52 protein-coding genes (1 of these 52 running past the window's edge) are annotated in these 57671 nt (G+C 49.5%); 27 read left to right on the forward strand and 25 right to left on the reverse strand.

The features are described 5' to 3' along the window. Positions 1–354: 354 nt before the first annotated feature. Together BZJ19_RS09095 and BZJ19_RS09100 are read right to left on the reverse strand one after the other, a co-directional pair. The gene (locus tag BZJ19_RS09095) at positions 355–963 is read right to left on the reverse strand and encodes a GIY-YIG nuclease family protein (protein WP_077675390.1); all 609 of its coding nucleotides are present in this window, start codon (positions 961–963) and stop codon (positions 355–357) included. Positions 964–1070: 107 nt separating this feature from the next. Beyond that, positions 1071–1718: a hypothetical protein gene (locus BZJ19_RS09100; RefSeq protein ID WP_077675391.1), complete on the reverse strand. Its 648-nt coding sequence runs from the start codon at positions 1716–1718 to the stop codon at positions 1071–1073. Positions 1719–2496: 778 nt separating this feature from the next. Between BZJ19_RS09100 and BZJ19_RS09105 the strand changes: the two genes are divergently transcribed. From BZJ19_RS09105 to BZJ19_RS09115, 3 genes are all read left to right on the forward strand, one after another. Then, positions 2497–4176, forward strand: a complete 1680-nt coding sequence (locus tag BZJ19_RS09105; RefSeq protein WP_069587238.1) for an aspartate:alanine antiporter — start codon at positions 2497–2499, stop codon at positions 4174–4176. 100 nt (positions 4177–4276) lie between these two features. Then, the gene (locus BZJ19_RS09110; protein WP_077675392.1) at positions 4277–4951 is read left to right on the forward strand and encodes a response regulator; all 675 of its coding nucleotides are present in this window, start codon (positions 4277–4279) and stop codon (positions 4949–4951) included. Positions 4952–4954: 3 nt separating this feature from the next. Next, positions 4955–6322, forward strand: coding sequence for an ATP-binding protein (locus BZJ19_RS09115; protein ID WP_077675393.1), 1368 nt, complete (start codon positions 4955–4957; stop codon positions 6320–6322). Positions 6323–6466: 144 nt separating this feature from the next. Here BZJ19_RS09115 and pgsA read toward each other — a convergent pair whose 3' ends face one another. The 4 genes from pgsA to BZJ19_RS09135 form a co-directional block, all read right to left on the reverse strand. Then, on the reverse strand, positions 6467–7027 hold the full coding sequence (gene pgsA, locus BZJ19_RS09120) for a CDP-diacylglycerol--glycerol-3-phosphate 3-phosphatidyltransferase (RefSeq protein ID WP_069591012.1): 561 nt from the start codon (positions 7025–7027) through the stop codon (positions 6467–6469). Between the two features lie 49 nt (positions 7028–7076). Beyond that, positions 7077–8909, reverse strand: coding sequence for an excinuclease ABC subunit UvrC (gene uvrC, locus BZJ19_RS09125; protein WP_077675394.1), 1833 nt, complete (start codon positions 8907–8909; stop codon positions 7077–7079). Continuing rightward, on the reverse strand, positions 8909–9553 hold the full coding sequence (uvrY, locus tag BZJ19_RS09130; RefSeq protein ID WP_069591014.1) for a UvrY/SirA/GacA family response regulator transcription factor: 645 nt from the start codon (positions 9551–9553) through the stop codon (positions 8909–8911). The genes uvrC and uvrY overlap by 1 nt, the downstream gene beginning before the upstream one ends. Positions 9554–9858: 305 nt before the next feature. Further along, entirely contained in the window at positions 9859–11307 is a 1449-nt protein-coding gene (locus tag BZJ19_RS09135; protein ID WP_077479710.1) for an NAD-dependent succinate-semialdehyde dehydrogenase, read from the reverse strand. A 213-nt stretch (positions 11308–11520) separates the two neighbouring features. Between BZJ19_RS09135 and BZJ19_RS09140 the strand changes: the two genes are divergently transcribed. Further along, complete coding sequence (locus tag BZJ19_RS09140; protein WP_077675395.1) at positions 11521–12657, forward strand: M14 family metallopeptidase; 1137 nt, start codon at positions 11521–11523, stop codon at positions 12655–12657. 136 nt (positions 12658–12793) lie between these two features. After that, on the forward strand, positions 12794–13225 hold the full coding sequence (gene trxC, locus BZJ19_RS09145; protein ID WP_077675396.1) for a thioredoxin TrxC: 432 nt from the start codon (positions 12794–12796) through the stop codon (positions 13223–13225). A gap of 41 nt (positions 13226–13266) precedes the next feature. Here the strand turns inward: trxC and BZJ19_RS09150 are convergent, their stop codons facing one another. Beyond that, positions 13267–13716, reverse strand: a complete 450-nt coding sequence (locus tag BZJ19_RS09150) for an Lrp/AsnC family transcriptional regulator (protein WP_069591022.1) — start codon at positions 13714–13716, stop codon at positions 13267–13269. A 147-nt stretch (positions 13717–13863) separates the two neighbouring features. On the opposite strand from BZJ19_RS09150, the gene BZJ19_RS09155 reads away from it, so the two are divergent. Then, positions 13864–14787, forward strand: a complete 924-nt coding sequence (locus BZJ19_RS09155) for a DMT family transporter (protein WP_077675397.1) — start codon at positions 13864–13866, stop codon at positions 14785–14787. 28 nt (positions 14788–14815) lie between these two features. Here BZJ19_RS09155 and htpX read toward each other — a convergent pair whose 3' ends face one another. Next, positions 14816–15694 carry a protease HtpX gene (gene htpX / locus BZJ19_RS09160; protein WP_077675398.1) on the reverse strand — a complete coding sequence of 293 codons (879 nt, stop codon included), beginning with the start codon at positions 15692–15694 and terminating at the stop codon, positions 14816–14818. 483 nt (positions 15695–16177) lie between these two features. Between htpX and BZJ19_RS17185 the strand changes: the two genes are divergently transcribed. Continuing rightward, the gene (locus BZJ19_RS17185) at positions 16178–16351 is read left to right on the forward strand and encodes a hypothetical protein (protein ID WP_167314491.1); all 174 of its coding nucleotides are present in this window, start codon (positions 16178–16180) and stop codon (positions 16349–16351) included. Positions 16352–16457: 106 nt separating this feature from the next. Here BZJ19_RS17185 and bioD read toward each other — a convergent pair whose 3' ends face one another. The 4 genes from bioD to bioB are packed head-to-tail and all read right to left on the reverse strand — an operon-like array spanning position 16458 to position 20198. Continuing rightward, positions 16458–17141, reverse strand: a complete 684-nt coding sequence (gene bioD / locus BZJ19_RS09165; RefSeq protein ID WP_077675399.1) for a dethiobiotin synthase — start codon at positions 17139–17141, stop codon at positions 16458–16460. Then, on the reverse strand, positions 17134–17943 hold the full coding sequence (bioC, locus tag BZJ19_RS09170) for a malonyl-ACP O-methyltransferase BioC (protein WP_077675400.1): 810 nt from the start codon (positions 17941–17943) through the stop codon (positions 17134–17136). The genes bioD and bioC overlap by 8 nt, the downstream gene beginning before the upstream one ends. After that, positions 17925–19139: an aminotransferase class I/II-fold pyridoxal phosphate-dependent enzyme gene (locus tag BZJ19_RS09175; protein WP_077675401.1), complete on the reverse strand. Its 1215-nt coding sequence runs from the start codon at positions 19137–19139 to the stop codon at positions 17925–17927. Before BZJ19_RS09175 ends, bioC begins: the two co-directional genes overlap by 19 nt. Positions 19140–19145: 6 nt before the next feature. Further along, positions 19146–20198 carry a biotin synthase BioB gene (gene bioB / locus BZJ19_RS09180; RefSeq protein WP_077675402.1) on the reverse strand — a complete coding sequence of 351 codons (1053 nt, stop codon included), beginning with the start codon at positions 20196–20198 and terminating at the stop codon, positions 19146–19148. Between the two features lie 108 nt (positions 20199–20306). Between bioB and bioA the strand changes: the two genes are divergently transcribed. The 3 genes from bioA to BZJ19_RS09195 all read left to right on the forward strand — a co-directional run bounded on the left by bioA (position 20307) and on the right by BZJ19_RS09195 (position 24780). Then, positions 20307–21581 (forward strand): adenosylmethionine--8-amino-7-oxononanoate transaminase, encoded by a 1275-nt coding sequence (gene bioA / locus BZJ19_RS09185; protein WP_201249187.1) that lies wholly within the window; start codon positions 20307–20309, stop codon positions 21579–21581. A 218-nt stretch (positions 21582–21799) separates the two neighbouring features. Beyond that, a complete protein-coding gene (locus BZJ19_RS09190; protein ID WP_338096502.1) occupies positions 21800–24382 on the forward strand; it encodes a hypothetical protein in 2583 nt (860 codons plus the stop codon). 17 nt (positions 24383–24399) lie between these two features. After that, positions 24400–24780, forward strand: coding sequence for a hypothetical protein (locus BZJ19_RS09195; RefSeq protein WP_077675404.1), 381 nt, complete (start codon positions 24400–24402; stop codon positions 24778–24780). A gap of 85 nt (positions 24781–24865) precedes the next feature. Here the strand turns inward: BZJ19_RS09195 and BZJ19_RS09200 are convergent, their stop codons facing one another. The 4 genes from BZJ19_RS09200 to BZJ19_RS09215 form a co-directional block, all read right to left on the reverse strand. Continuing rightward, a complete protein-coding gene (locus BZJ19_RS09200) occupies positions 24866–25291 on the reverse strand; it encodes a VOC family protein (RefSeq protein ID WP_235608184.1) in 426 nt (141 codons plus the stop codon). A 123-nt stretch (positions 25292–25414) separates the two neighbouring features. Beyond that, positions 25415–25957: a GNAT family N-acetyltransferase gene (locus tag BZJ19_RS09205; protein WP_077675405.1), complete on the reverse strand. Its 543-nt coding sequence runs from the start codon at positions 25955–25957 to the stop codon at positions 25415–25417. Beyond that, complete coding sequence (locus BZJ19_RS09210; protein ID WP_077675406.1) at positions 25954–27168, reverse strand: multidrug effflux MFS transporter; 1215 nt, start codon at positions 27166–27168, stop codon at positions 25954–25956. Before BZJ19_RS09210 ends, BZJ19_RS09205 begins: the two co-directional genes overlap by 4 nt. Before the next feature lie 284 nt (positions 27169–27452). Further along, positions 27453–28250 carry a MetQ/NlpA family ABC transporter substrate-binding protein gene (locus BZJ19_RS09215; RefSeq protein ID WP_077675407.1) on the reverse strand — a complete coding sequence of 266 codons (798 nt, stop codon included), beginning with the start codon at positions 28248–28250 and terminating at the stop codon, positions 27453–27455. A 159-nt stretch (positions 28251–28409) separates the two neighbouring features. On the opposite strand from BZJ19_RS09215, the gene BZJ19_RS09220 reads away from it, so the two are divergent. The 4 genes from BZJ19_RS09220 (at position 28410) to sstT (ending at position 31883) form a co-directional block, all read left to right on the forward strand. Beyond that, positions 28410–28979, forward strand: a complete 570-nt coding sequence (locus BZJ19_RS09220; protein WP_077675408.1) for an LON peptidase substrate-binding domain-containing protein — start codon at positions 28410–28412, stop codon at positions 28977–28979. A 64-nt stretch (positions 28980–29043) separates the two neighbouring features. Then, positions 29044–29679 carry a sigma-70 family RNA polymerase sigma factor gene (locus tag BZJ19_RS09225; RefSeq protein WP_077675409.1) on the forward strand — a complete coding sequence of 212 codons (636 nt, stop codon included), beginning with the start codon at positions 29044–29046 and terminating at the stop codon, positions 29677–29679. Next, positions 29672–30358 carry a ChrR family anti-sigma-E factor gene (locus BZJ19_RS09230; protein ID WP_077675410.1) on the forward strand — a complete coding sequence of 229 codons (687 nt, stop codon included), beginning with the start codon at positions 29672–29674 and terminating at the stop codon, positions 30356–30358. Before BZJ19_RS09225 ends, BZJ19_RS09230 begins: the two co-directional genes overlap by 8 nt. Positions 30359–30665: 307 nt before the next feature. Further along, the gene (gene sstT, locus BZJ19_RS09235) at positions 30666–31883 is read left to right on the forward strand and encodes a serine/threonine transporter SstT (RefSeq protein WP_077675411.1); all 1218 of its coding nucleotides are present in this window, start codon (positions 30666–30668) and stop codon (positions 31881–31883) included. A 107-nt stretch (positions 31884–31990) separates the two neighbouring features. On the opposite strand, the gene mlc is transcribed toward sstT, so the two are convergent. After that, on the reverse strand, positions 31991–33205 hold the full coding sequence (gene mlc / locus BZJ19_RS09240; RefSeq protein ID WP_077675412.1) for a sugar metabolism global transcriptional regulator Mlc: 1215 nt from the start codon (positions 33203–33205) through the stop codon (positions 31991–31993). 264 nt (positions 33206–33469) lie between these two features. Between mlc and queE the strand changes: the two genes are divergently transcribed. After that, positions 33470–34135: a 7-carboxy-7-deazaguanine synthase QueE gene (gene queE / locus BZJ19_RS09245; protein ID WP_077675472.1), complete on the forward strand. Its 666-nt coding sequence runs from the start codon at positions 33470–33472 to the stop codon at positions 34133–34135. An 84-nt stretch (positions 34136–34219) separates the two neighbouring features. Here the strand turns inward: queE and queD are convergent, their stop codons facing one another. Then, positions 34220–34582 carry a 6-carboxytetrahydropterin synthase QueD gene (gene queD / locus BZJ19_RS09250; protein ID WP_077455681.1) on the reverse strand — a complete coding sequence of 121 codons (363 nt, stop codon included), beginning with the start codon at positions 34580–34582 and terminating at the stop codon, positions 34220–34222. 249 nt (positions 34583–34831) lie between these two features. Here queD and BZJ19_RS09255 point away from each other — a divergent pair, with 249 nt between their 5' ends. The 4 genes from BZJ19_RS09255 (at position 34832) to BZJ19_RS09270 (ending at position 41022) form a co-directional block, all read left to right on the forward strand. Continuing rightward, entirely contained in the window at positions 34832–36451 is a 1620-nt protein-coding gene (locus tag BZJ19_RS09255; RefSeq protein ID WP_077675413.1) for a methyl-accepting chemotaxis protein, read from the forward strand. Between the two features lie 101 nt (positions 36452–36552). Beyond that, entirely contained in the window at positions 36553–37953 is a 1401-nt protein-coding gene (gene asnS, locus BZJ19_RS09260; RefSeq protein WP_077675414.1) for an asparagine--tRNA ligase, read from the forward strand. A gap of 157 nt (positions 37954–38110) precedes the next feature. Then, positions 38111–39304 carry an amino acid aminotransferase gene (locus BZJ19_RS09265; RefSeq protein ID WP_077675415.1) on the forward strand — a complete coding sequence of 398 codons (1194 nt, stop codon included), beginning with the start codon at positions 38111–38113 and terminating at the stop codon, positions 39302–39304. A 164-nt stretch (positions 39305–39468) separates the two neighbouring features. After that, the gene (locus BZJ19_RS09270; RefSeq protein ID WP_077675416.1) at positions 39469–41022 is read left to right on the forward strand and encodes a methyl-accepting chemotaxis protein; all 1554 of its coding nucleotides are present in this window, start codon (positions 39469–39471) and stop codon (positions 41020–41022) included. Between the two features lie 121 nt (positions 41023–41143). On the opposite strand, the gene folE is transcribed toward BZJ19_RS09270, so the two are convergent. After that, complete coding sequence (gene folE / locus BZJ19_RS09275; RefSeq protein WP_077639376.1) at positions 41144–41800, reverse strand: GTP cyclohydrolase I FolE; 657 nt, start codon at positions 41798–41800, stop codon at positions 41144–41146. 360 nt (positions 41801–42160) lie between these two features. On the opposite strand from folE, the gene BZJ19_RS09280 reads away from it, so the two are divergent. The 5 genes from BZJ19_RS09280 (at position 42161) to BZJ19_RS09300 (ending at position 46355) form a co-directional block, all read left to right on the forward strand. Continuing rightward, a complete protein-coding gene (locus BZJ19_RS09280; RefSeq protein WP_077479731.1) occupies positions 42161–42982 on the forward strand; it encodes a phosphate ABC transporter substrate-binding protein in 822 nt (273 codons plus the stop codon). Between the two features lie 77 nt (positions 42983–43059). Next, positions 43060–43971 carry a phosphate ABC transporter permease subunit PstC gene (gene pstC / locus BZJ19_RS09285; protein ID WP_069587109.1) on the forward strand — a complete coding sequence of 304 codons (912 nt, stop codon included), beginning with the start codon at positions 43060–43062 and terminating at the stop codon, positions 43969–43971. A 3-nt stretch (positions 43972–43974) separates the two neighbouring features. Continuing rightward, positions 43975–44820 (forward strand): phosphate ABC transporter permease PstA, encoded by an 846-nt coding sequence (pstA, locus tag BZJ19_RS09290; RefSeq protein WP_077675417.1) that lies wholly within the window; start codon positions 43975–43977, stop codon positions 44818–44820. Positions 44821–44838: 18 nt separating this feature from the next. Then, positions 44839–45594 (forward strand): phosphate ABC transporter ATP-binding protein PstB, encoded by a 756-nt coding sequence (pstB, locus tag BZJ19_RS09295; protein ID WP_077675418.1) that lies wholly within the window; start codon positions 44839–44841, stop codon positions 45592–45594. 254 nt (positions 45595–45848) lie between these two features. Next, positions 45849–46355: an META domain-containing protein gene (locus BZJ19_RS09300; protein ID WP_077675419.1), complete on the forward strand. Its 507-nt coding sequence runs from the start codon at positions 45849–45851 to the stop codon at positions 46353–46355. A gap of 34 nt (positions 46356–46389) precedes the next feature. Here BZJ19_RS09300 and BZJ19_RS09305 read toward each other — a convergent pair whose 3' ends face one another. The 3 genes from BZJ19_RS09305 to BZJ19_RS09315 all read right to left on the reverse strand — a co-directional run bounded on the left by BZJ19_RS09305 (position 46390) and on the right by BZJ19_RS09315 (position 49164). Further along, positions 46390–47973: a CHASE domain-containing protein gene (locus tag BZJ19_RS09305; protein WP_077675420.1), complete on the reverse strand. Its 1584-nt coding sequence runs from the start codon at positions 47971–47973 to the stop codon at positions 46390–46392. A 239-nt stretch (positions 47974–48212) separates the two neighbouring features. After that, positions 48213–48407, reverse strand: a complete 195-nt coding sequence (locus BZJ19_RS09310; RefSeq protein WP_069587103.1) for a DUF4250 domain-containing protein — start codon at positions 48405–48407, stop codon at positions 48213–48215. Positions 48408–48492: 85 nt separating this feature from the next. After that, positions 48493–49164 (reverse strand): hypothetical protein, encoded by a 672-nt coding sequence (locus BZJ19_RS09315; RefSeq protein WP_077675421.1) that lies wholly within the window; start codon positions 49162–49164, stop codon positions 48493–48495. 236 nt (positions 49165–49400) lie between these two features. Here BZJ19_RS09315 and BZJ19_RS09320 point away from each other — a divergent pair, with 236 nt between their 5' ends. Beyond that, a complete protein-coding gene (locus BZJ19_RS09320) occupies positions 49401–50609 on the forward strand; it encodes a GGDEF domain-containing protein (RefSeq protein WP_157891172.1) in 1209 nt (402 codons plus the stop codon). A gap of 5 nt (positions 50610–50614) precedes the next feature. On the opposite strand, the gene BZJ19_RS09325 is transcribed toward BZJ19_RS09320, so the two are convergent. After that, positions 50615–51835, reverse strand: a complete 1221-nt coding sequence (locus BZJ19_RS09325; protein WP_077675422.1) for an MFS transporter — start codon at positions 51833–51835, stop codon at positions 50615–50617. A 99-nt stretch (positions 51836–51934) separates the two neighbouring features. On the opposite strand from BZJ19_RS09325, the gene BZJ19_RS09330 reads away from it, so the two are divergent. Both BZJ19_RS09330 and BZJ19_RS09335 read left to right on the forward strand, forming a co-directional pair. Beyond that, positions 51935–52813 carry a LysR family transcriptional regulator gene (locus BZJ19_RS09330; RefSeq protein ID WP_077675423.1) on the forward strand — a complete coding sequence of 293 codons (879 nt, stop codon included), beginning with the start codon at positions 51935–51937 and terminating at the stop codon, positions 52811–52813. Between the two features lie 131 nt (positions 52814–52944). Beyond that, positions 52945–55110: a YgiQ family radical SAM protein gene (locus BZJ19_RS09335; RefSeq protein WP_077675424.1), complete on the forward strand. Its 2166-nt coding sequence runs from the start codon at positions 52945–52947 to the stop codon at positions 55108–55110. 77 nt (positions 55111–55187) lie between these two features. Here BZJ19_RS09335 and BZJ19_RS17100 read toward each other — a convergent pair whose 3' ends face one another. After that, complete coding sequence (locus tag BZJ19_RS17100) at positions 55188–55343, reverse strand: hypothetical protein (protein ID WP_157891173.1); 156 nt, start codon at positions 55341–55343, stop codon at positions 55188–55190. Between the two features lie 67 nt (positions 55344–55410). Continuing rightward, a protein-coding gene (ydiJ, locus tag BZJ19_RS09340) for a D-2-hydroxyglutarate dehydrogenase YdiJ (protein WP_077675425.1) crosses the window boundary here: on the reverse strand, positions 55411–57671 show its 3' portion. 835 nt of this gene lie beyond the right edge of the window; 2261 of the gene's 3096 nt are visible here — the last part of the coding sequence; its start codon lies off the right edge, out of view; the stop codon is at positions 55411–55413.

The following is a 57671-nucleotide window of genomic DNA, read 5'->3' on the forward strand; positions in this document are numbered from 1 at the left end:
CCCTTGTACTAAGCCATAGTTGACGGTCTGTTTCACATAGCGTTATTTCCTTTCCCTCGCTCCTGCGTGGGAACGAGAAAAGTGTCAGACGCAGCGCCTACCTATGCACTTTCGAGCTATATGTCACAGGATTGGCAGGCAGCGGTGAGACCGCCGTAAGAGACCTTCTATATGTGTTTGCGTAAGAGACCTTCTATATGTGTTTGCCGTAAGCAATGACTTAATGGCGGAAATGACAGAGCGAAGTAGACGACTTTGTTGTTCGAGAGCATTGGCTGCTAGCGCAGCCAAAAAATGCTATTGCCTATTGACCGGAGAAGGGCTCATATGTGTTAGACGATGTAGAATAATTATTCATGAACTGCAAACTTTAACTCTTCTAAGTGTGTACGCATCAAATCGCTCGGGCTCACAAACGGGGCAAAACGGGAAACGAATTAGACTGTATCCACTTATTTTAAATATATGTCCTTCAGGGCATTCAAAAGAAACTTTTGTTATTCCGTTACCACAACCTTTAATTGGTTTTAGGCCAGAGCCCTCAATCTGGGCTTCGATCCACTTTGCGCCTTTTTTGGGTTCTGGTTTAGGATTAGGTGGTTGTGAAGTATTACTTCGGATGCCAGCCGATTTAGCAGCTACCAACCCTTCATTCACCCAATCCCAATTCATATACTTATCGTCTAGCTTTAATAATTCGTCACTTAAAGCATGTGGTATTTCAGTAAGCGGTGATCTATGAAAGAAGGCGCTTTCTGCATTGTAAGTATCTTCTACTTCAAAGTACTCTTTTATTATCCATTCTTGGCCTGTCGCTTCGACAACCTGGCCTGCCGCCTTATCAAATTGAGTATTATGTTCCTTCAAACGGACTTGTGGGCTTCGAGTAGTCATACCCACCTTTATTAGATATTGGTCAGATGGGTGTATCAAAACATATATGAAGCCAGGTGTAACAGCCATGTCATGTTTCTCTTTCGTCTAACGCCAGCGTAACGGGCCGGTTTGGAGCGGCAGCGGAAAATCGGTCCCGTTGACGCATTGGTTAGCTGAGTCCAGATGGCCAGCGTTCATTGTTCCCACCAGAACCTTCTTGTCTCGAGAGAGATAGCTTTTAAGCTCGAAATCACATTCTCCAAGCAATCAACCATCAAGCCGTAATCAATGTCTGGAAGCCTTTCTCCTTGCCACTTGGCATCGAAGGAAATTGGTTGGTGCGTAATGTTGTGGACAATCTCGCTCCTTACCTTCGAATACGCAATATTGCCGAGACTTCCTTTGTGACAATGATTTTCAAACCACTTTCTTTGTTTCGAATTGCGAAAAAGGTGTGAAACAGCCTCGATCACAAAACCCTCTTCTCTCAATTCATAACCTATTTCGCCCAATGCAATCATGTAGTCCTGCATGTCAGGATCGAACAATTTGGGAAGGTAAGAGAGCAAGCCAATCGGGTGAATTTTATTCCAAAAGCCATATCCGCTATGTTCAGCCAAGACTTTTGTGAAAGCAGCAGACTTTGAATAGTTCGGTATCGCTTTTCGGGGCGGATCGATGTACTCCACTTCTTGATATTGCCTTGCTCCAAGAGCTTCGAGGTGGCAACAACACAGCATCAAAGCTTCCTCTTCTGAGATCTCCGATATAGCTCGGATCGTCTCAAGCTTCGATTCGAGATGCTTGAAGTACGCCTCTATCAGACTATGTCGTGCATCCATGCGCTTTCACCTTCAGCTCACATTGTATTAGCGCGCACTCACTTCCCCAAAACCGTCATACGCGCCTTTTATTTCTTAACTTGCTGTTATTAAGAGCATTTATCGCGATTACTGTCTGTTTCTTTCCCGCGAAAGTGTGCATGCCGCCTATCACGGCTGGTGCATTCACACTATCCCCGAACCTAACAATGTAACCCATTGATGAATAGATTCTTTTATTTTACTGGACTGAGAAAGCGTGAATGCATGATGAGAAAGCGTGCATCCGATTAGGCTTCTCTATCCGATAGGCTGGTTAACTATCCAGCCTTTACCCACGCTACCGCCCATCGATTGTCCGCACTCGGTAAGCGATCTGTCTCTTTGTTTACTTTTTAGCCTACCAAATGTCTAAATACCTTTTCATGCGCTAATGTCCAAAATGTTAGCTAGCGCTTGTTCTGTGATATTCGCTCCAAAAAATTACTTTGCGGTTGGTTACAGGAGTCGCGTTTGGCGGGTGTAGGCTGGGAAAAATAGCAGGTGTAAAAGTGTCGTCTTAGCGATGCTTGGGGGAGGCAAAAGCCACAATAGCTGGGTGTTAGCGGAGGTGACAGCTGGCGTCTAGAAACTCGGCGGTGGTGAATTCTTTGGTTTAATTTGACCAAACGCGGTTAATTGGTCCTTTTTTACGCAAAATTAATGATTATTTCACTAAATTTGTACAACAAATTGTGATTTAGGTTGGTATAATTTTCACCACTTTAACCTCCTCCGCACGCTGTTGGATATTTGTGCTGTGAATATAGACGTCAATAACCTCCTGCTCCAAAACGATATTTTGCTCCTTTTTGTGGTACTTGCCATGGGCCTTGCGGTTGGAAAGGTCAAAATTGGTAATGTGCAATTGGGTGGATCCATCGGTGTACTGTTTACCGCGATCATTTTCGGTAACGCTGGGTTCACCTTCTCGCCTGATGCGCTCAGCATCGGTTTTATGCTGTTTATCTACTGTGTAGGTATTGAGGCAGGCCCGAACTTTTTTGGCGTTTTCTTCCGCGATGGTAAGTCGTATTTGCTACTGGCGCTCACCGTGCTGCTCAGTGCCATTGGCTTAACCTTGTTTTTCCAAGAGCAATTGGGGCTGGATATCAGCATTGCCACCGGCATGATGGCAGGCGCGCTGACTGCAACGCCGGTACTGGTGGGCGCGAAAGATGCCCTAAATTCCGGACTCACGGGCGTTGAGGGGGAGCAGCTGGGCATGATGATCGATAACCTCAGTGTCGGTTATGCCATGGCGTACTTAACCGGTTTGGTCAGCTTGATTGTGCTGGCGAAATTGATGCCGAAGTTACAGCGACACAACTTAGAGCACTCTGCGCAGCAAATTGCGATTGAACGCGGCTTGGGGAGTGAGTCGCAGCGTAAAGTCTATTTACCCATTATCCGCGCCTATCGGGTCGGCCCTGAACTGATCCAGTGGATTGATGGCCGCAATCTGCGCGAGCTGGGTATTTATCGTCAAACCGGCTGTTACATCGAGCGCATTCGTCGTAATGGCATTTTGGCGAACCCAGATGGTGATGCGATTTTGCAAGAAGGCGATGAAATTGCACTGGTGGGCTATCCCGATAGCCATGCCCGCCTCGACCCCAGTTTCCGTAACGGGAAAGAAGTGTTTGATCGCGATCTGCTTGACTTGCGCATTGTTGAAGAAGAAATCGTGGTAAAAAATGACAGCGTCGCGCAGAAGAAGCTATCCGATCTGAATCTGTCAGAATATGGCTGTTTCTTAAACCGTGTGGTGCGCGCACAGGTAGAAATGCCGATGGACCAAGGCATTATTCTCAATAAAGGTGATGTGCTGCAGATCAGCGGCGAGAAAAGCCGTGTGAAAGGTCTGGCTGAACGCATTGGCTTTATCTCGATTCACAGCCAAATGGCCGATCTGCTCGCGTTCTGCTGTTTCTTTATTCTCGGCCTTGGGCTGGGGATGATCACCATGACCTTCGGCCAAGTGACCTTTGGTTTGGGTAATGCCGCTGGTTTGTTGCTGGCGGGAATTAGCTTGGGTTACTTGCGCGCCAATCACCCCACGTTTGGTTATGTGCCACAAGGGGCGCTGAACATGGTCAAAGAGCTCGGGTTGATGACATTTATGGCTGGCATTGGGTTAAGTGCCGGTGGCCGTTTATTTGAATACATCGCCGATATGGGCTTTTCAGTGATCATTGCCAGTATCTTTATCAGCGTGATCCCTGTGATTATCGCCTATTTGATTGGCGCCTATGTGCTGAAAATGAACCGTGCCTTGTTGTTCGGAGCTATTGTCGGTGCGCGTACCTGTGCGCCTGCGATGGATATGATTAACGAGCATGCCCGCAGCACCATTCCGGCGCTGGGTTATGCAGGCACCTATGCGATTGCCAACGTGATCCTCACCTTGGCCGGTACCCTGTTGATCATTCTGGTGTAATTTATTGGCTAACCTTCTATTCGGTCAGCAATAATTCAGCGACTATGCATATAATGAAAGCGTCCAATTTGGGCGCTTTTTTGCTCACAAGGGGTTACGCATGCAGGTGCTTATTATCGAAGATGATTCGATTCTCAGTCATCACGTGAAAACGGAGCTGACTGAGCTGGGTCATCATGTGCGCTGTGCCAGCACAGCCAGCGAGGGGCTGTATTATGCCGATCAATTTCCAAATGACATTGCAATCATTGACTTAGGCTTGCCCGATCAAGATGGCATTAGTTTAATTCGCGACATTCGTGCCAAGGGGCTGCGTTTACCTATTTTGGTATTAACCGCCCGCGCGAATTGGCAGGATAAAGTGACCGGGCTGGATGCCGGCGCGGATGATTATTTGGTGAAGCCGTTTCAAAAGCCAGAATTGGTGGCACGGCTGAATGCCTTGGTGCGACGGAGTGCCGGTTTTGTGAAACCTACCATTACCGCAGGCGATATCGAGCTCGATTTGCTGGCCAAATCCGTCTTGGTAAAAGGCCAACCTTTAGAGCTGACCGCCTTTGAGTATGATCTGTTTGAGTACTTGATTCGCCACAGCCGCGAAGTGATCTCCAAACAGCGTTTACTCGATGTGCTGTATCACGACCAAGACGGCGATCCGAATACCATCGAGGTGATGATTAGCCGTTTACGCAAAAAACTGGTACAAAGCGGTCATGAAAACCCGATTTCCACCGTGCGTGGTCAAGGGTATCTTTTTGAAATCCAAGCTGAGTAATTCATGAAATTAGGCCAATTCGCTTTGTGTCGTTGCCGCACGCGGTTGCGAACCCGTGTGCTTGCTACCTCGATCGGTATTATTTTACTGTTTTCGATTGCCCTAGCGGCGTTGATTAATAAGCTGTATCAGCAAAACTCAATGGCGGCGTACTCGCGCGATTTGGTGTCGCAAATTCCGATGGTGATGGCGCAGCTCAGCCGCGATGGCTTAATCCGTGCCGACCAGCTCACCGCGTGGATCCAATCGCTTGATCCGTCTAGCTCGGATTATATGTCGGTTCTCTGCACCCCAGAAAATCACACCTTATGGACATCGCGAGATGTCAAAGCCTTAAAGGTGGATGACATTTGTGCCCTCTTCCCTTCGCAAGCCACCACGCCACAGTATCTATCGATTGGGGGGTTCAACGTGGTGGCCCAACGGCTATCTTCTGATAAGCAGCCGAGCGATAGCCCTAATCATTTGTATGTACTGCGTAATGTGGGGCAAGAAAAGCAACAGCTCGCCAATTTGGAAACAGAGACATGGTTTTACATCAGTTTGCTGTTCTTTTCTGCTTCTGCGCTGGTTGTGGCGGCGTGCCATTGGAGTTTTTCGCCACTGCGCCGCTTGGCGAAAGAGCTGATTGCGATCACCGAATCGCGTCAACAAACCTTGGACAGTGATTACCCTGATGAGCTGCAAGATCTCACCCAAGCACTCAATCAGATGATCACACAGCGGGAAAAGCAAAAAGTGCGTTATCGTCACGCCATGGATGACTTGGCACATAGCCTTAAAACACGCTTAGCGGCCACCAACGCCCTACTCGATGATAACAGCTTGAATCGCGAGCAATTGAACAAGCGTATTTTGGAGCAAGTCAGCCAAATGGATGACATGGTGCAGTACCAGCTTAAACGGGCTTTGGTGGGGCAACGCGGCCTAAAGCGTGATGACAGCTCGCTAACCATTCCTGTCGATAGTCTGACGGGGATGTTAGATAAAGCCTATCGGGATAAACCCGTGACGGTGATCCGTGGCTTTGCTGAAGATGCCACCCTCCCGCTTCATCGCAGCGATCTGATGGAGCTGTTGGGGAATTTACTCGAGAACGCGTACCGCTTTTGTCTTGAGCAGGTGCTGATCCGATTGGAAGATAAAGGCGATGCGTGGCAGCTTTCTATCGAGGATGACGGCCCCGGCGTGCCGGAGTGTTATCGCGAGAGTATTTTTCAGCGCGGCGTGCGTGCCGATCAGCTAAATCCGGGCACTGGGATTGGCTTGGCGGTGTGTGATGAAATTATTGCCAGCTATGATGGTTCCATTCAAGTCGCCCAATCCTCATTACAGGGCGCCGCGTTTGTTCTCACCCTGCCCAAACGCTAGCTAACACCGTGTGTGATGCCAATAAAAAACGCAGCCGTTTGGGCTGCGTTTTTTATTAAGCTATGTTTTCACTGGGCTGCAGATATATCGGACTCGGCGAAGCTGCGCATTTCCCACTCGCTAAGACCGAGACGCCAACGCGGGCTAATCGCTGTCTGGGTCTGCTAACAAATCGTCTTTAGCAGCCATCATATATTGGTACATCGACCAATAGGTCAGGCCGGTTGCAGCATAGAGCGCGACATAACCTAGCCATTCAATCCAAGGCGCGGCGTGCCAAAGCAGCATCGTTAGAGCAAACATTTGTGAGGCCGTTTTAAATTTGCCCACCCAAGAGACAGCAACGCTGGCACGTTTACCAATTTCCGCCATCCACTCGCGCAGTGCCGAAATAATCACTTCTCGCGCAATCATAGTCGCAGCGGGAATCGTGACCCAAATGGAGTAGTAATGCTCGACAATCAACACCATGGCAATTGCCACCATCACCTTATCGGCAACGGGATCGAGAAAGGCGCCAAAACGGGTCGATTGTTTTAAACGGCGAGCTAAATACCCATCCAACCAATCAGTAACACCGGCAATCACAAAAACGAGTGCCGCGGCAAACGGAGCCCATTCGTAGGGCAAATAATAGGCGATGACAAAGACCGGGATTAGCGCAAGGCGCAAAAAGGTCAAAATGGTGGGTATATTAAGGCGCATGCTCAGCTTTTTATTGTTGGATTGACTACGTTATGTTGCCCCATTGCCTCTAACCTTGCAATGAGGAATGAATTTTCTCTGCCAGTGTTCGGCTGATCCCGGGGACTTTGGCGATTTCTTCGACACTGGCGTTGCGCAACTCTTGGATCCCACCAAGATATTTCAGCAAAGCTTGGCGACGTTTCGGACCAATACCTTCGATTTGGGTCAGCACACTTTGTTTGCGTGCTTTTCCGCGTGCGGCGCGGTGTCCAGCAATAGCGTGATCATGGCTTTCATCGCGAATGTGTTGAATAAGATGCAACGCCGGTGAGTCGGCCGGCAACGAGAATTGCTCGCCAGAGACTTTGATCAGTGTCTCTAGGCCCGGTTTACGGCTAGTCCCTTTGGCAACACCCAAAATAAGCGGATGAATGGGCCAATCGGCGATCAGGGGTTTCAGTACCTCCCACGCGCGATTGAGCTGCCCTTTCCCCCCATCAATCACGATAATGTCGGGGATTTTTTCTGGCTCGAGCTGTTTGCTGTAGCGACGAGTCAGCACTTGGGCCATTGCAGCGTAATCATCGCCGCCGGTGATCCCTTCAATGTTGTAACGGCGATACTCTTTTTTTAGCGGGCCATCTTGGTTAAACACCACGCACGACGCCACGGTTTTTTCACCCATGGTGTGGCTGATATCAAAACACTCCATCCGTTTGACCGGGTTTAACCCTAGCGTTTCTTGCAAAATCTTGTAGCGGTGCTGGATGGTCATGCGATGGTTTATCTTGCTGGTTAACGCCGTACGCGCATTGGTGTTGGCTAGCTTTAAGAAGCGTGCCCGCGCGCCGCGTGGTTTGCTTTGCAGTTGCACACGCCGCCCGGCGATTTCACTCAAGGTATCTGACAACCAGGTAAGATCGTCGCCGATGTCATCAGAAATCAAAATGTGGCTAGGAATGGTGCGCCCTTCTGCTTGGGYCAAATAAAACTGGCTGACAAAGCTAGACACCACTTCGGCAGGTTCCGTCTCCGCTGGCATTTTGGGGAAGTAGCTGCGGCTACCTAACACTTTACCTTGGCGTAAAAACAGCACATGAATACAGGCCACACCGTTCTCAAGTCCAAACCCAATCACGTCCAGATCTTCGTCGCTATCTTGCGAGACAAACTGCTGCTCCTGCACACGGCGCAAGGCTTGGATTTGATCACGGTATTCAGCGGCTTTTTCGAATTGAAGCTGCTGACTGGCGGTTTCCATTTTTTCCACCAGCGAATCGATCACTTGGCGATTTTTGCCCTGCAAGAATAAACGGGCAAAATTCACCTGCTCGGCGTACTCCTCATCATTGACCAATCCGGGCACACAAGGCCCCGCACACCGACCAATTTGATACATCAAACAGGGACGACTGCGGTTGGCGTAAACGGAGTCTTCGCATTGGCGAACGGGGAAAATTTTCTGCAGCAAGTGCAGGCTTTGTCTCACTGCGCTCGCATCCGGAAACGGGCCGAAGTATTCGCCCTTTTTCTTTTTCGCACCGCGATGAACCGCCAAGCGAGGATGGGTATGGCCGCTTAGATAAATGTAGGGGTAGGATTTATCATCGCGCAGCAACACGTTGTATTTCGGCAGGTGTTGCTTGATGAGGTTGTGTTCAAGGATCAGCGCTTCCGTTTCCGTGTGGGTGACGGTGACTTCCACATTGGCGATGTTTCGCACCAAGGCTTTGGTTTTTTCGCTGGAAACTTGCACACGAAAGTAGCTGGCAAGACGCTTGCTCAGATCTTTCGCCTTACCCACATAAATGATCTCACCCGAGGCGTCCATCATGCGATAAACGCCCGGTTGGTGAGGAACCGTTTTTAAAAAGCTTTTTGAATCAAATGTGTCTGGCACTACAGAGTCTCGGTATCTAACATCCCGTGACGAATGGCGAGGTGAGTCAACTCCACATCCCCGTTAATGCCTAGCTTGCTAAACAAACGATAGCGGTAACTATTAACGGTTTTGGGGCTTAAACTGAGCTGCTCGGAAATGTCCGTGACTTTTTGCCCTTTGGTGATCATCAGCATGATCTGCAATTCACGTTCAGACAGCTCCTTGAAAGGGTTGTCAGAAGAAGCGGAAAACTGACTAAGCGCCATTTGCTGAGCAATATCCGGGGAAATGTACCGTTGGCCGCTATTGACCATGCGGATCGCATTCACCACTTCGTCCGCGCCCGCCCCTTTGGTGAGATAGCCCGCGGCACCCGCTTGCATCACCTTGGTTGGGAATGGGTTCTCGGTATGAATCGTGAGTACGATGATCTTGGCATCCGGCGAGTAGCGAAGCAACTTACGTGTGGCTTCCAAACCCCCGATGCCCGGCATGTTCATGTCCATCAGGACAATATCGGCGTGATTTTGCCGACACCACTTGAGTGCGGCTTCACCGCTGTCGGCTTCCCCTACCACTTTAATTCCACGGACGTCTTCTAATAGACGTCGAATCCCTGTGCGAACCAGCTCGTGATCATCTACAAGGAAAACAGTGATCAATCTTGTATCTCCACTTGGTTTGGTTCGCCAACTTGTTGCTTCACCGCAACGGTTGGACGTGTCTTAACGCATATTACTTGAGTTTTACCACGGATGAAAAGGCAACAACAGGGCCGATGTACCGAATCGCAAATTTTCATACACTGAACTGTCAAAAAACAGTCAACCCGTCTAAATTATGGCCAACACGGTGATATTTGCACCAAGTTGCTGACCATAAACGGAGTAACGTCATGTTGACATGTCAGCATTTTTGAACACATCGCGGCCCTGTCCGTGATTACGAGAGGGCTAAACCCCTTAGGCTATAGCGCCAAACACAGATACTTCATTTCGAGGTATTCATCCAAGCCCCATTGTGACCCTTCTCGGCCCAAGCCTGATTGTTTCACCCCACCAAAGGGCGCCACCGCGGTTGAAATAAGGCCGGTATTAATCCCCACCATGCCGTACTCCAAGGCTTCTGCGACACGATGCACGCGGCTAATGTCTCGCGCATAAAAATACGACGCCAGACCAAACTCGGTATCGTTCGCCATTGCGATAGCCTCAGCGTCATCATTAAAAGCAAACAAGGGCGCAACCGGACCGAAGGTTTCTTCTTTAGCAATCCGCATCGCCGGTGTGGCATGTTTGATGACCGCAGGCTGAGTAAAGTTTTCCCCTAACTCTGGGCAATCGCCGCCAAGCAGGATCTCGCCACCGTGTTGCTTGGCATCGTCCAAATGCGCTTTCACTTTGTCGATCGCACCACGATTAATCAGCGGGCCAATGTCCACCTTGTCATCGGTGCCAAGACCGACACGTAATTGACTAACCGCTTGTGTGAATTTTTCTGCGAAGGCGTCATAGATACTCGATTGCACATAGATTCGGTTCACACAAACGCACGTTTGTCCCGCATTGCGGTATTTAGCCGCAATGGCACCTTCAACCGCAGCATCGATATCCGCATCATCAAAAACAATAAACGGCGCATTGCCCCCCAACTCCAGCGACAGCTTTTTAATGCTTGGCGCGCATTTTTCCATCAGTTGTGCGCCAATTTCCGTCGAGCCAGTGAATGAGAGCTTACGTACCCGATCATCGCTGCAAAGCGTGTCGGCAATCGGCCCAGCCGTGCCGGTGACAATGCTTAGTACCCCGGCAGGCACACCCGCGCGCAGTGCCAATTCTCCTAGCGCCAACGCCGACAACGGTGTATCACTGGCCGGCTTCACCACCATCGTACAACCTGCCGCCAGTGCTGCCGCGGCTTTGCGGGTGATCATCGCGGCCGGAAAATTCCAAGGCGTAATCGCTGCCGTTACGCCAATCGGCTGCTTGATCACAGAGATGCGTTTATCGGCCTGCTCGGCAGGAATAGTCGCGCCATACACGCGCTTCGCTTCTTCAGCAAACCACTGCAAAAATGACGCCGCGTATTGGATCTCGCCCGCGGCTTCTTTCAGCGGCTTGCCTTGCTCGGCGGTCATGATCGCCGCTAAGTCGTCTTTGTGTTCCAGCATCAGCTCGTACCAGCGGTACAATACATCGGCACGGGCTTTCGCCGTTAGCGCACGCCACTCGGGCAAGGCCGCATCGGCGGCATCAATTGCTTGTCGTGTTTCCTCGGCGCCCATATTGGGTACGTTTGCCAAACACGTTCCATTGGCAGGATTGGTCACCGGGCGTGTTTTTTGGTTGTGGGCATCTTTCCATTGACCGTTAATCAGTGCTTGTGTCTTAAGCAGCGTCATGTCCTGCAATTGCATAATGGCTCCTTTTTGTTCAAAGGTGTTGCGCGTTCACCCAAATCATACTGGCACCTTGCCAGCTCACGAATAGCACGGCAAGATATTCGCTGAGATCAACGACTATAAGCCAGTAAATGCACAATGTCTGCTCAAGTAGACAGCAAATAACCACAACGGCTTATAGATACCGGCGCAAACACAGCTGGCCCTTCAACAGAAAAAGGATGCTCTATGCGTATTTTTAGCCAGTTCGATAGCGGGAATATCCGCGTTCTGAATGACGACGACATCAACAATATCCAGCTTGCCATTCACCAAGACAATCAGTCTGAGTTTTATCAGTGGTTCCACTTTCGCCTTGAAGCTGAGGTCAATCAGGCCCATACGCTCCATATTCAGCAGCTTGCAGGCTCTGCCTACCCTGAAGGCTGGAAAGACTACCAAGCGGTTGCCTCATACGACCGTGATACCTGGTTCCGTGTTCCTACTGAATTCGACGGCGATACCTTGACCATGAAGGTGACGCCGCAACACGGCTCGATGTACTTTGCGTATTTCGCACCGTATAGCTATGAGCGCCACTTGGATTTGATTCATCAAGCGCAAACCTACCCACAGTGCCAATTAGAAACGCTTGGCCAAACCCTAGATGGCCGCGATATTAGCCTATTGAAAATTCGCGCTGATTTAGGGGAATCCGCTCAACCGAAAACGCCCATTTGGCTGATTGCCCGCCAGCACCCCGGCGAGACCATGGCGGAATGGTTTATGGAAGGTTTGCTCGACCGATTGCTTGACGACACGGACACCACCGCCCGTGCGCTGTTGGAAAAAGCGGACTTTTACATCGTGCCCAACATGAATCCCGATGGCAGCGTACGCGGCCACTTACGCACCAATGCCGTCGGTGCCAACTTAAACCGCGAATGGGAAACGCCAAGCCTTGAGCGCAGCCCTGAGGTATATCATGTTCGTGCCCGTATGGAGCAAACAGGGGTGAAAATGTGCCTCGATATTCACGGCGATGAGGCGATACCGTACAACTTTGTAGCCGGTTGCGAGGGGATCCCATCTTACGATGAACGTATGGCCGATCTTGAAAACCGCTTCAAACGTGCGCTGCTTACCGTGACGCCGGAGTTTCAAGACGAGCATGGCTATGAAAAAGACGCGCCCGGTAAAGCCAATTTAACCGTGGGATCAAACTGGATTGGCGAGCGCTTTAAGTGTTTGTCATACACGGTTGAAATGCCCTTTAAAGATCACAACGACCAACCGGATCCAGACTTTGGCTGGTCATCTGCGCGCAGCCAAGCCTTTGGTCGCGATATGCTCAGCGCCATCCTCGCGGTAGTGGATACACTGTAACGCACCCAATATGCGCGAGACTCAAAAGCCGATGCCGCGTCATCGGCTTTTTCTATGTCTGTCATAGATTATTTCTGTTTTCGCTCGTCGGCAAAGGCTCGTAAACTAGCCAAAAATCATTCGACGAGGAACAATAATGACAACCCTAACCTCACGTTGCCCTCACTGCCAAGCAATGAACCGTATTCCGAGCGAACGCGTGAACGACGTGCCCAAGTGTGGCAAGTGTCAATCAGCGCTATTGGAAGGAAAACCCATTGAAGGCACCAGCGATAACTTTGCTGCCTTACTTAATAGCGACAAGCCAGTAGTAGTGGATTTTTGGGCCCCTTGGTGCGGACCATGCCAAAGTTTTGCACCTGCTTTTGAGGCCATCGCCGAACAGGAAGAGGGGCGTGCGCTGTTTGTGAAAATTGACACTGAAGCGCAGCAAGCGCTGGCGGCACAATATCGTATTCGCAGCATTCCGACGCTAATGGTGTTTAAAAACGGCGAGCGCGTTGACATGATGAACGGCGCCCTGCCACAAAATGCCTTTAGCGACTGGTTGAGCCAGCACCTTAGCTAATCGCTATTCGCTAACCATCCTTTCATAATGATCACGCGGCGCTACACTTTTAGCGCCGCGCCTTGTTTTACCGCGCGGATCGCCACATTGGTATTGATGTCTTTGACCATCGCCAAGGTCTGTAACTGGCGCATAAAGGCTTCATAGTGCGGTAAATCGCGCGTCACCACTTCCAGTAAATAGTCATAAGTACCTGAGATCACGTGGCCGTTGATCACTTCATCCATATCCACCAGCGCGTTTTCAAAGGTGACAATCGCCTCTTCTCGATGATTACTCAAACTCACGTTAACGAAAAAGGTCATGTTTAGCCCAATCCGCTGGCGATTTAGGGTGACCTGATAGGACGCTATCACCCCATCGGCTTCCAGCTTTTTGATTCGTCTTGCACAAGGCGAAAACGACAACCCAACCGCATCAGCGATTTCCGCGGTGGTACGCCGCGCATCGTCTTGCAACAGCGCCAGAATCGCTTTGTCTTTACTGTCCAAATCGCTTCCTTAGTGATTTTCAACAACAAAAATATAATTAAAGATGATAAACGCTAACATAATGGAAAATCACTCTTTAATTTGCCACCAATCCCTCCTTTGACGCTGCCACACTAACTCTATTCTTGAACAAGGAAGTGACCAACCATGCCTGCCACCTCTCAACGTGTATTAGGCCTTGCCGCCATGCTTGTCACCGTGACCATTTGGGCGAGCCTGTTTATCTCATTGCGTCAGGCCAGCCAATCGGTGTTAACCAGTGGCGATGTTGCCCTACTGCGCTTTTTGCCCGCCGCTCTCCTATTTGGTTGGCTGAGCCGTCATCGAGTCCGTCATATTGTCTCCGTGCCCAAACGTTATCTGTTTGCGATTGCCTTCGGTGCTGGTTTACCGTTTTATCTGCTCGCTGCCACCGGTATGCAGTTAGCCCATGTTGCCGATGGCGCCTCGTTAATTCCGGGGATCTTGCCACTGTTTGTCTCTACCATCGCTTGGGGCGTTTATGGTGAATCACTCTCGGTGGGACGGCGATTAGGGATTGGGCTTATAGTGATCGGTATCGGTGTGTTTTTGTGGCATTCGCTATTCTTCTCACCGTGGAGCGTCACCCAAGGCCATTTGATTTTGCTTGCGGCCAGTATCAGCTGGGCGTGGTTTACCATTGGCGTACGTGTGACAGGATTGAATGCCGCAGAAGCCGGAGCGGTACTCGCGATTTCGGCCGTCTTGTTGCTGCCTGTGGGCGCGATGAGCGGGCTGATCTCGTTTAACTTGCTCCAAGCGCCTTTGGGCGAGCTGGGCTACCATGTGCTGGCGCAAGGCTTGGGCGTGGGGATCATTGCCAATTACAGCTATGCATTTGCGATTCGTCGCTTAGGTGCAGAAATGAGTGCCGCAATAGGCGCATTTACGCCTGTGGTGGCCGCGCTGATCGCCATTCCTGTGTTCTCAGAAACCGTCAGTCTGCTCACCGTTGTGGCGATGGCGTTGATCGTATTCGGTGCGGTGCTCGCCAGTGAGGGGATAAAGTGGCGACGCACACAAACAAAAAGCGGCCCGCAGGCCGCTTAATCTGTGATTCGACGTAAACGCTATCCGGTTAGAGATAGTCGCCACGACGCAAGGCATCGATACGTTTTTCTAGCGGTGGGTGAGTCATAAACAACTCACTCAGCGTTTTCTTACCGTTGATGCCAAATGCCATCATTGAGCCTTCCAGTTTCGGCTCGTGGCTGACTTTTAAACGCTCCAGCGCCGCAATCATTTTCTGTTTGCCTACCAGCTGCGCAGAGCCTGCATCGGCGCGGAATTCGCGATGACGGCTAAACCACATGGTGAGAATGCTAGCCAGAATACCAAACACGATTTCTAGCACTGACGACACCAAGAAGTACATCATCCAGTTGCCACCGCCTTCACCTTCTTCGTCACTGTTCATGCCACTCACCGCGCCGGCGATTACACGAGAAATAAAGATAACGAAGGTGTTCACTACCCCTTGCATCAAGGTCATGGTGACCATGTCGCCGTTGGCAATGTGGCTGACTTCGTGCGCCAGTACCGCTTCCGCTTCATCACGGGTCATGCTTTGTAGTAACCCCGTTGATACCGCGACCACGGAGTCGTCTCGTTTTGCTCCGGTGGCAAATGCGTTGATATCGGGCGAGTTATAAATCGCCACAGTAGGCATGCCAATGCCAGCACGCTGAGCCTGTTGGCTAACGGTGTTCATCAACCAGTGCTCGGTTTCATTGCGTGGATGCTCAATCACTTGCGCCCCTACTGAGCGAAGTGCCATGGATTTTGACATCAGCAACGAAATAATTGAGCCGCCAAAACCGAATACARCCGCCAATACCAGCAACCCAGACAAGCTGCCCGGTTGCATGCCTGTGACCGCGTAGATGATGTTCAGCACAATGCTGAATACGATCAGTACCGCGAGGTTGGTAGCAAGAAATAATCCTATGCGTTTCATCGTGTGTCTCCGTCGCTTAAACCCAGTGTTTAGCGCTTACTTGTTGTAATGGTAAAAATAGTATGGGCATTCAAGATAAAAACAATCCTTTGATGCAATTTGTTACGAATAAAATGATTGAATCCGCCCATCGCTACAAACAGCAGCACCACTCCGCTGACCAGTTAGTGTGGCACGTTATTCCCATCTGATATAGATAAAATGTGAGCTAGGCCGATTGAGAAATTTTTATCTATAATTCATAAAGATAAAAACAAACTTAACACACAGGACCAGCATTTTAGACAAATCCAAGCTACTATAGACTTTAGTCGAGTTGTAATTGCGTTAAGACGGCGCTAATTTGGCTGCAGCTGTTTAAAACTAGATAACATTTTCTCACTCATTGTTTACATCGCGATGAAGCATCAATGAGACGAGACAAAGTGTGAAGCCCTGATCAAGAGCCGCGTTAAAACAACGCGTTATCAATGGAGTGAAACCATGGCAGAAAAAGAAAACTACCGTGTCGCTATCGACATCTTATGCTGTCATCTCGGCATGAGCTTCGACGAAGCCTGCTCAGAACTTGGGTTAGCATCGGATGACGCCAGTGCAGCGCGACAAATTGCAGAAGTCCAGCAAGGTCTAATGGGATTACTGGACGATCAAAAATAAGCGGTCGTTTTCAGTCATTCCTGTTACAAGCCCGCCTCTACATTAGCAAAAAGCCAGTTTTCACTGGCTTTTTTTTGTGTCCGGCATGACTCAATGCGCCCACCGTTTAAGGCGCTAAAAGCGCACGGATATCCAGCGTTGACGCCCGTTGTGCTGGCGACGCATCAGCAGCAAACGGCAAGTGCCCCAGACAAGGCGCATCTAAATGCGCATCAAGATAGCGCACCATTTCGTCACTGTGCTGAGCCCCGGGATCAACGGCGTTTGCCACCCATCCGGCTAACGTAAGCCCGCGTGCATGTATGGCCTCTGCGGTGAGTAAAGCATGGTTTAGACAGCCAAGTTTAATTCCCACCACCATGATCACTGGCAGTTGGTGGGTAACCACCCAATCGGCTAGTGTTTCAGTCTCACTCAGTGGCACTTGCCAGCCTCCAGCCCCTTCTACCAATACCGGGCTGGCCTGCTGTTTTAAATGCGCGAGCCCATCGCTTAACATCTGGGTATCGATGGGCTTGTTGGCTAACACCGCCGCCCAATGCGGCGAGCACGGCGTTTCTAACAACACTGGATTGATAGCGGCATACGGCAATGCGATCGCACTGGCGTGCTGTAAAGTGACAGCGTCACTATTTAGTTGGTGATCAGGCGCTAAATCAGCACCAGCAGCGACAGGTTTATAGCCCACCGCTTGATAACCTTGTTTGATAAAAGCGTGCAACAGCGCCGCCGTGGTATAGGTTTTCCCCACTTCGGTGTCGGTGCCGGTAATAAAGTAACTGTCATGCATGATGGTGAATCACTATGTAGCCAATTTGATAGGTCGCCGGTAAGGTGTTGGCGGCAAGTGCAAAACGCTGATACGCCTTTTCTACCGCACTAAACTGCGCTCTTGTCGCCAGCCCTTGCTGCCCCGTACCTTGCGGGCGATATGTCGCGCCAATGCCTTTTAAGCTTTTCATCACCGCATGGGCATTAGCAAACGTCAGCTGTTCGCTTTCTTGCAACACGGTTGCGTGCATCAGCCCAGCGCGTTGGGTCGCCTGCTGTAATCCAGATAACGTGATAAAGCGGTTCACCCGTGACATGCCGCATGCTTGTTGCCACGCGCTGTCGAGTTCACACAGTGATCCGGTGAGCAGTGTCGAAACAAGAATTTGTCCGCCGGGTTTAACGACCCGACTCAGCTCCGCCAATGGCACGTGCAAATCGTCACACCATTGCAATGCTAACGAGCTAAATGCCAGATCGACACTATTATCAGCCAGCGGCAAATGCTCCGCATCAGCTTGTACGCCTAGCATGGCATCACCGCAGCGCGCTTTTGCCGTCGCAAGCATAGGGGCGCTGAGATCCAGTCCAATCACTGTTTTAGCGTGAGTCATCCACTGCTGGGTGAAATAGCCGGTGCCACAACCGACATCTAAGACGGTACCGAGACGGACAGCCTTTTGCTCTGACTCAGCCAATGCCATCAACCGATGGCCGACACGGCGTTGCAGCGTCGCACTGTCATCATAATGGGGTGCGGCTCGGCCAAACGCTCTGGCAATAGCTTGTTTATCGGCGACGGTCACGCTGTCACCTCGCATGTGTTGTCGCTCGCTAATACCGGCTTCAGCGCCTCAATCAGTGCGGTGATATCTGTCTTTTGATGCTGTGCCGACAAGCTGATCCGCAGACGTGCAGTGTTAGGGGGGACAGTCGGTGGCCGAATCGCCCCCACCCGAATGTGCGCCTTCACCAAAGCCTGATTTACCTGCTGTAACGCTGCCAAATCGCCGATAATCAGCGGCTTGATCGGGCTAGGCGTCGCGAGCAGTTGCGGGAAGGGCTGCCTATTACCAGCGTGCGGTTCGAAAGCAGACGTCGTCTCTAACCAGTCGTGGAGCCCTTGCGTTAACTGTTCGGCATGAGCGCTGAGTGTTTCTCGTCGCCAGTGCTCTGTTCGTGCCAACCTAATCGCATCCTCGATGAGTGCCGCTTGCGCAGGTGGCATGGCGGTCGAATACACATAATGGCGCGCGAACTGACGCAAATAATCAATAATGGTGGGAGAGGCCAGCACTGCCGCCCCCGCAACGCCCAAGGCTTTTCCAAACGTCACGACTAATATATCCGGCCGTGCGCCACGACTAACACTGCCCTCGCCTTCTTGCCCCAACACGCCAATCCCATGCGCATCATCCAGTGCCCAGAGCGCCCCCGATTGGTTGGCAATCGCGGTAAGGCTTTCGGTTGGCGATACATCGCCATCCATGCTGAATACCCCTTCTGAGACAATCAGCGATGCGGAAGGCTGGATTTGCTTTGCGAGCAGTTGGCGAAGGTGTGCCATGTCGTTATGACGAAAACGGCGCTGTGTGGCAGGGCTCAATACGCCAGCCTCAATCAAGGAGGCATGGTTGAGTTTGTCTTGAAACAAGACATCGTCTTTACCTAACAGTGTGAAGAGCAAGGCTTGGTTGGCGGCAAAACCACTGTTAAACAGTATCGCTTGCGAGTAACCGAGCCAGTCACACAGCTGATCGCAAAGGGATTGATGCGCCGCGGTAAAACCGGATACCACCGGTGAAGCCGTTGCGCCCACACCCCAGCGTTCAAGGTGCTGCTGCGCCCTTTTCACCAGTCGCGGGTCTTGCGCAAGGCCCAAGTAATCATTTCCCGCAAAGTTGCGCCATGACTCGGCGACGGCATTGTCACCACTTTGCCGCCATAAGCCTTGTTGCTGGCGTGCGGCCAACTCGCCTTGGTAACGACGGGTCAGCGCTGATGTTGTATCAGTCATGGGGACTTAGACACTGGCGTCATAGAACAAATCGCCCTCTTGCGGGCGCGCTGCGACTCGCTCGGCCACTTGCTCAAGTAAGTCGTGCTCAGTGACTTGATCGGGCTTTTGGCTGACCGCTTCGCGATTAATACCCAGCTTTTTAAATAGCTGCATATCCGCGTCTTCGTCAGGATTTGGTGTGGTCAACAGCTTGCAGCCGTAGAAGATCGAGTTCGCGCCAGCCATAAAGCACAAGGTTTGCATTTGCTCGTTCATGTCTTCGCGCCCGGCAGACAGCCGCACTGCCGATTTGGGCATCATGATCCGCGCCACCGCAATAATGCGGACAAAATCGAACGGGTCGACGTCATCGACGTTCTCAAGCGGTGTGCCCTTTACTTTGACCAGCATGTTGATTGGCACGCTTTCTGGGTGAACCGGCATATTGGCCAGCTCGACCAGCAGACCAGCGCGATCGCGGGCACTTTCACCCAGCCCAATAATGCCGCCGGAACACACCTTCATTCCCGCGTCTCGCACGTTGGATAAGGTATCGAGGCGTTCTTGATACGTCCGCGTGGTAATAATATTGCCGTAAAACTCAGGTGAGGTATCGAGGTTGTGGTTGTAGTAGTCCAAACCCGCCTCAGATAAGGTCTTGGCTTGCTCTGCATCCAACATGCCCAGTGTCATGCAGGTTTCCAACCCTAAACCTTTGACGCCTTGGATCATATCGAGCAAATACGGCATATCGCGTTGCTTGGGGTTTTTCCAAGCGGCGCCCATGCAAAAGCGAGTCGCGCCTGAAGCTTTGGCTTTTTCTGCCGCTTCGAGCACGCGCTCCACTTCCATTAACCGCTCTTTCTCAACATCGGTGCGATACCGCGCACTTTGCGGACAATACTTGCAATCTTCTGGACAGGCGCCGGTTTTGATCGATAACAGCGTGCTGACTTGCACTTGGTTGGCAGGATGGTATTCACGATGCACTTGCTGCGCTTCAAACAACAAATCCATGAAGGGTTTATCGAACAATGCTTGCACTTCCTGTGCGGTCCAGTTGTGTCTTATTTCCACGCGGTTTTCCCCGTTGTTGTCGTTTTAATGCTTGGCTAGTCTACCCACAGACGTTAACCTGTCAACACATCAAGATAATACTGGTTTACATCTGATTTATTTATGAGCATCAACACCCATTTTGACCGCGAGCATATCTGGCATCCCTACACCTCAACGCTCGACCCTTTGCCTTGCTTGCCCGTCTCACACGCAAACGGCGCCGAGCTCCATCTTGAAGATGGCACTGTTCTGATTGATGGTATGTCATCATGGTGGGCAGCCATTCACGGCTACAACCACCCTGCTTTGAACACCGCGGCACATCAGCAAATCGATAAGATGTCGCATGTGATGTTTGGCGGTCTTACCCACCAGCCTGCGGTATCGCTTTGTGAGCGCTTGGTCGCGCATTCTCCCGCCCCGCTCACGCAAGTGTTTTTGGCCGATTCAGGATCGGTATCAGTAGAAGTAGCGCTTAAAATGGCGATGCAATATTGGCAGGGACGCGGCGAATCGCGCGCACAGTTTTTGACCTTGCGTCATGGCTATCATGGCGACACGTTCGCCGCCATGTCGGTGACGGATCCTGATAATTCGATGCACAAACTCTACAAAGGGTTTCTGCCTCAGCATCATTTTGTGCCTTCCCCACAAAGCCGTTTTGACGGTGAGTGGAGCCCTGACGACATACAGCCTATGCGCGAAGCACTCACCGCCCATCACGGCCAACTGGCCGCCGTGATCTTAGAGCCCATCGTGCAAGGCGCAGGCGGTATGCGTTTTTATCACCCTGAATACCTGCGTCAAGTGCGCGCTCTGTGCGATGAGTTTGATGTTCTGCTGATTGTGGATGAAATTGCGACTGGCTTTGGCCGAACAGGAAAACTATTTGCCTGCGACCACGCGGGGATCAGCCCAGATATACTATGCGTCGGCAAGGCACTGACCGGCGGCTACATGACCTTGGCCGCCACGCTAACCACCCACCATGTGGCCGATACTGTCTGTAGCGGTGATGCAGGCTGTTTTATGCACGGCCCCACTTTTATGGGCAATCCACTCGCCTGCGCTGTGGCCTGCGCCAGCATTGATACCTTGCTAGAAAGTGACTGGCCGCAGACCGTCGCGCATATCGAGCAGCAGCTAAAAACCGGCTTAACCCCCGCTCGTGCCCTCGAGTGTGTGGCGGACGTGCGTGTGCTTGGCGCAATTGGCGTGATAGAGCTGAATGACCCGGTGAATCTAGCCGATATTCAGCCCTTAATGACCGCCCAAGGTATTTGGGTTCGCCCGTTCGGCAAACTGGTGTATGTAATGCCACCTTATTGCATCCGCAACGACCAACTCCACCAACTCACTCAAGGCATGATCACCGCAATTAAGCAGTTTTTTGGTGAGTAGATAGGGTCGAACACGCCCCGTTAAAGGCGGGGCGGCATCTAATGCCGATGTATACTGGCACGAATTTCTTCGCTTGATTAAAGAAAACGTCAACCAAAGTTCTTGCACACACTTCACAAATTAGCCATAGCTAACGTAACCATGACAACAACCCTATCCATATTTCTGGCCTGTTGCGTACAATGCTGCGTCATGATCATTTACTGGCGGACAGAAAGGTGGCTTACAAATTAGTGCGATTGACCGAGCTTATGGCGTATGAGTTTAGTCAAGTAGAGGGCGATATCAGCTCGCTGAGCGAGCGCGATGTCAGCAGTATCATCCCTGATGGCGTGAGCTTTTCTCAGTTTAAGGAAAAGCTTGATAGCGGTGAGTATGTGCTACTGACCAATGCGCCGAAACATCCAGCGATGGTGCATGATAGCGTTAACAAGATATGGTCCGTTGCTCCGAGCACTAGCACAACGCTTTCGCCACAAGCCCAATCAGCTCTTTCTGCTAGAGCGAACCAATCTGGGAATGTTGCAGCGGGAGCGAGTGGTTCGCGTAGCGCGAGTAATAGCTCGCAAGCTGCGACAACAAATATCGAAGATACCTATGTCCCTGAGCCAGTAAAGCCTGACCGTTCAGACGTGCCGCCAGCCTTGAAATATGAGTACTGCTTTGAGATTACAGCCTCTGACGACACGTTTCGTAAGGCTGTGGGCTGTACTTTCCAATTAGCGAAAACTGAGCAAGAAGGCATGATTGGCCAGTGGCAAACTAAGCCTACCGAACACGGTACTAAGTACACCGCTTACGCCGCATTTGATGAACCTAAAAAGCTAGTGGCTAAAATCTCTGCCGACATCATGGGTGTGAGTGTTCCTGACCACGTAGTGATGAAGCCCGAAGGCTCCGCTGTGGTCCGAGAAGCCTTTATTCCAGTGACGCCCTCTATTCAGTTAGGTGAACGACTCGGTTTACCCACTGAGGGATATTATTACCACTTCAACCAAAAGCGCCTTGTTCAAGAATATAAGCTGCTAGGCAATGGCAAGTGGCAGTTTTATGCCACGCGTTCTACCCATGAAAAACTCAATCATGACCAAGGCCTTAACAAGCACCAGAGTGCTATCTTGGTTTACTGGAAGTTAGGTGGTAAAAACGTCGAAGATCAACACCTCGTCTATCTTAAAGAAGCAATTACTCGTGAAGAGCTCGATAATTTAGATGATGAATGGCTAGCAGAAAACGGCGTAAAACTATCTATCAGCGATTTACTCGCCGCCCCTAAGCAAACCGTTGCTAATCGAGACGACTCACCGGCAGAGTCGGATAGCGACAAAACTGGTGACTCAGCGCAACCATTAACCCATACCGTTAAGTTTGATCCGACTACCCGCCAACGTGAATCATGGCCTGCTATTGCCGAACAATACGACTTGTCCGCTAAGCAGCTGTTGGAGTTGAACCCACAGTATCACGCTGAACCGATGTCATTGGCGGTAGGTGATTTGCTAACTGTGAAGGGTTCGCAACCACAAGATATTGAAAAGAAAACTATTTATGAGCTACCACCTGAGAGCCCTAAGCCATTTAATCATCCTCTGAACACTTACTATGACTATACAGAGCGCTGTTTAGTTGATACTTCAACAGTCGCTATTAATCATAAAAGATTAGTCCCAAAAGAGGTGACCGTTGTTAATATCAAAAAGGTATCTGATGTTGCAACTGAATTTGAGCTTGGCTTCACTCAAGTAGAAAAAACTCAGCCCCTCGACGACTATTGGCAAAACCTTTTTTCCTCAGATACAAGTGACTACACCCAGAAGCTTTTGACGAAATACAATACACATTTGAACAATCCTGTCCGTCAAGGGGAAATTGTAGTCGTACTAACCAAAGAACCATCCACTGAAACACAGAGAAGTAAGCTGTCGGCTCTTATTGAAGAAGCAACAGCAGCAAGTACAGAGTTAGCAAAATTAACTGAAGAGCAAGTTTCCACCGTTAATCGTCACTTTGAATTGCTAGATTTTTATGCTGACGAAGCCATGAAAAAAGTAAGCAAAGATGGCTTACCAAGTGATTTATATGCTTATGCTTCCATGGGAATTGGTGCTGTAGCTGTAGGAATTGAGCAACATTTAAAAAATATCAATAACATACTTTTGGAAATTAACCACCTCTACGTCTCTCAGGTGGCGATGGCGAGCCGTGTTGGTGGTATTAACTATGGTTCTTTTGTCGCTGAGCGAGCCTCACTATTTCAAAAACTAGATGGAAGCTTTGCTGCATTATCTCGACGTAGCGTTAAAATCCCTGTCTATACACAAATTAAGCGCAATCTCAAACTATCCACGCGCTCTGTCGTTCATCATGCCGATGAAATTATCGCAAAAGGCTTCGTACCTAATTTAGGTAAACGTATGGCAAATGTCGCAATCGGTATTGGAGCTTCCCGTGGCGTCGGCTATGTGGGGCTGTTGCTTGGCGGCGCAAGTGGCGTGAAGAATATTTATGACGCCTGCTCCGTCGATGGATCAGGGGAATGTGGCAAAGTCACTACTCGTGAAGTAGCCGGATTTTTTGGTGGTGTCGGTGGAGGAACTGTTGGCGGCAGTATAGCAGCTGCAGGCACTATATTGGTACTGGGTGTTGTTGGAGTAACGTCTGCACCTGTATTAGCAGTTGCATCTATCGGTGCTTTTGTTGTGGGTGGCTCTGTGGGTGGAATTACAGGTACAACTATTGGAAAATCCTTTGGTGATATCCTTTATGAAAAGGTTATCGACCTTAAAGAGTTGATTGAATAGTTTGTAGAGGATTGGCTTTGAATAACTTTTTTGAGCACGCTTATACTATTATTACAGGAATATTTGCTGCATATGTGATCATATGGTCTGTTCCTGCAGTAATTATGAGCGCAATGGTCTCGCTAGGAAGCATTGAAAGAATTGTTTTCATCGATAAGCAGTTAGCCAAGAATCTAGATAAATACTATGACGAAAAAGGCTATATGAGATGGAACTATCAAATGTCCTATTCTATTGGGACTAGATTATTTGGCTACTGGCTAGCCTACCCGTTCATAAGACATCGAGTGACAACTAAATCTAAAAAGTTTAGGTTGTTTATGTGGGTCAACTGCATCGGAATCTGGGGATGGTTTCTTGTTCCTAGCCTATCTCTTATAGAAAAAGCTATGATGTAATAAAGCTAGGATAAACACACACCGCCCCGTTGTATATGAGGCGGTGTTTTTCTTCTTGGGAAAGCGAGCAGTGCGGCTTTGTGCGTTACTCGTAGAGGTACCTTTCTTCCGGTTTGTCGGATGAGTAAGCGACCAATTCCCACTCAAAGCCGGCTTTATCATAGAAGTACATCCGCTTGCGGTGAGTCTCGTGCGCCATGGCCCCATTTGGCTGATACCCTTTTTCAAGCAAGCGTTCGCGGATGGTATCGATGTCATCAATGATCAGGCCAATATGGTTCACGCCTTGAGATTTATAGGTACTGCGTGGCTGTATGCTGGGCTCTGAACTTGGGTTGGGCTCTTGCAGTGCAAAGTAGCAGTGTTCATTGCCCACATGTACCCAACGATATCCTTTTGGCGACTGGGCATCTTGGCGAACTTTAAAATCGGGGACAGCCACCGCCAAAAACGCTAACGCCGCATCCATGTCCACCACAGTAATATTTACGTGTTCGATTGTTGTCATCATTCATTCCCTTTATCCGTGCTATCGAAAACTGAGCTTGGAAAGCTAAACATCGAAGGCAAGGATAAAACCTCAAGATAACTTGAGGTCAACGAACAAAATCAGTGGTCTGGGGAAACATGTAAATCATGCTGCGGTATAGGTGTAGATCCAGTCGTCGTAACAAACACCGCCAATTGCAAAGGCATCAGGGTCAATACGGCTGAGTTGAAACCCTACCTTTTCTAACACGCGCGCCGAAGCAAGATTACCAGCGGTCACTGTCGCATTGATGATTCGCGCATCACCATGATGGATGGCAAAATCGGTGACAGCCTGCAAAGACTCAGTCCCATAGCCACGCCCGTGATAAGACGGCAAAAGTAAATAACCGACTTCCGCTACACCCTGCTCAAGCAAAAAACCGGTGACGCCGATAGGCGTTTGCGTCGCCGTCTCTACAATCACCAAACACAACCAATGCTTAGCGTCAGGAGACCAGGGCGTAAGCCGTTGCTCAAATCGGGTTTCAATCTCATCCAGTGGCATAGGGTCAAAACATTGCGCAATCACGGCATTGTCTGTGTGTAGGCGGTGGAACAACGGCCAGTCCGCTTTGATCATTGGCCGCATGCTCAGGCGTGGGGTTGTCAGCGGAAACAGGCCCGTTTCCAATTGTGACTTTGTCATGATGCCTCACTCGGGGTACTGGCCACGTTGACTTTCGGTGCCGCAAAACCGCGGAAGATATTGTGTACGGAGAGCAGCGCGCACACACCCACTACCACACCAAGGTGCCATGCTTCGCTAACGCCCAAGCTCAATAGCGCCATACTCATCAACGCAGAAATAATCATCTGTGCACCACCGGAGAGCGCAGCGACGGTGCCGGCTTGGTTAGAGTAAGGTTGCATCACCTGCGATTGGGCGCACGGCAGCGCAATCCCGTTGCCAAACACCATAAAGAACTGCCCAATCATCAGCAGTAACGGGTCCATCGGGGTGAGCCATAACCAAACCGCAGAAATGAGCTGCATCACCGGTGCCATCAACAGCATACGCTTGGTGCCCAAACGCGGACGAATGCGCGAAACTAGCGCACTCCCCAACAATAAGCCACAGGTCGGAATAAGCGCCCACAGCGCATATTGATCCGAGGTCATACCGATGCGCTCTTGCATTAAAAATGGCATCAGCGACACCGTGGTGATCACCAAGGTAAAATTCACCCAGCTAATACTGGCGAAATAGAGAAAGTATGGCGTTTTTAGTAGTGCGCCATAACGGCCGAGGATCACCTTCACATTGGGCAACGGTGAACGAGTATGCATGCTTTCTTTAAACAGGAAAAACAGTACGCACCACACCATGCTGGTGTACACCATCAGCAAAATAAAGATCGCCAGCCAGCCTAAGTTATGGTTAACAAAACCACCAATCACAGGAGCCACAATAGGCGTAAATGAGGCGACCATGATCAGATATGACATGGCTTGAGGAAGCTGATCCCCCGAATACGAGTCACGGGTAAAGGCACGTGAGAGCACAGCACAGCAACCGGTGCCCATGCCTTGAATGCAGCGGCCAATCACCAAACCGGTGAAACTAGCACTAAAGCTCACCATCACGGTTAAGCCGATCAAAGAAAGTAACACGCCGGCTAATAACACCCGGCGGCGGCCAAGCGCATCCGAGATAGGTCCATAGATAAACTGTGATGGCCCAAAACCGAGTAGATAAGCAGAGATCAGCAGTTGGACATCATCCATACTGAGGTTAAAGTCTCGGGCTATCCACGGCAGAGACGGGAAGACCAATCCCATACTGAACTGTCCAATGCTGACGGTTAAGCATGCCAGCAATACGGGCGACCAATTAAATGGACGAGTAGCCGATTGCATCCAATTTCCTGTGCATTTGCGTCGAGAGAAGAAAGGTAAGTGTCAAGCAAGCACGCGGCATAAATCACACTTTGATTGGCATAGTAACGCAATAAGCAACTGAGTGGTAACAAAAATTTAAAATTCGGTCGCGTTAGGTTGAATGGAGGAAAGCGCGGCTAACGACGAAGATCGCACGTCAGCAAGATTGGCAACATGGCGCAAATTAAAGACATGAGATGGAACCCAAAAGCCCGATACGGTTTCACGAATCGGGCATCTTAACTATTAAGCGCGACGCGCATTTAAAAGGCGGGTTCAATCGTGCCTTTAAATGTCTTTTCAAGAAAGTCACGGGTTTGTTGGGACTGAAACAGCGCGACCAAACGTTGTAGGTCGGGATTGTCTTTATCTTCCTTACGAGCGGCCACAACCATCACCGCTAGGGGAGCATCTTTCGACTCCAAGAAAATACCTTGTTCACTCGGGTTTAATCCCGATGACATCACATAGTTCATGGTGATCGCCGCCGCATCGACATCCTGTAAGCTGCGTGGCAGTTGTGCCGCCTCAACCTCAACAAATTCGAGTTGTCTAGGATTGGCGATAATATCTTGCAAGGTGGCTTTAAAACCGACATTGTCAGCTAAGGTAATTAACCCTGCCTCTTGCAGTAATAATAATGCGCGCCCCGCGTTGGTAGGATCGTTGGGGATCGCAATTTGTGCGCCATTAGGCAGCGCATCAACACGCTCAACGCGATCAGAGTAAATCCCCATCCGCATCAAAATGGAACGCCCTACCGATATCAGCTGACTTCCGTTGTTTTGATTGTAGTTATCCAAAAACGGCTGATGTTGGTAACTGTTTAGATCTAAGCTGCCGTCCGCCAAGCCAGCATTGGGGGAAATATAGTCGGAAAATTCGACCACCTCGACCGCAATGCCCTCGGCTTTTGCTTGCTTGGCAACCGCTTCAACGACTTGGGCATGCGGCCCCACTGTGGCGCCAACTTTGATCACCTTATCCTTTGGTTCTGAGCAGCCAATCAGCGTAAGCATCAGTCCGAGAGTGAGAATAAAAGAAGCACGTATAGATTTCATCAACCGGTAATCCTTTCCTAAAAGCCATTTAGACATCTATACTGCCAAATAAGATAAAGATGTCAATCATTGTTTCTGCGATTCTATGGATGCTTGATCGCTTGTTGCATAGGGCGCGTATTAGTCAGCATGTTCAATCAATTATCAGGAGGCGCGGATATGACCAAGCTGTTTCCTTTGCCCCTCTTTTTGCTACCGGGTGGCAGAGCAAAACTACGTATTTTTGAACCTCGGTATTTACGGTTGGTACGCGAGTGTACCGCCAATGGCGAAGGGTTTGTCCTTGCAATGATGCAAGGTCAGCGGCTTTATAAATACGGTACTTTGGTCGATATTGTTGATTTCGAGACGCTTCCAGATGGATTGCTGGGCATAACCATTGCGGGCCGACAACGGGTTGAAATTTTGTCAACCGAACAAGCGCCCGACAAATTGTGGTTGGGTGACACACGTACCCTGCATGATTGGCCACACGATGATTATGTCGATAACACGGACGATGAGGTGCAAGCGCGCATTGCCACCAGTCTCAAGCATATATTTGCTGCTCACCCTGATCATGCCGAGCAGTATGAACAGCCTCATTTCGAGGATGTCACCTGGGCGTGTCAGCGTTGGTTGGAAATTTTGCCCCTCACAAGTGCGCAGAAACAATGGTTTATCGCACAAGACTCCGCCGATGAAGCCAAGCAATTCATTCATCAACTGCTTGAAGAACACGTTGAGTGATCCAAATGATTTGTGGTGCGTATTGGGGTCTCAGATGGACGGCACTGACAGATAGGACTCAACTATGACTGCGCCTCAAACCATGTATACTGAAGCTTCAACCTCGAGACGGAAAACACGTACCACAATGACTGACGTGACGAAGGAAGAGTTGTCGGAGCTATTATCACGTGTTGCAGAACAGCGAGACCGTGTTGCTTTTGAGCGCTTGTTTCGCTTCTTTGGCCCGAAGATCCGGTCTTACGGTACCAAGCACCTGCGCGCGGACGGACAGGCGATGGAGCTTGTCCAAGAGACCATGTTGGTAGTGTGGCGAAAAGCCCATCTTTACAACGCGGAGAAAGGGGCGGCAACGACCTGGGTGTTCACCATCATGCGTAACATCAGTTTCGATATGCTCCGTAAGGTGCAATCGAACCGCGAAGACAATTTTAGCGACGAGATTTGGCCGATACTGGAATCCGGTCAACAAGATAATGAAACCGACTCAGGTGCTCAGCACATGATGGATCAGGAACTATTATCCTTCATTGATGAATTGCCTGAAGTACAACAACAGGTGGTGCGTGGTGTGTACTTAAAGCAACTCACCCACCAAGAGCTATCGGACCAACTTAATGTTCCATTAGGGACCGTGAAGTCGCGTTTGCGACTCGGGCTCGAGAAGCTACGCAATCATCTGGAGGTCAACAATGATTAAATATCATCCTTCTGCCGAACTGCTGGATGCCTTTGCAGCCGGTCAATTACCGACATCCATGGCGATTGCTCTCTCTGCGCACGTTGAATTATGTCAACAATGCCGTGAGCATGTGAGCGCGAAAGAAGAAGCGTTAGCATTAGCTGCGTTTGAAGAGGCTGAGACCGAACACGACTTTGCGGCAAGCACTCTGCCTTGGGATGACGATCTTGAAGCAGACATGATGAGTGCAATTTTTGACGCCCCTGAACAAGACGAGGCATCATGCATTCAAGTCGCTCGCTCTAACGAGATTCGGGTTGGAGATAAAACCTATACACTACCGCGCGCACTGCAGCGTTTTAGTGATTCGAATTGGCTGTCATTCGGCAAGGTGCAACGCGCAAGGCTGAATCTTGAAGAAGGCGCCACACGTGCGAGTTTCTTACATATCGACGAAGGCGGCTCGGTTCCAGCCCACACACACAAAGGCTATGAGCTGACGCTGTTACTCGATGGCACCTTTGAAGATGAAAGCGGGCAATATTCGCCGGGTGACTTTATTTTGTTGGATAGTCGACATCATCACACCCCCTCCACTAAAGACGGGTGTCTGTGTTACACGGTAGCGAATGCGCCACTGCACTTTACCAAGGGCGTGAGTAAGCTACTTAATACCGTGGGTCATGCGATTTACTAAAAATCCTTGTGTTAGTTGTTATCCTATCTTTGGCGGCGAAAGCCGCCTTTTTTTATGCTGTTCAAGACAATAAAAGCGTACAAATGCTCGGCGCATTAAAACGATTCCCTCACATCTGGCGCCGTAACAACAGAATAATTACACTAAAGAAACTTTCATTTAATGCCAACTGACTGACAGAATCCCACCTAACTAGTGCAAACTATCAATTTTCACTTTACATAGGGTGAATCAAACTGGTTTAATTCCCCACTTCTAACGATTCATTAACAGCCATTGATAAAAAACACAGTGAAGTGAGACACACATGAGTCAAACACAACTCGCCAGTATCAGCCGAGGTCACTCGTTGGTACTTCAAATTGTTATAGGTATTCTTGCTGGGGGCGTACTCGCCTATCTATCGCCTGAGTTGGCGAGCACAGCAGGTTTGCTTGGTAAGCTTTTTGTTAGCGCACTGAAAGCAGTTGCACCCATTTTGGTCTTCGTTTTGGTTGCTGCCTCTATCGCTAACCAAAAGAAAGGTCAGCGCGCCAACATGCGCCCGATTATTTTCCTCTACCTGCTCGGTACGCTGGCGGCATCCTTGACCGCGGTTACCATGAGCTTTTTGTTTCCGACGACCTTACAGTTTGCCGCAACCGATGCAGCTGTCGCGCCACCGGAAGGCATTACCCAAGTATTAAACACCTTGCTGTTTAATATTGTCGATAACCCAGTCAACGCTCTGATGTCCGGCAACTATATCGGTATTCTCGCGTGGGCGATTGGTTTGGGCATTGCCTTACACCATGCATCAAGCGAGACCAAACGCGTCTTCTCTGACGTGTCTGAAGGCGTGTCTATGATTGTGCGCTTCGTGATCCGTTTTGCGCCTATTGGTATTTTTGGCCTTGTCGCCAACACCTTGGCACAAAGTGGCTTTGATGCGCTGCTTGGCTACATCCATTTACTTGGCGTGCTCCTTGGCAGTATGGCAACGATCGCGTTGATCATTAACCCACTGATCGTGTTTTATAAAACGCGCCAAAATCCGTACCCACTGGTTTTCCGCTGCCTGCGTGAAAGTGGCCTTACTGCCTTCTTTACCCGTAGCTCAGCCGCGAATATCCCAGTGAATATGCAGCTATGCCGTAAGCTCAAGCTTGATGAAGACACCTACTCTGTCTCGATTCCACTCGGGGCGACGATTAACATGGGTGGCGCGGCAATCACCATCACGGTTCTTACACTCGCCGCTGTACATACCTTAGGGATTGAAGTGGATATTGCTACTGCGATCCTGCTGAGCATTGTTGCTGCAGTGTCTGCGTGCGGTGCCTCAGGCGTTGCTGGCGGCTCACTCTTGCTAATCCCACTGGCGTGTAACTTGTTTGGTATCCCACACGAAATTGCCATGGAAGTGGTCGGTGTTGGCTTTACCATTGGTGTGTTGCAAGATTCAGCAGAAACGGGGCTTAACAGCTCAACAGACGTGGTCTTTACCGCCGCAGCCTGTATGGGTGAAGAGCGTAAAAACGGATAAGCCGATAAAGGGCGTTTTATCGGCAAAAGGCGGATAGCGCTCCCATTCAGGTTTGATACAAAAAAGCAGGTGCTTGGCACCTGCTTTTTTCGTTTATGCGCTCGTTACTAGCCTTCCAGTACCTTCATGAGTAGTTTGCCGTCGTACATGGCTTGTTTCACCATCGCGGCACCCGGCATGGTCGCTTGCGTGTAAAAATAGCTTTCTTCTAGCACTAAGTTTTGGCTGTATAAAGGGATTGTTTGCGTCTTTAAGCATTCCATGATTGCTGGATAGAGCACCGATTTCGCCCGATTAAACTCGCCGCCGAATAATATTTTTTCCGGATTAAATAAATTCACCACGATGGCGATCGCCGTCCCTAGGTGATGGCCAAGCTCTGTAATCACGCGTTGCGCTAACGCGTCACCGGCGACGGCAGCATCACAAATCGCGTCAATGGTGAGCGTCTTACCATGCAATTGACTAGGATGCCCCTCAGCAAGCAAGGTTTCTACCTGCTCAATGACCGCGGCTAAACTTGCCACGGTTTCTAAGCAGCCATAATTGCCACAAAAGCATCGCTTACCGAATGGCTTCACTTGAATATGACCCAGCTCACCCACATTCCCCACGCGTCCTTGGAGCACTTTTCCTTCTAGAATGATGCCAGCCCCAACGCCATTATGAACCGCAATCAGTACCGCGCTATCTGATTCTTTCGCGTTACCAAATAACTTTTCAGCCAGCGCCCACGAGCGGGTATCATTACCCACAAAAACGGGTAATCCTGTTTCTCGATGCAGGACGGGTCCCAATGGCATGTGACTAACCTCAAAGTGCGGCATTTGAATGACCGTTCCTTGCGCACTATTCACTAAACCTGGCAAAGACACCGCGATGCTTGTCACGCGATCCACCACTTCATGATGACGCGAAAAGAAAGCTTTAACGTACTCGACGACGGTCGCTAGCAAGGCCTCTTGAGGCATAACCGCCAACTCATGGCGCTCTTGTATCAGAATGTCACTGCTTAACGAGTGCAAAGCCATCGTTAGGTAGCCGCGCCCTAAACGCATCGATAAGAATTGCCACCCGTCATTGTCCAGCATCAATCCGACGGCGGGTCGACCACGCATACTGGTTTCTTGAATTTGTGTTTCTTTGACAAGGTGCGCGTCCATCAGCTCACGGACAATTTTGGTAATACTGGCGGGTGCCAGCTGGCTACGTTTGGAAAGCTCGATGCGCGAGATAGGCCCAAAGCGGTCGATCAAGTTGTACACTGTGCCGGCATTTTTGCGCTTGATATGATCAATATGCCCCGGCTGCCCAATAATCATGCTCTGTCCTATTACTGCTGGGATCTGGCGATCCTATTCATGATGATGCGTATAATTGAATTTTTTTACTTTGCGAACTAATTGTGAAGCACAATAAGGTCGCCGCGTGATATCTATCACTTTCAGGTGTGAAAATCGCGTTTAGCCTCACGAAACCATACGATTTAGTAACTATGGTAAAAATCCAATCAATCGTGAAAAAGCAAGATCTGCGAAGGATAAATTGGCATAATGCGCCGTCGAATCGAACCGCCAGAAAGCATGATGTACCGAGTAAACGAAATATTTGAAACTATTCAGGGAGAAGGCACATTTACTGGCGTGCCCTCCGTCTTTGTCCGCTTGCAAGGTTGCCCTGTCGGCTGCGCTTGGTGCGATACCAAGCAAACATGGGAAACCGATGATAACGATCAACAAGACAAAATATTTATTATCGATAAGTCAGAAGACTCGCCTGCTTGGTGTTGGCTGAGTGCGAAAGATATTGCGACAGAAATCACTCAACGCTATCAGGCTAAACATATTGTGATTACTGGGGGGGAGCCTTGCCTATACGACTTGGAGCCCTTAACAGACACGCTAGAAGCAGTTGGGTGTCAGTGCCAAATTGAAACCAGTGGCACATATGAGGTCAAAACCAGCCCGCAGACTTGGGTCACGGTGTCACCTAAAATCAATATGCGCGGCAAATTACCGGTACTAGCCAGTGCGATGGCGCGCGCGAACGAAATCAAACACCCTGTGGGCACCGAAAAAGACATTGCACAGTTAGATGCGCTGCTCAGCGACTGCCCACCCTCACCAAAGGCAACCATTGCGCTACAGCCGGTCAGTCAAAAGCCTCGTGCCACCAAGCTATGTATTGATACCTGTATTGCGCGCGGCTGGCGCTTGTCGATACAAACGCACAAATATTTAAATATTGCCTAGCGCAAATAGATAAAAACTTGGGTATCGACCGCACGACATGAAGAATATCGATCAAAAAGCCGAGTGTTATCACTCGGCTTTTGTTTATTCACCGCGGTAAGTGCAGCCTGCGGTGCAGGTTTCCTTCACCATTACCTTACTTAATAAAGGCAGGTTTGGCTTGACCTGTTGCCAAATCCAACGCGCCAACACTTCGCTGGTTGGGTTTTCCAGCCCTTCAATCTCATTGAGATAGTAGTGGTCAAGACGATCATAGATAGGCTTGAAAGCGGCTTTGATGTCAGCGAAGTCGATCACCCAGCCTGTGTGTGGGTCAACCTCTCCTTCAACATACAAACGCACCATAAACGAGTGACCGTGCAAACGCCCACACTTATGTCCTTCTGGCACATTCGGTAAGTGGTGTGCGGCCTCAAAGGTAAATTCTTTAAACAGTTCAGTTGTCATACTGCCAAATCCCATCAACAACAAGATGGCGCATGCTACTCAACTTCCTGCATCGACACAATCTCTATCCCCAGATGCTAAGCACTATAGAAATAGACAAACCGTTACCCGTCGCAAAGGTGCGACAATTTACGTCGATGAAATCACACATTTTATACGGGATTAGCGGCATCCTTTATCACACGGTTTAACATAGTGACTACAGACTTCAATTGATAAACTTATAAATTAATAACAAACGGTTGACTCATGCGCATGACTCTAGCGAGCAAACTTCTTCTCTCCCTCTTCCTCGTCTTCGCTCTGGTGCTTGTGACTTCGTTGGCCTATCAATCGCATCAGCAAAAAGCCCTGATGACCTCGATAGTCAGTGAACAAACGCTCGATAAAGCATCCAACTATTTCGATAGCCTGAATATGTTGATGCTGACTGGCACAATCAGCCAACGCAATACACTGCGCGACAAAATGCTTTCCCACAAAGGTATTGAAGAGGCACGTGTTATCCGTGCAGAAGCGATCACCCGCTTTTTCGGTCCGGGCAATCCTGAACAGGCCCCAAAAGATAATATTGACCAACGTGCGCTTGATGGAGAGACCATTGTCGAAACCTTTGACTCTGAATCTGGTAAAGGATTAGTCGTGGCACTGCCAATGAAAGCCAGCAGTGATTATCGCGGTACCAATTGCCTGCAATGCYATGTTGCCGAAGAAGGAACAGTACTGGGCGTTATTCGACTCGAATATGACTTACAACCGCTCTATGGCACCATTGATAAAGAAATGCTGATCACTGCCGGGATCATGGGCAGTATCGCTGTGTTGGGCTTTCTGATCTCACTGACAGTGATCCGTCGTTGGGTGGTGTCACCCCTCAAACACGTATCGGCCTTTATGAAGCGAACCAGTCGCGACAAAAACTTGGCTGAGCGCTTGAATGACACACGGAGCGACGAAATTGGCGAGCTATGTAATAGCTGTGATCAATTACTCGATAATTTTTCTGCTAGCTTACAACAGGTGCAACGTACCTCAGAGACGCTGTCGTCTGAGGCGTTAAACCTCATTCGCGTCTCTGGGCATACCGACCAACTTGCCGATAGCCAACGTCATGAAACCAATGAAATGTCTACAGCCATCAACGATGTTCAACAACATCAACATGACATTCAAAGCCGTACGAGCGAGGCTGCACAATTGAGCGAGTCTGCTGCCGGTAGCGCAAATCAAGGTAGTGAACTGGCCAATGTCGCCGCCAATGATATCCGTAAACTGATGGATGATATTGGTCAAGTACGCAGCCAGATCTTGGATGTGAACCAACAAAGCCAACAAGTAACAACTATTTTGGGCGTGATCCGCGAAATCGCTGAGCAGACCAACCTACTCGCGCTGAATGCGGCGATTGAAGCCGCACGCGCTGGTGAACAAGGTCGCGGCTTCGCCGTGGTCGCCGAAGAAGTACGTAACTTGGCCAGCCGTAGCCATGATGCAACCGGGGAAATCCAAACCATTATTGAAAACTTGTGTTCGGGCAGTGAAGCATCCRCCCAAGCGGTCGAAGCCACCACAGAAAGCGCGAATCAACGTGCCGAGACGGTAATGCAGCTCTCTGACGCCTTGGCTGATATTGCTGAGCAAGTGACCACCGTGAACAATAATACGGACGACATTAGCCAACAAAGCCAACATCAAGCACAAATGACCGACGCCTTACTCGAGCAAGTCGGCCGGATTCAAAATCACGCTAACGATACCGCCAATAATGCGAATGAAGTGAAAGCAATCAGTGCAAATCTCGAACAACTGGTTGAACAGTTGGAAGGATTAATTGGACAATTTCAACTTTCAGACCGCCTCAAGCCTTGAAGCTACACAAGATACAGGTAAACTTGCTAGTCTAACTTGCAAATCCACTTTCTCGGTGGCATTGACCACCGAGTTGCCCTAAACGGAGATAGAAGCGAATTATGACATACGCGCCTGTAGTAGACGTCCTGCGCGGCAAGGCGGCAGTCGACACTGAAGTGACTGTTCGCGGTTGGGTTCGGTCTCGCCGAGATTCCAAAGCCGGTATTTCTTTCCTCGCCATCTATGATGGCTCTTGTTTCGACCCTATTCAGGCCGTGGTCCCCAATGAGCTGGAGAATTATCAGCAAGACGTTCTGCGTTTAACAGCAGGCTGTTCTGTTGAAGTCACCGGTAATGTGGTGGAGTCACCAGGGAAAGGTCAAGCGTATGAGCTACAAGCCACTGCCTTGAAGGTAGTCGGTTGGGTTGACGATCCAGACACTTATCCTATGGCCAAGACGCGTCACTCGATTGAGTACTTGCGCGAAGTGGCCCATTTACGCCCTCGCTCTAACGTGATTGGTGCGGTAGCTCGTGTTCGTCATACCCTTTCTCAAGCTATTCATCGTTTCTTCCACGAGCAAGGCTACTACTGGATGTCTGCCCCGCTGATCACTGCATCAGACTGTGAAGGCGCCGGTGAAATGTTCCGCGTATCGACACTGGATATGGCTAATGTGCCAAAAACAGAGCAAGGCGATGTTGACTTCGACCAAGACTTTTTCGGCAAAGAAGCTTTCTTGACCGTATCCGGTCAATTAAACGCTGAAACCTATGCTTGTGCGCTGAGTAAAGTTTATACCTTTGGCCCAACCTTCCGTGCTGAAAACTCTAACACCAGCCGTCACTTGGCTGAGTTTTGGATGGTAGAGCCTGAAGTGGCCTTTGCCGATCTTGATGATGCTGCAGCGCTAGCAGAAGCCATGCTGAAATACGTCTTCAAGGCCGTGTTGGAAGAGCGCCGTGACGACATGCAGTTCTTCGAGCAACGCATCAACAAAGAGGTGATCACGCGCCTTGAGAAATTTGTTGAAGCTGATTTTGCCCAAGTTGACTACACTGACGCGATCACTATCTTGGAAAACTGCGGTAAGACGTTCGAGTTCCCTGTCGAATGGGGTATTGATCTCGCCTCCGAACATGAGCGCTATCTAGCAGAAGAACACTTCAACGCACCTGTTGTGGTGAAGAACTATCCAAAAGATATTAAAGCCTTCTACATGCGTATGAACGATGATGGCAAAACCGTTGCTGCAATGGACGTATTAGCGCCTGGCATTGGTGAGATTATCGGTGGTTCACAGCGTGAAGAGCGTCTTGACGTGCTGGATCAACGCCTTGAAGAAATGGGCCTCGAGAAAGAAGATTTCTGGTGGTATCGCGATTTGCGCCGTTACGGCACCGTGCCTCACTCCGGCTACGGCCTCGGGTTTGAGCGTTTGGTATCTTACGTTACCGGTATGAGCAACATCCGCGACGTGATCCCATTCCCTCGTTCGCCACGTAACGCGAGCTTCTAAGTAAAAGACCATTCAAAGGCTGCGAGTACGCAGCCTTTTTCTTGCCTATTGTTACGCTTGGTATCTCTAGGCATGGCTGGCGGTTTCTATCCAAGAAAACAAGTGGTATAACGATCCCAGCCTGAGTTTCATTCATCATTAACCATGGACGACACCAATGTTTGAGAAAATTTCTGCCGCTCCCGCCGATCCCATTTTAGGACTGACTGAAGAATTTAAAGCGGATCCTCGTGAAACGAAGATCAACTTGGGGGTCGGCGTATACAAAAACGAGCACGGCGAAACCCCTGTGCTGAAAACCGTTAAAAAAGCCGAAGCATTGCTGCTCGAAAAAGAGAGCACCAAATCCTATCTAAGCATCCCAGGCACTGCGGAGTACGGCCTTGCCGTTCAGCAGCTTCTATTCGGTGAGCAGGCTTCGGTTATCAAGGATAAACGCGCTCAAACTGCACATGCGCCGGGTGGTACTGGGGCGTTACGCCTTGCTGGGGAATTTATTAAGCGCCACCTCGGTGACGTCACAGTGTGGATCAGTAACCCAACATGGGCCAACCACAAGGGCGTGTTTACTGCCGCAGGCCTACCTCTCGCCGAGTATACCTACTACGATGCCGCGAAGAATGACAAAGATTTTGCCGGCATGGTCGCAGATCTAGAAAAAGCCAACAGCGGCGATGTGGTCTTGCTACACGGCTGTTGTCACAACCCAACTGGTATCGATCCGACCGATGCGGAATGGAAAGTCTTGGCTGAGCTATGTCAGCGCAAAGGCTTACTGCCGATGTTTGACTTTGCCTATCAAGGGTTTGCACAAGGTGTTGAAGAAGACGCATCTGGTCTACGTATCTTTACGCAAACCTGCCCAGAACTATTGATCGCCAGCTCTTTCTCGAAAAACTTTGGCTTGTATAACGAGCGTGTGGGCGCCTTTACTCTGGTCGCACAAGATCAGCAACAAGCCACAACCGCTTTTAGCCAAGTGAAAGCCATCGCGCGCGTGATCTACTCTAACCCACCAGCCCACGGCGCAGGTATTGTGACAGAGATCCTCAATAACCCCACGCTAAAAGCAGAGTGGCATCAAGAACTTGCTGATATGCGCGATCGTATTAAAACCATGCGCACCGAGTTTGTGGCAACATTAAAAGAAAAAGGCGTTAATCGCGACTTTAGCTTTATCGAGCAACAAAACGGGATGTTTTCTTTCTCTGGTTTGAACAAAACTCAAGTAGATGCACTGAAAGCAGAATACGGTGTCTATATCGTCGGCTCAGGCCGCCTCAATGTGGCGGGTATGACGCACACGAATATGGGGCCACTTTGCACTGCCATCGCAAAGGTTTTAGACTAGGCGCCACTGTCATCGAAATGTCATAAAGGGCCGACAGGCCCTTTTTTTTGTCGATGCATCAATTAAAGCAACATTGTATTAACAAAAATATCATTAATAAGCCCATAGCCGCTAGACTAAAACTAATAAGGCTCTTATGAACTGTGACCAGAAAGATAAATACTATGAGTGGTAATGAAGTTATATTTGGTGACGATGAACGCCTCGTCTCGACCACCGATAAACGCGGCGTTATCACCTACTGTAATCCGGAATTTATTCGTATTGCTGGCTACAGCGGTGACGAACTTTTGGGGGCGCCCCATAATATAATTCGTCATGCTGATATGCCCAAAGCTGCCTTTGCGGACATGTGGCGGAACCTCAAAGCCAATCAACCGTGGCGAGGCATCGTTAAAAACCGCTGTAAAAACGGCGATTATTACTGGGTTGATGCCTACGTGACTCCCATCTATGAACAAGGTCAGGTAACAGGCTATCAGTCGGTGCGGGTCAAGCCAGATCCCGCAGTGAAACACCGTGCTGCACAGATCTACAAAAAACTATGTGCCGCCGAAAAAGGAAGCAAATCACTGGGGGGGCTCTCCATTGAAAGCATTCCCGGCGCCGCTAAATTGGCACTGCTTATCGCCGGCCTCGCTGTTGCACCACTCTCCCTCGCCTTTGATCCCAATATCAATGGGTGGGATATCGCCAGCGCTGTCGCTATGCCTGCCATCTTGGGCACCCTATTCCGTGATGAGCTGTTGACTCTGCCAGCCTTGGTTCGTGGTTATCAAGCCGACTATGACAGTATTAGCCGTTACGTCTACGCGGGAACGGGTTTAAGCTCCGTCGCAGACTACAAACTTAAAATGCTGCAAGCACGGATTCGGACCATCCTCGGCCGTATGTTGGATGCCTCCTTGTCTCTCAATCACTTTTCCGATGACTTGAGTGCCCTTTCGCAGCGTGTTTCTCAGGCGATCAATACCCAAAGCCATCAAATCACCTCGGTGGCCAACAATATTGATCACGCATCTGATTCTGCGAACAAGGTATCTGAGAATGCACAGCAAAGTGTTGAACTGCTGCAATCGGTACAACAACAAAGCCAAGAGACACAAGCACTGCTTCACCAAACCGGCGAGCAGCTTCAGGCCTTGGCAAAACAGTCTGAAAGCTCGTTATCTGCCACACAGCAGCTTTCTGTGACGGCAGAGCGGGTCACCGATGCGATGAGTGAAATCAGTGGTATTGCTGAACAAACCAATTTGTTGGCTTTAAATGCCGCGATTGAGGCTGCGCGTGCCGGTGAACAAGGTCGCGGCTTCGCGGTTGTCGCTGAGGAAGTCCGCGCCCTATCTAGCCGCACGCAAGGCGCAACAGAACAAATTCAGCAGTCAATCCAAGAGATGCACGATACCATTAAACAATGGCAAGCGCAGATCGATGTCAGTCACAAGCAAACCCAACAATGTGTCGATACCACAGATCACAGTATTGCAAGCTTAAACGCGGTGACGACAGCAATTGACGATGTGGTATCGCGTACGCGTGAAACACACCATTCTGCTCAAGCGCAACTGCAAACGTTTAATGATATCAGCCGCGATATTCATGATATTGAGTCTGTATCCCAACAGAATCTCAATGAAGTGAACGATGTCTCGCAAGCAAGTGCAGAGCTGCGCGACAAAGTCCGTCAGTTTCACGATATTGCCAAACAGTTTGAATAGTCACACCTTGGCCACTCTATGACTGGTCAAGAATAAGCTCGGTTCTGACTGTCATAAAAAACGCCCCCATCTCGCGATGGGGGCGTTTTTACATCGTTTCGCTTACTAAGCGTATCTCTAACTAATTGATACCATGCAAAAATTCAGCACGCGTCGCGGCATTCTTTTTAAATTGACCACCTAAGGCTGTCGTGGTTGTCTCGCTGTTCGCATCCATCACCCCACGCGATTTCACACAATAGTGTGTTGCTTCGATACGAACTGCGACATTGTCGGTTTCAAGTAAGGTTTGCAATGCCACCAGCACCTGACGTGTTAAGCGCTCTTGTACTTGGGGGCGTTGAGCGAAAAAGCGAACAATGCGATTGATCTTGGATAATCCAATCACTTTCTTATCCGGTAAATAAGCGACCGTTGCGCGACCATCAATGGTCACCAAGTGATGCTCGCAGGTACTAGTGACTGAAATATCCTTCACACGTACCATTTCGTCGCAACCCATCTTGTTCTCAATCATGGTCACTTTAGGGAACTGCGTGTAATCCAAGCCCGAGAAGATCTCGTCCACATACATCTTTGCGATTCTTGCTGGCGTCTCCGCTAAGCTATCGTCAGTAAGGTCAAGATCAATTGCCTGAAGAACTTCACGCATATGAAATTCAATTTTTTCTTTTCGTTCTGCCGCAGACAACGCTGACTTTGCGGTCATCGGTGTCTCAATACCACGAGCAACCAGCGCTTCCTGAACTTTTTTTGCAGCATCGCTCAATGCCATGATGGATTCCTTTTAGGTCTGGCCTAAGTTGTTCTTTTCAGTACACACATTGCCCGCGAACGGATCAGTGCTGTCATCTAATAGAAGAATAACGTTAATCATTTAAAAATACACCTTGTGAATACTATGGCTTTTACTACTTGACCCATAAATGCGCACTTAAGTGTCAAGCCAAGTGAACACAGGAGGTTTGCATGTCTGATTCATTCCACAAGGTTTGTTTTTTTCTTTTCGGTGTGGCGTCAAATCGGTTGGCCGTCATCAAGGCTTCAAGTTAATGAAACATATTTGTCATGTTTCTTTCCTAAAGTGCCTCTCGTTCGAAACAACAAACCGCGACTCATCGCAAATAAGGGATACGATATGAAATCTAAGGTCTTTGGCGCCATCATGATGGCAGGTGCCATGTTCTCTGCCTCAGCAAGTGCACAAGAAACTGTTTCAATCTCTGGCTCAACGTCAGTAACCGAAGTCATGGAGGTGTTGGCTGAAACCTATCATCAGCAACACCAAGACACCTACATCGAAGTACAAGGCACAGGTTCGTCAGCAGGAATCAAAGCCGCTAAAAACGGCACTAGCTATTTTGGCATGGCTTCACGCGAGCTAAAAGCTTCTGAAAAAGAGTCTTCACTAAAAGAAACAGTAATTGCCCGTGATGGCATCGCTGTTGTTGTCAATAACGCCAATGGCGTCAAAAACCTCACTGCAGACCAAATCGCTAAAATCTATCGTGGCGAAATCACCAACTGGTCAAATGTCGGTGGTGAAAACAAACCTATCGTTCTGGTGACACGTGACACGGCTTCGGGCACGCGTGGTGCATTTGAAAGCATCATGGGTCTGAAACGTAAAGTGAACGGCATGAAAGTGTCAGCCATTTCACAAAAAGCACAAGTCGCAAATGGTAACGGCGTCGTGAAGACCATTGTTGCTAATAACCCACTTGCGATTGGTTATATCTCTTTAGGCTCTGTGGATGATTCCTTAAAAGCACTGAGCGTTGACGGTCATGCTCCGACTACTGAAGCCGTGGCAGCGGGTGACTACAAAGTTGCACGTCCTTTCTTAGTACTTCATAAAGAAGGCACTACCTCAGCAGCGGCGGACGACTTCCTCAACTGGGTACTGTCTGCAGATGGCCAGAAGATTGTTGCAAACCAAGGCTATATCGCTGTTAAGTAAATAGAATTTTGGCCCAGCAAATGGCTGGGCCCTCTTTTGTTACATCCTTAGCCATTCATTGGCATGGAGTTGTTATCATGACCATCGCATCCGAACAGGTAAATAATGTCTCGGACTCGAGTCTCACTAAACGCACTCGAGTTGACTGGCGAGAAAAGATTTTTCACGCTTTGTTTTTATTCAGTGCCATTGTAGGCGTGTTATCACTCGCCACCATTGGCTACTTCATTTTCCGCGAGAGTATTCCCGCACTCTCTGCCGCTGGTTTTACCGATATCGTCTTTGGTAGCGAGTGGCTTCCGCCCGCACTCTACGGCATTGCGCCTATGATTGTGGCGTCATTAGCATCCACCGCAGGGGCTGTCCTTTTGGGTGTGCCTGTCGCCGTGCTCACCGCTGTCTTTATCGCAGAAGTCGCACCGAAATGGCTTGCCAATATCATCCGCCCGGCAGTTGAACTCCTCGCAGGTATTCCATCGGTGGTCTATGGCTTCTTTGGTCTGGTCATCATCGTCCCGTTGATCCAAGACATCTTTAATGTTCCAGCGGGCAACACTCTGCTTGCCGGTGTCATCGTGTTGGCCGTCATGATCTTACCAACGGTCATTACGGTGTCTGAAACCTCGCTACGCGCCGTACCTCGTGCCTATAAAGAAGGCTCTCTGGCACTTGGTGCATCATCGATGTTTACGATCTTTAAGCTGCTTGTGCCTGCTGCTCGCTCCGGGATTATGACGGGTGTGATTTTAGGGATTGCACGTGCGTTGGGCGAAACCATGGCGATCATCATGGTGATGGGTAATGCCCCAGCGATGCCAGAAGGCATTCTCGATTCAGCGCGTACCCTTACCGCCAATATCGCGTTAGAAATGTCTTATGCCACGGGCGTGCATGCCAGTGCCCTGTACGCGACCGGTGTCGTCTTGTTGATTTTCATTATGTTACTCAACGGCGCGCTGCTTTACCTGAACCGCGAGAAAGCGAGATAAGTTATGTTGTCACGTCAATTACAAGATAAATTAGCCTTAGGGTTTATTTGGACAGCAGCAGGCTTAACCGTCGGCTTTCTGTTCTGGATAATCTGGTACATTCTGAGCAACGGCCTGCAGTATGTTGACTGGTCATTTATTTCCAGCGACTACACGCGCATTGGTGAGTCCTCCGGGATTTGGCCGATGATTGTCTCCACCATCTATATGGTACTAGCCTCGATTGCCATTGCGGCGCCACTGGGGATCATGACTGCTATTTACCTCACTGAATACGCGAAAGTGGGCAGCAAGTTAGTCAAGGTTATCCGCTTTTGTACCGAATCACTGGCAGGCATTCCTTCAATTATATTTGGTCTGTTTGGCCTCACGTTTTTTGTGGCGGTACTGGGGCTCGGCTTTTCGATTCTTTCCGGTGCCTTGACGCTCAGTATTTTGATCCTTCCGGTGATTATCCGTACCACTGAGGAAGCCTTAATGGCCGTCCCTCAAACCTATCGCGAGGGGTCGTACGGACTCGGTGCGTCCAAAATCTACACCATTTGGAAGTTAATCCTGCCCAGCGCGATGCCAGGGATTATCACCTCAATCATTCTTAGTGTAGGTCGCGTGATTGGCGAGTCTGCACCTGTTTTCCTCACTGCCGGTATGGTGGCGCGTATCCCTGATACATTGCTTGATTCAGGACGCACGCTTACGGTGCATTTATACAAGCTCACGCAAGAGCTTTACACCGTCCATGAGTGGCACCAAGCCTACGCCACTGCCACCGTGCTGATTGTTGTCGTGCTGGTTATCAACATGCTAACCAAACTCATTGCACGCCGATTCAATAAAGCGACTTATTAACGCATTCTGAGGCCCGACATGAACAAATTTGAAATCAATGATTTAAATCTTTATTACGGTAACGGTGAAAACCACGCGCTTAAAAGCATCAACTTGCCGATTCCCGCCAAGCGTGTCACCTCGTTGATTGGCCCTTCTGGTTGTGGGAAATCAACACTTTTGCGCTGCTTGAATCGCATGAACGATTTAATTGAAGGTGTCCAAATTGACGGTCGACTCACCATGGATGATCAAGACATCTATGGCAATATCGACGTTGCCGGCCTACGGATTAAAGTGGGCATGGTGTTTCAAAAGCCTAACCCCTTCCCAATGAGCATTTACGACAATGTCGCTTATGGCTTACGCGCCCAAGGCATTAAAGATAAAAAGCACCTAGATGCAGTGGTTGAAAAATCACTACGTGGCGCAGCATTATGGGATGAAGTCAAAGATCGTCTCAAGGCCCATGCTTTTGGACTGTCTGGCGGTCAGCAACAGCGCTTATGTATTGCTCGCACGATTGCGATGGAGCCGGAAGTGATTTTGATGGATGAGCCAACCTCTGCCCTCGATCCTATCGCGACGAAAAAAATTGAAGACTTGATGGAGTCATTAAAACAAGACTACACCATCGTCATTGTGACGCACTCCATGCAGCAAGCCCGTCGTATTTCCGACCGCACTGCGTTCTTTTTGATGGGAGAGCTGGTGGAGCATGATGAAACTGCCGCGCTCTTTGCGCAACCACAAGATGACCGAACACGAGGCTATGTGAACGGTGATTTCGGTTAAATACGTCGCTGACAATAAAGTGTCATAGAGTTGTGATTAACTAACTAGGCACTTGTTTGCATCGGTTCCTAACTCCAAACATAACGATAATAATTCACGCGATGGTATATCTTGGCCCCTCTACCGGGGCCTTTTTTTTGCGCGGAACAAAAATAGACACTCCGTTGACATTGGTCGATTAATTTATTGGCATACTTGTCACACTTTTGGCTAAGCTTGAATTGACATCCACTGTTAGTGACTAAGGAGTCATTATGAAGAAAAACTTGTTGATGGCGGTCATGGTCGCTACAGGTTTAACCGCTTGTAGCAGCTACAACCCTTCTGGCGAGTATGCTAATGAAGGTATATCAAAAGATAATATTGCCCAAAAATGGCAACTCGCTATGGTCGATCAACAAGCTATCAGTGCGGATGGATCCCCGACCTTAATGGTCAACTCTGACATGGTCGTCAGTGGCTACACCGGCTGCAACCGTTACTTTGGAAACGCGCAAATCGAAGATAATCGTTTTCGCATCGACCGGATGGCTAGCACAAAAATGGCTTGTTCTTCTCAAGCAATGAACATGGAGCAAACAGTAAGTCATGTACTGAGTGATTGGAGTATGGCAAGTATCAGTAATGATATGCTCTCGTTGTCAAACGAGCAGCACACTCTGATCTTTAAAAACAGTACGGCGAAGAAAGACTCAATGAATGCCGGCGAACCTTACTATACGATTTTTGATCCGCACCGCACCAAAGGGCGAGAAGATTAATGTTGTGATAACGGCGCCATTCGGGCGTCGTTTTTTATTCTATCTCCATCCAATGCCAGCGTTCTGGTTCGTCAGCTTTCGCCCGAGAGAGGGCTATCTCCCCGTAAGAGCACATCCGTGAAACCGTCATCTGTTCATGATCACTCAGCGTTACCCCACCGACATAAACATCCACTAGCATTGCACCCTCTTCCCGTTCAAACGGCAACTGCAAGCGTTTTACCGTCAGTAAGCACTCTTCAGCCAGTCGCTGCGCGCCTTCTGTACGCGGCAATATCGCGACAAATTGGCTGCCACTGTATCGGCATAACAAATCACCYGGGCGCTTAAACATGTTATCAAGTGCTTCTGACAAGCGACGAAGCACTTGATCTCCTGCTAAACGGCCATACTTGAGGTTGTAATCCGATAAACGCTCAACTTCCACAATCATCAAGCTAAGCGGGGTTTCTTCTCGCAGTGCCCGCTGAATTTCACGTTCTAACTCCGCTTCAAAATGGCTGCGATTGTACAGTCCGGTTAAACCATCACATTTCGTCATCGACTCGAGTTTGGTGTTTGCGTCCCGTAATGCACGGGTTTTCTGATCAACCTGTGCCTGTACGGTTAAGGTCCTCAGTTGTAGTCGATACAGCAGGTAACTGATGATAATAAAAATGACGGTGCCTGCCGCGAACACCCAATAGGGCATGTAAGACTGACGTGCAGCCACATATTCAGCCGTCGGATAACCTTCCACTTGCCATTCTCTGCCTGCAAAAAATACCGGTACTGACTGCTGAGTTAACGCCTTGTTCACCGGTGAACTGAAATCGGCTCGTTGGCTATGCAAAGGCTGGGGATTTCGCTCATTAGTAATGTCATTGAGCGTGAAGTTAATCCCGTCATTAATCACCGTATTAATTGCGAGATCAACAAGCTCACCAATATCAATGACCGCGACTAAAAAGCCGCGGAGGTCACTCGTTTCTTCGCCGCTTAACTGTTCTGGGTCACGGAGAATCGGCATAATCAGCAAAAAGCCCTGAACGCTGCCGTACGCCCTTTTGACCGTCGTCGCAGGCGTAGCAACAGGTACACCGGTATTGAAACTGGTTTTAAGGGCTTGGCGAGTCACAGCAGTCGATCCCATATCATATCCAATCACCGACTGGTTACTGCTCGCGCTCGACGTAAAACGGATAGGAAAGTACATGTCTCGTCGCCGAGCAGGGATCAATGCCCCTGACTCATCGAACTCAACAATATCCGTTCCCTGTTGTGAGCCTTCTTGCATCGCATCTTGGACATAGTGTCGACGTTGATGATGCATCACTATATCGACCCACTCAATTGACTTAAAACTTAGGTGGCGCTCCAACACGCCTGATGTCATCGGTTGAAAGTTGCGTGCACTGAGGCGATGACCCGCATCAAAATGATTTTTCACTGCGTACAGAAGCTCGAGACCAAGGTTGACTTCCCTGCCCAGAGCCATGGCGGCATTATTGACATCTTTTTGGACTTCTTTGCGAATCGCATTTTGCTCAGACTGGAACAGCAAATGCCCAGTCAGTGCAGAGAAACCTATCCCCACAAGGACTGTTATTACAATAATGCTCCATGCGCGTCGCGGCATTCCAAACGTCCTTCTGTCTATATCGTGTTGCCGATAGTTCGGCCGCTTTTATATAAAATTTCGCCACATTAAGCGTAGTGCCTCATAGCACGGATGATCAATTTTTTAACAAAAACAAAACAGTTGTCACGAATGAGGCCAGCGTGTTCTGAACAGAACATTAACCAAGAAAGACAGAAAAGGCTCACTCCAAGTCTGGGTGAGCCTTCGCTAAAACGGTGAGTAACTAGACCAATAGGTTATTTCAATTTCAGTTGGTTGGTTAGCGGATCGTACTCACAACCAATGTCGTTAAATTTGTCTCGAATTTGTTCATCATCTAGATCAAAGTGCGCCATCAATGATTCAAGGCTATCGCACTCTAAACGCAAACGTTCATTCGCGATACTGAAGAATATTGCCCCATCCAAACGATGAATATTGTTGATGTCCATGTTGGCCTCTCCTTGTTTCGACAGATCCCGTTGGGTCAACCAAGCTCTCCCTAAAGTATAGAAACACTCGAGACCACTCGCCAAATCATCCCATCACGATGGTATTCAGGCTAACGCTGGCGGCAAATAAAAAACCAAACCCAATCAATAAACGCCACCATGCAGGTTTGGTGTGTTTGAGCAAATGCCAAATGGATGCGGCAATACCCAATAAGCCTAATCCAACCCCTGCAAACAAGGCATTAATATTCATAGTGGTGAGTGTCGTAAGCGATGCCACCACGGCGACAAGTAACACCGTGGCCATCAACGCCAGCACACYGGCAATCGGCAATAAACTATCAAACGCTTGCAGACGAGATTTTGCCCTTACCAATAGGCCGTGTCCGGCACTGGCTCCCAGAAGAACCACTTGCAGCAAGCCAAACACAGCGGCCATCCAGCCCTGACTCGCCGTAATGATTAACCATGCAACAAATGCCGTTAAATTTGCGACATGAAGCAAAGGAATGGGACCGGAATGACGGGTTTTTCCAGTTTTTGATCGAAACGCAAATAAGCCTAAAAACAGAAAGGGTATAGTGGCTAAAAAGCTAGATGGAACCAAGATCACCCATGCAAACACTAACACCCAATATGCACGATGGAAGCGGCCCCGCTGGCCCGGACAAATTTCACCTTTGAGCAACGCCAAAGATAAGACAAGTTGCGCACCTAAAACGGCAGACACAAGAGAAGGAGCAACTAACGCGTACATAGCAAACAAAAAACCTTATGGCGATCAATAAAAAACCCGCAACAATGGCTACTTTCTACGGTAAACAATCTGCGGGATCACAATGGGCCTAACAACTACTGTAAATGCGTACAACATACTGGAATGTTTGCACGCTAATACCAACACTTATGACAACAAAAAACGATTTAGCATCACGTTGCGATCATAACAAAAATGGACGTACCACCGGAACCTTTGTACACGCGGGAGCAGACATGAGTGCAATGACTGAAAACATGAGTCATGTTGTCTACAAGCTTCAAATCTCTTTTCTCGAGCTTTGGAGCGCGAAAAAGCATGCCAATAGCTTTAACAATACCCGCAGTACGTATTTGCGTAGCCGCTTGTGTGTGCTTTGCTATGTTTGGGCCGCTCTCACCATCGCTTGGTCACCCGCTGATTTTCTATTTTTAGCGGATAAAGCCGTTGCCGCGCAGCTTTCTCTAGAGCGCTTGATGCTTGCCGTCACCTTGATCACCATTGGCTTTTCAGTCAACAAAGTGAACAACCTCAAAGCCGCCAAGCTGGGCTTGATGGCAATGGTCTGTGTCACCAACCTTTTTTACTTCTCAGCCAGCCATACACTAGGCTTTCCGTCTGAAAATACCGCATTCTCATACAGCTACACGTTATTACCCATTATCCAGATAGTCATGCTGACGATTTTTCCACTCACTATGAGAGAGAGCTTGACACTGATGAGTATCACCCTCGCCTGTCATTTATGGGTCGATTCATTTAGCGGTGTATTACTCAATCCAGATAATATTTCGTCCTACTGGCTGCAAACAGTGATTGCAATGATGGTGTTATGGTCACAGCTCTCACAGTTGCATATGATTCTCAGGCTATATCGCCAAGCCACGCTTGATCCACTGACCGGTATTTATAACCGCCGTATGCTCCTGCAGCTGGCAATGCGCGCCTTAGCAATAAGTGAAGAAAGGCATTCTCCTTTCTCTGTCCTTTTACTGGATTTGGATAAATTTAAACGTATCAATGATAAATGGGGACACTACGCGGGTGATGTAGTTTTGCAGTCCTTCACACGTGCCGTGCAAGAACGACTGCGCAAGTCAGATATTTTTGGTCGCTTTGGCGGTGAGGAGTTCATCGTTTTTCTCCCCAAATGCAATGCCTACAGCGCACAACAGATTGCAGACCGATTGCTGAATGAAATTCGTGCGATGGATGTCTTTATTGACGAACGAGATACCCCACTGAAAGTGACGGCATCAATTGGCATTTCCAGCTATCAAACTGGTGATACATTGTCGTCATTGATAGAGCGCGCAGACAGCGCGCTCTATCAAGCGAAGGCAGAAGGTCGCAACTGTACGCGTCAATATCAAGTCGGTAAGCACTACCCCAACGATGCCAGAGAAACCGCAAGCTATATCAATAGCGCCCTAGAAACTAATTAATACTATTAATGGGTTAACACCGTTTCTGATGAGGAGACGGCGGGTTTGCTTTTTCGCGTTGCTTTATACAGAGCATACACAAGGGCCAGCACAGCAACACCCAAGCTGCACGCAGCGACTACTACGCCTTCCCAAGCGTAATGTTGCCAAGCAGCAATCAGGTAAAAGCCACCCAAGCTACCACCGGTGTAGTAATGCACCAGATACAAGGCCGTTGCCGTCGCTTTACCCTGATTGGCTTGTCGGCTTACCCAACCATAAGCGAGGGAATGAGTGAAAAATGCCCCACCACTAACCACCAGTAATCCAACAATCATCCAAGTGATGTCATGGTGTAAGGTCACTAATACGCCCAACATGGCAACAATGGTGCCAAATGCCATGCCACGAATAGCACCGAACCTAAGTACCCAGCGTCCACTCAATCGTGATGTAACGGTGCCCGCGAGATAACAGATAAAGACCGACGAAACCAAACTCACCGGCAATTGATAAGGCGGCGCCACCAGCCGGAACGCCATCACCGAAAATAAATTGACGAATAACGCAAAGTTGATACCACCAATTAACATAGCTAACCACAAGCGTGGGGTACGAAGGTGAGACAGAACACCTCGCGAGTGGGCCAATAACGAGGTATTACCTTGGGTAAAGTATTGCTGACGCGGCAATAATTTCGTCACCAAGGCGACGCCCAACAAACTCAATACGGCCATCCCTAGCACCGCTCCTTGCCAGCCCCACCAATCGGTCATCATCCCRCCCGCAACACGTCCGGAAATCCCGCCAAGAGAGTTGGCACTGATATAGCTGCCCACCGCGATCGCAAACGCTTTAGCAGAGAATTCTTCAGCCATATACGCGACCGCAACCGCGGCAAAGCCACCCAATGCTGCGCCCATCAACGCTCGTAGCCCAACAATCAACCAAAAGCTGTTGGTTGCTGCCATCAGAAGCCCGATCGCAGGGAGCATCCAGAGGCTGATTAGCATAATCGGACGTCGTCCGAGTCTTTCGGACAATACCGCCCACGGGACGAGTGAGAAGGCAAGACCTAAGGTCGCGGCGGCGAGCAACCAGTTGGCACGGGTTTCACTGATCCCATCGTGGCTCGCAAATACCGGCAACATAGGTTGAAAGAGATATAAATTACAAAAAATAAGGAAGGAGCCGAATGCCAGAGCAAAGGCCGTTAATCGGTAACGCGATGAGCCAAGCTCAATCATGACAACCTCATCATCTCGTTAAGTTGTGATCATGCTAGCAACGGCAATGCGATTAATAAAATATATTAAATTTATATTATCCATATCTATTATTTATACATGGACATTAAACAGCTGCGTTACTTTATTGCTGTCGCGGAGGCTGGGAGCTTTACCCTCGCCGCACAGGAGCTTCACATTGCACAGCCTGCATTGAGTATCGCGATCAAAAAGCTTGAACACCATCTTTCTATGCCCCTTTTCGTGCGCGGCGAGAAGCGGATTCAACTAACGCAAGAAGGCCAAGTGCTGCTCACTCATGCGCATCGTGTGGTGCAACAGATGCGCGATACGGCCACCGCAATGGATGAGCTGAAAGGGTTGCAAAAGGGCGAGGTTCGGATTGGTGTGCCCGGTATGCTGGGTTCCTACTTTTTTCCGGACTTATTGATGGGGTTTCGGCGACGCTATCCTGACTTAAAGTTAACCATTATCGAAGCTGGCACCCACTCATTGCGAAAGATGCTATTGGAGAGTGACCTCGATCTGGCGGTGATCACTGCCAGTGATGTGCCCTCATCGTTAGAAACCATGCCTCTCATCTCCTCGCAAATGGTCGCAGTGGTCAGTGAGGAACACCCACTTGCCGGGTGCCAAACCCTCGACTATCAGACCTTTTTCGATCATGAACTGATCATGTTTCGTCCCGGCTATTTCCATCGTGATTATTTGGATCAGATTTGCCATCAATACGCGATAAACCCCAAACTTTCTTTGGAAACAAACTTGCTGGCGATGATTTTAAACATTGTGCGTCATGGCGTTGCGATTAGCGCATTGCTCGAGATGGTGACGGAGCATGAGCATGGCATTGTGGGGATCCCATTCACTCAGCCTATTAACCTCGATATCTCGATGGCATGGCGTAAGGATGGTTATCTGTCTTTAGCTGATCGTGCCTTTATTGACTATGTGAAAACCCACACCTCCTCTGCGTAATGAAACACCTGCTGGCGTTATTTAGCCCTATACTCCATGCAGGAATACCGCTAAAATCGCCGGCTAATTTATCGCCCGTCTTGAGGTGCCAATCACCCTCAAGGCCTCTGGGCTGACCAAGAGACGATAACGTGACACCAACTGCTATTTACGATTACACCCCCTACTGGGCCGCTTGCTTTGGACCTGCGCCTTTCCTGCCAACGACCCGAGAAGAGATGGATATACTCGGCTGGGATAGCTGCGATATCATCATCGTGACCGGTGATGCCTATGTCGATCACCCCAGCTTTGGTATGGCGGTGATTGGTCGCGCACTTGAAGCACAAGGCTTTCGAGTCGGGATCATTGCACAGCCTAATTGGCACAGCAAAGATGACTTTATGGCATTGGGTGAACCGAACCTGTTTTTTGGTGTTACCGCGGGCAATATGGACTCCATGATCAACCGCTACACCGCGGATAGAAAACTGCGTCATGATGATGCCTATACGCCTAACAATGAGGGTGGAAAGCGCCCTGATCGCGCTGTACTCGTTTACTCACAGCGTTGTCGAGAAGCGTACAAGCAAACCCCGATTGTGCTGGGCGGCATAGAAGCCAGCTTGCGCCGTTTAGCACACTATGACTATTGGTCAGACAAAGTCCGTCGCTCTGTGTTATGTGATGCGAAAGCCGATATTCTGCTGTTTGGCAATGCGGAACGTGCCTTGATTGAAGTCGCTCACCGTCTTTCGCGGGGCGAAGCACTGGCTGATATGACACGGATCGCGGGGACAGCAGTGATGATGAAGCATCCCCCAGAAGGCATGGCCGAAGTTGACTCAACGCGCATCGATAAGCCGGGTAAAGCCATGGTGATGCCGAATCCTTACGCCACTGAAACGCAATGTGAAACGAGTAAGAAAGCTGAACCTGACGCAGCGAAACCGATCACGATTCGTCCTTCTCGCCACGATGCGAAAAATACCTATGTGCGTTTGCCGTCATTTGAGAAACTCAAAAACGATCGCATTTTATACGCCCACGCCAGTCGCGTGATGCACTTAGAAGCCAACCCCTATTCAGCGCGCGCTCTGGCCCAACAACACGGCGATCAGCTGCTTTGGATCAATCCACCTCCTGTGCCACTGACTACCGAAGAGATGGATTACGTGTTTGGTCTTCCTTATGCACGTGTCCCTCATCCTAAATACGGGAAGGCGAAAATTCCCGCCTACGACATGATCAAAACCTCGGTAAACATTATGCGCGGGTGTTTTGGCGGATGCTCATTCTGCTCGATTACCGAGCACGAGGGGCGGATCATTCAAAACCGCTCACATGAATCGATCATTGAAGAGCTCAACGATATTCGTGATAAAGTGCCCGGCTTTACCGGCACCATTTCTGATCTCGGTGGCCCTACCGCGAACATGTATCGTTTAGGCTGTTCGGATCCCAAGGCCGAGCGCAACTGTCGGCGACCGTCTTGCGTGTTTCCCAAAATTTGCGACAAGCTAAACACAGATCATCGTCATACAATTGATTTATATCGTAAAGCTCGCCAAGTCGAAGGAATTAAAAAAGTCTTGATCGCGTCAGGCGTCCGGTACGATCTCGCGATTGAATCACCCGAATACGTGAAAGAGTTGGTCACCCACCATGTTGGGGGTTACCTCAAAATCGCCCCCGAACACACCGAGAAAAACACCCTCGATTTAATGATGAAACCGGGGATGGGCGCCTATGAGCGCTTTAAAGCCCTGTTTGAAAAATACAGCAAAGAAGCAGGCAAAAAACAATACCTTATCCCCTACTTTATTGCCGCACATCCCGGATGTACGGACGAGGATATGGTGCATCTGGCATGCTGGCTGAAAGAAAACGACTTTGAGTGTGATCAGGTGCAGAACTTCTACCCATCACCGATGTGTAATGCCACCGCGATGTATCACTCTGAGACCAACCCACTGAAGCGCGTGAAGTATAAAAAACGCGAAGATCTCACCGTCGCCAAAGGCGAGCGTCAACGTAGACTGCACAAGGCACTGTTACGTTACCACGACCCTGCTAACTGGCCACTGATCCGTGACGCTTTGGTTCGTATGGGTAAAAGCCACCTTATCGGTAACGGCCCTAAATGTTTGATCCCGAAAGAAGACGCTCCAACTAAAGTGGGACGTCAGCGCCGCTCTGGACGTCATGGCACCCAGCGCTTTGCGACCAAACATCCGAATCAACCCGATATTCGTCGTCCCAGCGGCAAAAGCCGTGCGTCGGCCACTACCAATAAGCCGTCTCGCAAGCGTAAATAACCGTTTAGCGATAGGATCAAAAACGCCCCAACATCGCGCGATGGGGGCGTTTAACCGTTTGCCGAGCAAACAGGTAGTTAACGAAATAGCTCGGCGCCAATGACCATCAGCGCAAGCACGCCCGCAATACCACCGACAACCCACGCAATTTTCTTTTGCGTGCCCTCATCAAGGTACTGTGCCGCGGTGATACCAACCAAAACCAGCAAGATGATAACAATCGTTTTAAGCATCTGTTTTGCCTTCGTTTTTAGCCATTATTTCACTGTACGCGAAACCCATTTACGTGCAAGCTCAATGTTACTTTACGTGTTCAGTATGGACACGATCACTGCGGGTGCACGCTAAACGCAGCAATACCTGCAATGGATGCCGCAATTGTTGCTCACTAAACCGTTTGACCTGACTGCGACACGAATAGCCCGTCGCGAGGACTCGCTCCACCGGCAATTCGGCCAACTTGCCTGACCAACTTAAATCGTAGATGGCTTGCGAGGTCTCACGCTTATCGGCTTCGTGGCCATAGGTACCCGCCATACCACAGCATCCAACCGATACCGGTTTTAGCTCGGCACCAAAGTGAGCGAACAGTTGTGCCCACTGCTGCTCTGCATGTGGCAATTGTGTTTTTTCGGTACAGTGGCCAAACAGGTACCAAGTTCCTGCGTCTATATTGTCCGCTGACGGCAATGTTGGCACCACTGACATCAACCACTCGTGACTTAGTTGAACGTTAAAATCGCCTCGTTTTTTGCCCAACGCTTCGCAGTATTCATCACGATAGCAAAGCACCAAGGCCGGATCGACGCCCACTAGGGGAATATTCAGCGCAGCAAGTTGATTAAGAAACGCAGCTGTATTCTGTGCCGTTGCCCCAAACCGGCGTAAGAAGCCTTTCACATGCTGGGCCTTACCGTTGGGCTTAAACGGAACCAACATCGGCACTTTCCCCAGTTGGCGCGCAAGCTGAATAAGATCATGCACAAGCGGTGCTTCATAAAAGCTGGTAAACGGGTCTTGGACAATCAACACATAATTTTCACGCTCTTGCGCAGACAGAGCTTGCAGCCAAGTTAGATCAAATTTTAGCGCATGATCGCCAGCCAAAGACGCTGCTAAGGTGGGAACCGATAACGCAGGCGTATCTGTATATCCCACCAATTTTGCCGTCAACCCTTGTGCCCAGCGGGGTTGAGTGACGGCGTTTACTAACTTGGGCGTTTTTGCCATCAGGGGCAATAACGTTTCAATGTTCGCCACGAGGTGGTCTTTGATCGGGCGCGGGTAGCGGCTGTAATACAATTGCATAAACCGAGAGCGAAAGCTGGGAACGTCGACTTTAATCGGGCATTGGCTCGCACACGCTTTACACGCCAAACAGCCATTCATCGCTTCCATCACTTCGTGGCTAAAATCGTCCGCTTGCTTACGTCGCGTAAAATAGCGGCCAAATTTTTTCATCACCTCACGCACCGAGGGAGATTGCGTCATTAAGGCCTGTTCCACATCGAGCGGATCAACCCCCTGCTCGGCCAATAGACGCAACCATTCCCGTACGATCCCCGCGCGCCCCTTGGGAGAATGGCGACGGTCGTAGCTAACTTTCATCGACGGACACATCGGTGACGCGGTGTCATAGTTAAAGCACAACCCGTTTCCGTTACACTCCATCGCTCCTTTAAAGCTGTCGCGAACCTCAACGGGGATTTGCCGGTCATAAAAGCCACGCTTGGTGTCATYAACACGAACCAACGCATCTTCGCTATTGATAGGCGTACAAATTTTGCCGGGATTCATGCGGTTTTGCGGATCAAATGCCGCTTTAACTCGCCGTAATTGGGTAAACAAAGTGTCACCAAAAAACGCCGGTCCGTACTCTGAGCGATACCCTTTTCCATGCTCCCCCCACATCAAACCACCGTATTTCGCAACCAGCGCAACGACTTGGTCTGACAGAGTTTTCATGATTCGCTCTTGTTCCGGATCGCATAGGTCCAGTGCTGGCCGAACGTGGAGCACACCCGCATCGACATGACCAAACATGCCGTAATGCAGATCATGGCTATCTAATAAGGCACGAAACTCACTAATAAAGTCGGCTAAGTGTTCAGGCGGCACACAGGTATCTTCGGCAAAAGGCACCGGCTTCGCTTTCCCTTTCGTCGCCCCGAGCAGGCCGACCGCCTTTTTTCTCATCGCATAAATCTTGTTGATCGACGCGAGATCACGACAGATTTGGTAGCCAATCACGCCCTGTTGCTCGTGTTCAATCAAGGCATCCAGCTTGTCACAAAGAGCGGTAATTTGTTGGTCAATATCGTCAGCGTCATTGCCTGCAAATTCCACCATGTTGATGCCATGCATGGTTTTACCCGGCACGTCTTGCAACAAATCACTCACGGTGTGCCAGACAATGTCGTTGCGTGCCAAATCCAACACCTTGGCATCGACAGTTTCAACCGATAACGCCTTGGCCTCGACCATCATAGGAGCATTGCGCAAGGCAGAGTCAAAGCTGTCGTACTTGATGTTGACCAAGGTGCGTACAGTCGGGATCGGAG

This window comes from Salinivibrio proteolyticus (genome assembly GCF_001996165.1).
Lineage (GTDB): Bacteria > Pseudomonadota > Gammaproteobacteria > Enterobacterales > Vibrionaceae > Salinivibrio > Salinivibrio proteolyticus.

Excerpts from the sequence above, each read along its gene's own strand:
- BZJ19_RS09225 (WP_077675409.1), top strand. The coding sequence starts at position 29,044 with ATGACTGCGCCTCAAACCATGTATACTGAAGCTTCAACCTCGAGACGG.
- BZJ19_RS09205 (WP_077675405.1), bottom strand. The coding sequence starts at position 25,957 with ATGACAAAGTCACAATTGGAAACGGGCCTGTTTCCGCTGACAACCCCA.
- bioD (WP_077675399.1), bottom strand. The coding sequence starts at position 17,141 with ATGCATGACAGTTACTTTATTACCGGCACCGACACCGAAGTGGGGAAA.
- BZJ19_RS09220 (WP_077675408.1), top strand. The coding sequence starts at position 28,410 with ATGACCAAGCTGTTTCCTTTGCCCCTCTTTTTGCTACCGGGTGGCAGA.
- trxC (WP_077675396.1), top strand. The coding sequence starts at position 12,794 with ATGACAACCCTAACCTCACGTTGCCCTCACTGCCAAGCAATGAACCGT.
- BZJ19_RS09330 (WP_077675423.1), top strand. The coding sequence starts at position 51,935 with ATGGACATTAAACAGCTGCGTTACTTTATTGCTGTCGCGGAGGCTGGG.
- pstB (WP_077675418.1), top strand. The coding sequence starts at position 44,839 with ATGAACAAATTTGAAATCAATGATTTAAATCTTTATTACGGTAACGGT.
- queE (WP_077675472.1), top strand. The coding sequence starts at position 33,470 with ATGTACCGAGTAAACGAAATATTTGAAACTATTCAGGGAGAAGGCACA.
- pstA (WP_077675417.1), top strand. The coding sequence starts at position 43,975 with ATGTTGTCACGTCAATTACAAGATAAATTAGCCTTAGGGTTTATTTGG.
- pstC (WP_069587109.1), top strand. The coding sequence starts at position 43,060 with ATGACCATCGCATCCGAACAGGTAAATAATGTCTCGGACTCGAGTCTC.
- bioC (WP_077675400.1), bottom strand. The coding sequence starts at position 17,943 with ATGCGAGGTGACAGCGTGACCGTCGCCGATAAACAAGCTATTGCCAGA.
- BZJ19_RS17185 (WP_167314491.1), top strand. The coding sequence starts at position 16,178 with ATGGCAGAAAAAGAAAACTACCGTGTCGCTATCGACATCTTATGCTGT.
- BZJ19_RS09135 (WP_077479710.1), bottom strand. The coding sequence starts at position 11,307 with ATGCAATTGCAGGACATGACGCTGCTTAAGACACAAGCACTGATTAAC.
- BZJ19_RS09095 (WP_077675390.1), bottom strand. The coding sequence starts at position 963 with ATGGCTGTTACACCTGGCTTCATATATGTTTTGATACACCCATCTGAC.
- mlc (WP_077675412.1), bottom strand. The coding sequence starts at position 33,205 with ATGATTATTGGGCAGCCGGGGCATATTGATCATATCAAGCGCAAAAAT.
- BZJ19_RS09100 (WP_077675391.1), bottom strand. The coding sequence starts at position 1,718 with ATGGATGCACGACATAGTCTGATAGAGGCGTACTTCAAGCATCTCGAA.
- BZJ19_RS17100 (WP_157891173.1), bottom strand. The coding sequence starts at position 55,343 with ATGCTTAAAACGATTGTTATCATCTTGCTGGTTTTGGTTGGTATCACC.
- queD (WP_077455681.1), bottom strand. The coding sequence starts at position 34,582 with ATGACAACTGAACTGTTTAAAGAATTTACCTTTGAGGCCGCACACCAC.
- BZJ19_RS09270 (WP_077675416.1), top strand. The coding sequence starts at position 39,469 with ATGAGTGGTAATGAAGTTATATTTGGTGACGATGAACGCCTCGTCTCG.
- BZJ19_RS09175 (WP_077675401.1), bottom strand. The coding sequence starts at position 19,139 with ATGACTGATACAACATCAGCGCTGACCCGTCGTTACCAAGGCGAGTTG.
- pgsA (WP_069591012.1), bottom strand. The coding sequence starts at position 7,027 with ATGCGCCTTAATATACCCACCATTTTGACCTTTTTGCGCCTTGCGCTA.
- BZJ19_RS09155 (WP_077675397.1), top strand. The coding sequence starts at position 13,864 with ATGCCTGCCACCTCTCAACGTGTATTAGGCCTTGCCGCCATGCTTGTC.
- BZJ19_RS09140 (WP_077675395.1), top strand. The coding sequence starts at position 11,521 with ATGCGTATTTTTAGCCAGTTCGATAGCGGGAATATCCGCGTTCTGAAT.
- BZJ19_RS09300 (WP_077675419.1), top strand. The coding sequence starts at position 45,849 with ATGAAGAAAAACTTGTTGATGGCGGTCATGGTCGCTACAGGTTTAACC.
- BZJ19_RS09320 (WP_157891172.1), top strand. The coding sequence starts at position 49,401 with ATGAGTGCAATGACTGAAAACATGAGTCATGTTGTCTACAAGCTTCAA.
- asnS (WP_077675414.1), top strand. The coding sequence starts at position 36,553 with ATGACATACGCGCCTGTAGTAGACGTCCTGCGCGGCAAGGCGGCAGTC.
- BZJ19_RS09210 (WP_077675406.1), bottom strand. The coding sequence starts at position 27,168 with ATGCAATCGGCTACTCGTCCATTTAATTGGTCGCCCGTATTGCTGGCA.
- BZJ19_RS09215 (WP_077675407.1), bottom strand. The coding sequence starts at position 28,250 with ATGAAATCTATACGTGCTTCTTTTATTCTCACTCTCGGACTGATGCTT.
- BZJ19_RS09310 (WP_069587103.1), bottom strand. The coding sequence starts at position 48,407 with ATGGACATCAACAATATTCATCGTTTGGATGGGGCAATATTCTTCAGT.
- BZJ19_RS09200 (WP_235608184.1), bottom strand. The coding sequence starts at position 25,291 with ATGATGACAACAATCGAACACGTAAATATTACTGTGGTGGACATGGAT.
- BZJ19_RS09265 (WP_077675415.1), top strand. The coding sequence starts at position 38,111 with ATGTTTGAGAAAATTTCTGCCGCTCCCGCCGATCCCATTTTAGGACTG.
- BZJ19_RS09115 (WP_077675393.1), top strand. The coding sequence starts at position 4,955 with ATGAAATTAGGCCAATTCGCTTTGTGTCGTTGCCGCACGCGGTTGCGA.
- sstT (WP_077675411.1), top strand. The coding sequence starts at position 30,666 with ATGAGTCAAACACAACTCGCCAGTATCAGCCGAGGTCACTCGTTGGTA.
- BZJ19_RS09230 (WP_077675410.1), top strand. The coding sequence starts at position 29,672 with ATGATTAAATATCATCCTTCTGCCGAACTGCTGGATGCCTTTGCAGCC.
- BZJ19_RS09110 (WP_077675392.1), top strand. The coding sequence starts at position 4,277 with ATGCAGGTGCTTATTATCGAAGATGATTCGATTCTCAGTCATCACGTG.
- BZJ19_RS09280 (WP_077479731.1), top strand. The coding sequence starts at position 42,161 with ATGAAATCTAAGGTCTTTGGCGCCATCATGATGGCAGGTGCCATGTTC.